General features: G+C 65.0%; 57 protein-coding genes and 1 pseudogene (2 of these 58 running past the window's edge). 20 read left to right on the top strand and 38 right to left on the bottom strand.

Annotation, left to right across the window (positions count from 1 at the left end):
- On the bottom strand, positions 1-110 hold the start of the coding sequence (locus tag AC5V87_RS21770) for a PCC domain-containing protein (RefSeq protein ID WP_495367717.1). Its footprint begins 751 nt before the window's first position; only the first 110 of its 861 coding nucleotides appear in the window; it begins with the start codon at positions 108-110; its stop codon lies off the left edge, out of view.
- A gap of 6 nt (positions 111-116) precedes the next feature.
- A complete protein-coding gene (locus AC5V87_RS21775; RefSeq protein ID WP_456838347.1) occupies positions 117-1,724 on the bottom strand; it encodes an acyl-CoA synthetase in 1,608 nt (535 codons plus the stop codon).
- Positions 1,725-2,034: 310 nt separating this feature from the next.
- Here AC5V87_RS21775 and AC5V87_RS21780 point away from each other — a divergent pair, with 310 nt between their 5' ends.
- The 3 genes from AC5V87_RS21780 (at position 2,035) to AC5V87_RS21790 (ending at position 3,276) form a co-directional block, all read left to right on the top strand.
- Positions 2,035-2,394 (top strand): hypothetical protein, encoded by a 360-nt coding sequence (locus AC5V87_RS21780; RefSeq protein WP_495367718.1) that lies wholly within the window; start codon positions 2,035-2,037, stop codon positions 2,392-2,394.
- 82 nt (positions 2,395-2,476) lie between these two features.
- A complete protein-coding gene (locus AC5V87_RS21785; RefSeq protein WP_495367719.1) occupies positions 2,477-2,989 on the top strand; it encodes a DUF3828 domain-containing protein in 513 nt (170 codons plus the stop codon).
- An 11-nt stretch (positions 2,990-3,000) separates the two neighbouring features.
- Entirely contained in the window at positions 3,001-3,276 is a 276-nt protein-coding gene (locus AC5V87_RS21790; RefSeq protein WP_495367720.1) for a GNAT family N-acetyltransferase, read from the top strand.
- A gap of 38 nt (positions 3,277-3,314) precedes the next feature.
- Here AC5V87_RS21790 and AC5V87_RS21795 read toward each other — a convergent pair whose 3' ends face one another.
- Complete coding sequence (locus tag AC5V87_RS21795; RefSeq protein WP_456838343.1) at positions 3,315-3,713, bottom strand: SPW repeat protein; 399 nt, start codon at positions 3,711-3,713, stop codon at positions 3,315-3,317.
- 201 nt (positions 3,714-3,914) lie between these two features.
- Positions 3,915-4,853 carry a tetratricopeptide repeat protein gene (locus AC5V87_RS21800; protein ID WP_495367721.1) on the bottom strand — a complete coding sequence of 313 codons (939 nt, stop codon included), beginning with the start codon at positions 4,851-4,853 and terminating at the stop codon, positions 3,915-3,917.
- 104 nt (positions 4,854-4,957) lie between these two features.
- On the opposite strand from AC5V87_RS21800, the gene AC5V87_RS21805 reads away from it, so the two are divergent.
- On the top strand, positions 4,958-5,233 hold the full coding sequence (locus tag AC5V87_RS21805) for a GNAT family N-acetyltransferase (RefSeq protein ID WP_456838341.1): 276 nt from the start codon (positions 4,958-4,960) through the stop codon (positions 5,231-5,233).
- A 74-nt stretch (positions 5,234-5,307) separates the two neighbouring features.
- Here the strand turns inward: AC5V87_RS21805 and AC5V87_RS21810 are convergent, their stop codons facing one another.
- Positions 5,308-5,709: a DUF3597 domain-containing protein gene (locus tag AC5V87_RS21810; protein ID WP_027559301.1), complete on the bottom strand. Its 402-nt coding sequence runs from the start codon at positions 5,707-5,709 to the stop codon at positions 5,308-5,310.
- A 332-nt stretch (positions 5,710-6,041) separates the two neighbouring features.
- Between AC5V87_RS21810 and AC5V87_RS21815 the strand changes: the two genes are divergently transcribed.
- Positions 6,042-6,950 (top strand): DUF2189 domain-containing protein, encoded by a 909-nt coding sequence (locus AC5V87_RS21815; RefSeq protein ID WP_495367722.1) that lies wholly within the window; start codon positions 6,042-6,044, stop codon positions 6,948-6,950.
- Positions 6,951-7,087: 137 nt separating this feature from the next.
- Complete coding sequence (locus tag AC5V87_RS21820) at positions 7,088-7,912, top strand: lytic murein transglycosylase (RefSeq protein WP_456838339.1); 825 nt, start codon at positions 7,088-7,090, stop codon at positions 7,910-7,912.
- Positions 7,913-7,982: 70 nt separating this feature from the next.
- On the opposite strand, the pseudogene AC5V87_RS21825 reads toward AC5V87_RS21820, so the two are convergent.
- Positions 7,983-8,191 (bottom strand): annotated as a pseudogene (locus AC5V87_RS21825) (hypothetical protein); the annotation flags it as partial.
- Positions 8,192-8,651: 460 nt separating this feature from the next.
- On the opposite strand from AC5V87_RS21825, the gene AC5V87_RS21830 reads away from it, so the two are divergent.
- The 5 genes from AC5V87_RS21830 to AC5V87_RS21850 all read left to right on the top strand — a co-directional run bounded on the left by AC5V87_RS21830 (position 8,652) and on the right by AC5V87_RS21850 (position 13,367).
- Positions 8,652-8,804 (top strand): DUF1127 domain-containing protein, encoded by a 153-nt coding sequence (locus AC5V87_RS21830; protein WP_007590701.1) that lies wholly within the window; start codon positions 8,652-8,654, stop codon positions 8,802-8,804.
- Positions 8,805-8,928: 124 nt separating this feature from the next.
- The gene (gene trmFO, locus AC5V87_RS21835; protein WP_495367723.1) at positions 8,929-10,356 is read left to right on the top strand and encodes a methylenetetrahydrofolate--tRNA-(uracil(54)-C(5))-methyltransferase (FADH(2)-oxidizing) TrmFO; all 1,428 of its coding nucleotides are present in this window, start codon (positions 8,929-8,931) and stop codon (positions 10,354-10,356) included.
- Positions 10,357-10,363: 7 nt separating this feature from the next.
- The gene (locus AC5V87_RS21840) at positions 10,364-11,458 is read left to right on the top strand and encodes a serine/threonine protein kinase (RefSeq protein WP_495367724.1); all 1,095 of its coding nucleotides are present in this window, start codon (positions 10,364-10,366) and stop codon (positions 11,456-11,458) included.
- A 97-nt stretch (positions 11,459-11,555) separates the two neighbouring features.
- On the top strand, positions 11,556-12,110 hold the full coding sequence (locus AC5V87_RS21845) for a CAP domain-containing protein (RefSeq protein WP_456838336.1): 555 nt from the start codon (positions 11,556-11,558) through the stop codon (positions 12,108-12,110).
- 78 nt (positions 12,111-12,188) lie between these two features.
- Positions 12,189-13,367 carry an aminotransferase class V-fold PLP-dependent enzyme gene (locus AC5V87_RS21850; protein WP_495367725.1) on the top strand — a complete coding sequence of 393 codons (1,179 nt, stop codon included), beginning with the start codon at positions 12,189-12,191 and terminating at the stop codon, positions 13,365-13,367.
- 59 nt (positions 13,368-13,426) lie between these two features.
- Here AC5V87_RS21850 and AC5V87_RS21855 read toward each other — a convergent pair whose 3' ends face one another.
- The gene (locus tag AC5V87_RS21855; protein ID WP_456838334.1) at positions 13,427-13,888 is read right to left on the bottom strand and encodes a cupin domain-containing protein; all 462 of its coding nucleotides are present in this window, start codon (positions 13,886-13,888) and stop codon (positions 13,427-13,429) included.
- A 126-nt stretch (positions 13,889-14,014) separates the two neighbouring features.
- Between AC5V87_RS21855 and AC5V87_RS21860 the strand changes: the two genes are divergently transcribed.
- Entirely contained in the window at positions 14,015-15,568 is a 1,554-nt protein-coding gene (locus AC5V87_RS21860; RefSeq protein WP_456843331.1) for a winged helix-turn-helix domain-containing tetratricopeptide repeat protein, read from the top strand.
- A gap of 33 nt (positions 15,569-15,601) precedes the next feature.
- Here the strand turns inward: AC5V87_RS21860 and AC5V87_RS21865 are convergent, their stop codons facing one another.
- The 6 genes from AC5V87_RS21865 to yajC are packed head-to-tail and all read right to left on the bottom strand — an operon-like array spanning position 15,602 to position 21,245.
- Positions 15,602-16,846: a threonine ammonia-lyase gene (locus tag AC5V87_RS21865; RefSeq protein ID WP_456838333.1), complete on the bottom strand. Its 1,245-nt coding sequence runs from the start codon at positions 16,844-16,846 to the stop codon at positions 15,602-15,604.
- Between the two features lie 45 nt (positions 16,847-16,891).
- Positions 16,892-17,752, bottom strand: coding sequence for a phytoene/squalene synthase family protein (locus tag AC5V87_RS21870; protein ID WP_456838332.1), 861 nt, complete (start codon positions 17,750-17,752; stop codon positions 16,892-16,894).
- Complete coding sequence (locus tag AC5V87_RS21875; protein WP_456838331.1) at positions 17,749-18,132, bottom strand: Mth938-like domain-containing protein; 384 nt, start codon at positions 18,130-18,132, stop codon at positions 17,749-17,751. The genes AC5V87_RS21870 and AC5V87_RS21875 overlap by 4 nt, the downstream gene beginning before the upstream one ends.
- 60 nt (positions 18,133-18,192) lie before the next feature.
- Positions 18,193-19,212, bottom strand: coding sequence for a protein translocase subunit SecF (gene secF, locus AC5V87_RS21880; protein ID WP_456838330.1), 1,020 nt, complete (start codon positions 19,210-19,212; stop codon positions 18,193-18,195).
- A gap of 10 nt (positions 19,213-19,222) precedes the next feature.
- Positions 19,223-20,827 (bottom strand): protein translocase subunit SecD, encoded by a 1,605-nt coding sequence (secD, locus tag AC5V87_RS21885; RefSeq protein WP_495367726.1) that lies wholly within the window; start codon positions 20,825-20,827, stop codon positions 19,223-19,225.
- A 49-nt stretch (positions 20,828-20,876) separates the two neighbouring features.
- Entirely contained in the window at positions 20,877-21,245 is a 369-nt protein-coding gene (yajC, locus tag AC5V87_RS21890; RefSeq protein ID WP_495367727.1) for a preprotein translocase subunit YajC, read from the bottom strand.
- Positions 21,246-21,428: 183 nt separating this feature from the next.
- On the opposite strand from yajC, the gene AC5V87_RS21895 reads away from it, so the two are divergent.
- Positions 21,429-22,421 carry an ATP-binding protein gene (locus AC5V87_RS21895; RefSeq protein WP_495367728.1) on the top strand — a complete coding sequence of 331 codons (993 nt, stop codon included), beginning with the start codon at positions 21,429-21,431 and terminating at the stop codon, positions 22,419-22,421.
- Positions 22,422-22,604: 183 nt separating this feature from the next.
- On the opposite strand, the gene AC5V87_RS21900 is transcribed toward AC5V87_RS21895, so the two are convergent.
- On the bottom strand, positions 22,605-23,996 hold the full coding sequence (locus tag AC5V87_RS21900) for a peptidoglycan DD-metalloendopeptidase family protein (RefSeq protein WP_495367729.1): 1,392 nt from the start codon (positions 23,994-23,996) through the stop codon (positions 22,605-22,607).
- Positions 23,997-24,105: 109 nt separating this feature from the next.
- Positions 24,106-24,756: a protein-L-isoaspartate(D-aspartate) O-methyltransferase gene (locus AC5V87_RS21905; RefSeq protein ID WP_456838325.1), complete on the bottom strand. Its 651-nt coding sequence runs from the start codon at positions 24,754-24,756 to the stop codon at positions 24,106-24,108.
- Between the two features lie 239 nt (positions 24,757-24,995).
- On the opposite strand from AC5V87_RS21905, the gene AC5V87_RS21910 reads away from it, so the two are divergent.
- The gene (locus tag AC5V87_RS21910; RefSeq protein ID WP_456838324.1) at positions 24,996-25,367 is read left to right on the top strand and encodes a response regulator; all 372 of its coding nucleotides are present in this window, start codon (positions 24,996-24,998) and stop codon (positions 25,365-25,367) included.
- A gap of 104 nt (positions 25,368-25,471) precedes the next feature.
- On the opposite strand, the gene surE is transcribed toward AC5V87_RS21910, so the two are convergent.
- The 12 genes from surE to AC5V87_RS21970 all read right to left on the bottom strand — a co-directional run bounded on the left by surE (position 25,472) and on the right by AC5V87_RS21970 (position 37,591).
- A complete protein-coding gene (surE, locus tag AC5V87_RS21915) occupies positions 25,472-26,239 on the bottom strand; it encodes a 5'/3'-nucleotidase SurE (RefSeq protein ID WP_495367730.1) in 768 nt (255 codons plus the stop codon).
- 101 nt (positions 26,240-26,340) lie between these two features.
- Positions 26,341-26,703: a hypothetical protein gene (locus AC5V87_RS21920; RefSeq protein WP_495367731.1), complete on the bottom strand. Its 363-nt coding sequence runs from the start codon at positions 26,701-26,703 to the stop codon at positions 26,341-26,343.
- Between the two features lie 143 nt (positions 26,704-26,846).
- The gene (gene serS, locus AC5V87_RS21925) at positions 26,847-28,178 is read right to left on the bottom strand and encodes a serine--tRNA ligase (protein WP_495367732.1); all 1,332 of its coding nucleotides are present in this window, start codon (positions 28,176-28,178) and stop codon (positions 26,847-26,849) included.
- Positions 28,179-28,368: 190 nt separating this feature from the next.
- Positions 28,369-29,181, bottom strand: a complete 813-nt coding sequence (gene tatC / locus AC5V87_RS21930) for a twin-arginine translocase subunit TatC (protein ID WP_495367733.1) — start codon at positions 29,179-29,181, stop codon at positions 28,369-28,371.
- On the bottom strand, positions 29,178-29,687 hold the full coding sequence (gene tatB, locus AC5V87_RS21935; RefSeq protein WP_495367734.1) for a Sec-independent protein translocase protein TatB: 510 nt from the start codon (positions 29,685-29,687) through the stop codon (positions 29,178-29,180). The genes tatC and tatB overlap by 4 nt, the downstream gene beginning before the upstream one ends.
- A gap of 88 nt (positions 29,688-29,775) precedes the next feature.
- Positions 29,776-30,009, bottom strand: coding sequence for a twin-arginine translocase TatA/TatE family subunit (locus AC5V87_RS21940; RefSeq protein WP_018642198.1), 234 nt, complete (start codon positions 30,007-30,009; stop codon positions 29,776-29,778).
- Positions 30,010-30,176: 167 nt separating this feature from the next.
- Positions 30,177-30,929, bottom strand: coding sequence for an SMC-Scp complex subunit ScpB (scpB, locus tag AC5V87_RS21945; RefSeq protein ID WP_456838319.1), 753 nt, complete (start codon positions 30,927-30,929; stop codon positions 30,177-30,179).
- A 21-nt stretch (positions 30,930-30,950) separates the two neighbouring features.
- The gene (locus tag AC5V87_RS21950; RefSeq protein WP_025036467.1) at positions 30,951-31,790 is read right to left on the bottom strand and encodes a segregation and condensation protein A; all 840 of its coding nucleotides are present in this window, start codon (positions 31,788-31,790) and stop codon (positions 30,951-30,953) included.
- The gene (gene nagZ / locus AC5V87_RS21955) at positions 31,787-32,815 is read right to left on the bottom strand and encodes a beta-N-acetylhexosaminidase (RefSeq protein ID WP_495367735.1); all 1,029 of its coding nucleotides are present in this window, start codon (positions 32,813-32,815) and stop codon (positions 31,787-31,789) included. The genes AC5V87_RS21950 and nagZ overlap by 4 nt, the downstream gene beginning before the upstream one ends.
- 46 nt (positions 32,816-32,861) lie before the next feature.
- Positions 32,862-34,442: an SPOR domain-containing protein gene (locus tag AC5V87_RS21960; RefSeq protein ID WP_495371930.1), complete on the bottom strand. Its 1,581-nt coding sequence runs from the start codon at positions 34,440-34,442 to the stop codon at positions 32,862-32,864.
- Positions 34,443-34,582: 140 nt separating this feature from the next.
- Positions 34,583-36,373, bottom strand: a complete 1,791-nt coding sequence (gene argS, locus AC5V87_RS21965) for an arginine--tRNA ligase (RefSeq protein WP_495367736.1) — start codon at positions 36,371-36,373, stop codon at positions 34,583-34,585.
- A 9-nt stretch (positions 36,374-36,382) separates the two neighbouring features.
- Positions 36,383-37,591 carry a deoxyguanosinetriphosphate triphosphohydrolase gene (locus AC5V87_RS21970; RefSeq protein ID WP_456838316.1) on the bottom strand — a complete coding sequence of 403 codons (1,209 nt, stop codon included), beginning with the start codon at positions 37,589-37,591 and terminating at the stop codon, positions 36,383-36,385.
- Positions 37,592-37,713: 122 nt separating this feature from the next.
- On the opposite strand from AC5V87_RS21970, the gene erpA reads away from it, so the two are divergent.
- A complete protein-coding gene (erpA, locus tag AC5V87_RS21975) occupies positions 37,714-38,043 on the top strand; it encodes an iron-sulfur cluster insertion protein ErpA (protein WP_456838315.1) in 330 nt (109 codons plus the stop codon).
- Between the two features lie 216 nt (positions 38,044-38,259).
- Here the strand turns inward: erpA and AC5V87_RS21980 are convergent, their stop codons facing one another.
- Positions 38,260-38,448 (bottom strand): DUF4272 domain-containing protein, encoded by a 189-nt coding sequence (locus tag AC5V87_RS21980; protein ID WP_456843329.1) that lies wholly within the window; start codon positions 38,446-38,448, stop codon positions 38,260-38,262.
- Positions 38,449-38,603: 155 nt separating this feature from the next.
- Positions 38,604-38,849: a DUF6356 family protein gene (locus AC5V87_RS21985; RefSeq protein WP_495367737.1), complete on the bottom strand. Its 246-nt coding sequence runs from the start codon at positions 38,847-38,849 to the stop codon at positions 38,604-38,606.
- 129 nt (positions 38,850-38,978) lie between these two features.
- Between AC5V87_RS21985 and AC5V87_RS21990 the strand changes: the two genes are divergently transcribed.
- Both AC5V87_RS21990 and AC5V87_RS21995 read left to right on the top strand, forming a co-directional pair.
- On the top strand, positions 38,979-39,452 hold the full coding sequence (locus AC5V87_RS21990) for an Lrp/AsnC family transcriptional regulator (protein WP_456838313.1): 474 nt from the start codon (positions 38,979-38,981) through the stop codon (positions 39,450-39,452).
- Positions 39,453-39,498: 46 nt separating this feature from the next.
- Positions 39,499-39,945 carry a hypothetical protein gene (locus tag AC5V87_RS21995; protein WP_495367738.1) on the top strand — a complete coding sequence of 149 codons (447 nt, stop codon included), beginning with the start codon at positions 39,499-39,501 and terminating at the stop codon, positions 39,943-39,945.
- A 138-nt stretch (positions 39,946-40,083) separates the two neighbouring features.
- Here AC5V87_RS21995 and AC5V87_RS22000 read toward each other — a convergent pair whose 3' ends face one another.
- Positions 40,084-41,016 (bottom strand): LysR family transcriptional regulator, encoded by a 933-nt coding sequence (locus tag AC5V87_RS22000; protein WP_495367739.1) that lies wholly within the window; start codon positions 41,014-41,016, stop codon positions 40,084-40,086.
- Between the two features lie 96 nt (positions 41,017-41,112).
- On the opposite strand from AC5V87_RS22000, the gene AC5V87_RS22005 reads away from it, so the two are divergent.
- Entirely contained in the window at positions 41,113-42,087 is a 975-nt protein-coding gene (locus AC5V87_RS22005) for a Bug family tripartite tricarboxylate transporter substrate binding protein (protein ID WP_495367740.1), read from the top strand.
- 60 nt (positions 42,088-42,147) lie between these two features.
- Here the strand turns inward: AC5V87_RS22005 and AC5V87_RS22010 are convergent, their stop codons facing one another.
- Positions 42,148-44,478, bottom strand: a complete 2,331-nt coding sequence (locus AC5V87_RS22010; RefSeq protein WP_495367741.1) for an ATP-binding protein — start codon at positions 44,476-44,478, stop codon at positions 42,148-42,150.
- Between the two features lie 136 nt (positions 44,479-44,614).
- Here AC5V87_RS22010 and xth point away from each other — a divergent pair, with 136 nt between their 5' ends.
- The gene (gene xth, locus AC5V87_RS22015; RefSeq protein WP_495367742.1) at positions 44,615-45,412 is read left to right on the top strand and encodes an exodeoxyribonuclease III; all 798 of its coding nucleotides are present in this window, start codon (positions 44,615-44,617) and stop codon (positions 45,410-45,412) included.
- A 125-nt stretch (positions 45,413-45,537) separates the two neighbouring features.
- Here xth and AC5V87_RS22020 read toward each other — a convergent pair whose 3' ends face one another.
- From AC5V87_RS22020 to AC5V87_RS22045, 6 genes are all read right to left on the bottom strand, one after another.
- A complete protein-coding gene (locus AC5V87_RS22020; protein WP_456838307.1) occupies positions 45,538-46,365 on the bottom strand; it encodes a tetratricopeptide repeat protein in 828 nt (275 codons plus the stop codon).
- Entirely contained in the window at positions 46,352-48,076 is a 1,725-nt protein-coding gene (ilvD, locus tag AC5V87_RS22025) for a dihydroxy-acid dehydratase (protein WP_456838306.1), read from the bottom strand. The genes AC5V87_RS22020 and ilvD overlap by 14 nt, the downstream gene beginning before the upstream one ends.
- Before the next feature lie 820 nt (positions 48,077-48,896).
- Positions 48,897-49,154 carry a hypothetical protein gene (locus AC5V87_RS22030; RefSeq protein WP_456838305.1) on the bottom strand — a complete coding sequence of 86 codons (258 nt, stop codon included), beginning with the start codon at positions 49,152-49,154 and terminating at the stop codon, positions 48,897-48,899.
- Between the two features lie 104 nt (positions 49,155-49,258).
- Positions 49,259-49,471 (bottom strand): hypothetical protein, encoded by a 213-nt coding sequence (locus AC5V87_RS22035; protein WP_456838304.1) that lies wholly within the window; start codon positions 49,469-49,471, stop codon positions 49,259-49,261.
- Between the two features lie 152 nt (positions 49,472-49,623).
- Positions 49,624-49,800, bottom strand: a complete 177-nt coding sequence (locus tag AC5V87_RS22040) for a hypothetical protein (RefSeq protein ID WP_456838303.1) — start codon at positions 49,798-49,800, stop codon at positions 49,624-49,626.
- Positions 49,801-49,904: 104 nt separating this feature from the next.
- A complete protein-coding gene (locus AC5V87_RS22045; protein WP_456838302.1) occupies positions 49,905-51,641 on the bottom strand; it encodes an adenylate/guanylate cyclase domain-containing protein in 1,737 nt (578 codons plus the stop codon).
- Between the two features lie 305 nt (positions 51,642-51,946).
- On the opposite strand from AC5V87_RS22045, the gene AC5V87_RS22050 reads away from it, so the two are divergent.
- Positions 51,947-54,133 carry a transglycosylase SLT domain-containing protein gene (locus AC5V87_RS22050; RefSeq protein ID WP_495367743.1) on the top strand — a complete coding sequence of 729 codons (2,187 nt, stop codon included), beginning with the start codon at positions 51,947-51,949 and terminating at the stop codon, positions 54,131-54,133.
- A 175-nt stretch (positions 54,134-54,308) separates the two neighbouring features.
- On the opposite strand, the gene AC5V87_RS22055 is transcribed toward AC5V87_RS22050, so the two are convergent.
- On the bottom strand, positions 54,309-54,600 hold the 3' portion of the coding sequence (locus tag AC5V87_RS22055) for a hypothetical protein (protein WP_456838301.1). It continues 71 nt past the right edge of the window; the window shows 292 of its 363 coding nt (coding positions 72-363); its start codon lies beyond the right edge, outside the window — the gene reads right to left on this strand; it ends in the stop codon at positions 54,309-54,311.

The raw sequence follows: 54,600 nt of genomic DNA on the forward strand, positions 1-54,600 counted from the left end.
TCCAGCAACGGCAGGCCGGCTTGAAGCGTGAACGTGAACGCGCGCCCCCTCGCTTCCACCCACTGGATGCGTTCGGGAGGCGGCGCGCCCGGCTGCTTGATACTCCGCATCCCCGCTCAGCCCGCCTTCGTCTTGTCGAGGTCGAGCAGCCCGCGCGCCTCGAGCTCGTCGCGCACCATACGCTTCGGCACCTTGCCATAGCCGGACTTCGGCAGCGCCTCCCAGAAGAAGAACCGCTTCGGCATCTTGTAGCGCGGCACCTTCGGACCGAGGAACGCTGCCATCTCGGCTTCGCTCACCGGCTTCGCGCCCTCGCGCGCGACGCAGACGGCGACGCCGACCTCGCCCCAGGTCGCATCGGGCACGCCGAGCACGGCGACCTCGCCAACCGCGGGATGGGTCAGGATCTTCTCCTCGATCTCGCGCGGATAGATGTTGGAGCCGCCGGAGATGTACATGTCGGAGGCACGGCCGGTGATGTAGACGAACCCCTCCTCGTCCATGTGGCCGAGATCGCCGGTGCGGAACCAGCCATTGCGGAACGCCTTCGCATTGGCCTCGGGGTTGTCGTAGTAGCCGGCGAGCACCGCGGGGCCGATCACGCAAATCTCGCCGCTCTGGTTCGCCTTGAGCTCGCGGCCCTCGTCGTCCTGGATCGACACCTGCATGGCCGTGCGTTCGAAGCCGCAGGTGCCGATCCTGGCATGCGGACTATCCTCGGCATCGTGCAACGCGGCGGGCAGCACCGTGATGTTGCCGGTGACCTCGCCCAATCCAAAATACTGCACGATGACCTTGCCGAGCTTCCTCAGCGCGGTCTTCTGATCCTCGCGATACATCGGCGCGCCGGCATAGATCACGTGCCGCAGCGAGGAATGATCGTATTTGTCGACGGCGGGGTGCTCGACCATCATCTTCAAAATGGTCGGCACGGTGAAGAGATTGGCGACCCGATGCTTCTCGATCAGACGGAAGGCCTCGTCGATGTCGAACTTCTCGGTCGGCAGCAGCACGGTGCAGACGCCGCGCGCGGTCTGCACCAGCTGGTGCACGCCGGCGCCATGCGACAGCGGCGCCACCACCAGCGAGGCATCCGCTTCCGTGACGCCGGGAGTGAGATCGGCAAGATGATTGGTGACGACGAAGCCCATCTGGCCGTGGGTCAGCACCGCAGCCTTGGAACGGCCGGTGGTTCCGGAAGTGAAGAAGAACCAGCAGGGATCGTCGTGCTCGACCGCAACGTTTTCGACCGCGCTGCCCGCCTTGGATGCGATAGCCTCCGCGACCGACGTCTCGCCAAACGCGCTGCTGCCCTCGATGCTCCAGGTGAACTCCAGCGCCCCACCCTTCACCGCCGTGGCATGCTCGGGAAAATCGACATGGCACAAAAATGCCTTCGCGCCGGAGGCCTCGGCGAGATAGCTGACCTCGTCTGGCATCAGGCGGAAATTGGTGGGAACCCAGACGGCCCCGAGCCGGAACGCTGCGAACATCGAGAAGAACATCTCGTCGCCATTCTTGGAATGGACGAGGATGCGGTCGCCTTTCGAGATGCCGCGCGCGGCGAGCGCTGCGGCCAGCGCGGACACCTGCGTATCGATCTCGCGCCAGGTCCAGGATCTGTCACGCCAGACGAAGCCTGTCCGCGCCCCATGCCGCCGCGCATTCTGGGTCAGCATGTGAGCGAGATTCATGACGCGGCGGGACATGCGCAGGGGCTGCATCGGGCTTCCTCTTCGGTAGCGGACCGTGCACTCGCCGCCCGCTCATTAGAGCCCATTTATCGCCATCGCCAGCGAGGTAGCAAGACCGCCGGCCGCGCGCCTGCCCTACGGCTGCGTGAATGCGAACGCGCCGCTGTGATCGCCCTGACATGGGCCTGCACGCCGAGACCGCCGCAATGGCTGCCGGGCAGATCGAGGCGGATGGCGCGCGCGGCGCCGCGTTTGTCGGCCGCGCGGGCACGATCGTTCATGGAATTTTAAACATGGTCAGCGCAACCTCGCTCAGTCTTCGCGTACAGAGTGCCGCATCATGGTCAAAGCGCCCGCCTTCCTCCTGTTGTCGCTGGCGCTCGCCGGATGTGCCGTCGCCCCGCAAGCCCAACTCGCACCCGATCCAGCCTTCAAGCCCGCGCGCTACGCCTGGGATGGGGCCGGCGAGAATCCCAACCAGCCGCGTTCTGCCTCATTGCATGTTGCGCGCTCCGCGAGCTCCGAGCGCACCAGATCGCAAGCCGGGCTTCAGCCCTATTCTCGGGAATGGTGGCAGGCGCAGGACGGCATCGAGGCCGAGCAGGACGCCAGGATCAACCGCTCCCTCGTCATTTGCGAGGGTTGCCTCCGCCAACAGCCGCAGCCGGAAGACTCCAGGCTCGCCAAGGCGAGTGATTGAACCGAACGGCCGCTCCATTGGTCTACAGAGATACGCGCCGGCCACTCCGGCCTATTGTCGCGCCCCATCTCAAGGACGTTCCATGTTGACCCGTCGGACCTTCGTCGCCGCCTCTCTGCTTGCCGCAATCGCCCCGGCCTTCGCCGAGACCGCTCCCAGCGATCCCGTCGCCATCCTGACCGCGATCTATACCCGCGCCGCCAAGGGCAAGGGCGATGGCGGCGCCGCCTTCGTCATCGAGAACAAGGCGGCGAAGTCAAAATACCTCTCCAAGGCGCTGGTCGCGTTGTGGGCCAAGGCAGATGCGCACACGCCGAAGGGCGACGTCGGGCCGGTCGATTTCGATCCCGTCACCAATTCGCAGGAACCGGACGTGAAATCGTTCAAGCTGGACGCTGAGAAGATGGAAGCGGACAAAGCGACGGTCGCAGTGACCATCACCGGCCATCGCAACGACCGGAAACCGGCCGACCAGATCGTGCGTTACGACTTCGTACGCGAGGCAAATGGCTGGAAAATCGACGACATCAAGGGCTCCTCCGACGGGGAAGCCTGGTCGATCCGCAAGATGCTGACGGACTCGCTGAAGAGCTGACCGGAGACGACATGAGCGATGTCATCAACAACGAGGCCCATCACCGCTATGAGCTCGAGGTGGAGGGCCATCTTGCGACCGAGCATTACAAGCTCGACGGCGACGTCATCACCTTCGAGCATACGGACGTGCCGAAGGAGCTCGGCGGCAAGGGCGTCGGCTCAAAGCTGGTGCAAGGCGCGCTCAACCAGGTCCGCGCTGCCCGTTTGAAGCTGATCCCGCAATGTCCGTTCGTAAAGGCGTGGATCGAGAAGCATCCGGACTATCAGGACCTGGTGAAGCGATAAGCGCGCAGGCTCGCTACTGACGGACCTGCCGACGGGCCCTATTGCCCATGCTTGAGCATGTCCTGATCAGTCAGATCCCAATCTTGCCACAGCTGGAGTATGCCGAGGAGCACCGTCACCGCGCCGAGGCTCGTGTGGTAGATGCGGACAAAGCCCTCGCCGGAATAGCCGAGGATATAGGGCGAGGCGATGAGCCACAGCCCGATCAGGATCGTCGTCACCTCTTGCCAGCGCTGCAGCGCAACATACTCAAGCTGGCTGATGCCGAACACGAGAAGGCCAACTGCGACAGAGTTCAGGATCATCGCCTCTCTTCCGGCGACCTCTAACTCGTCTTGGACAGGAAACCACGGCGAAATGACAATCAATGCGCCGAGCAGCATGCCGCACCAGTCTTCCCATGTTCGATGAACATTCAAGAAACCAAACTCCGACATTGTACCCTCCTACACGAGAGGCATACGTCGGCGGCTGGCGATCATGACACTCCGAATGTCTAGCAACCCTGCCGGCCGCATTCGGGCGTATGTCCTTCAAAAAGACGTGGGAACCGTCGACGACCGCGCAAGAGCGATGACGAGGATTATTTTCGTCGGGCGCGCGACGTTCGCTGCTCAGGGCTTCATACTGAACCGGGGCTACGGAGCCCCGAGCTTCTGCAGGGCCTCGCGCGCCACCGGCAGGCCGGGCTTGAATTCCAGCGCCGTCCTGAAGTCGGCGATCGCGCCCTGCTTGTCGCCGAGCCGAAGCTTGGCCTGGCCGCGATTGTTCCACGAAAACACGTCCGAGGGATCGTATTGCAGCGCCTTGTCGTAGTCGGCAAGACCGCCCTTGTCGTCGCCCTGGTAGAGCCGGATCATGCCGCGATTGCGCCAGCCGCGCGCGTCGGTCGGCGCGATACGGATCGCCTCGCCATAGTCGGCGGCGGCGCGGTCGAGCTGCTCGCTGTCACGATAGACATTGCCGCGATCTATATAGGCGAGCAGGCTGGGTGCAAGCTTGATCCGCATGGTGTAATCGGCGAGCGCATGCGCCACGTCGTGCCTGCGGTAGTAGACCAAGGCACGATTGGTATAGGCCGTAGCATAGTTCGGATCGCGCTTGATCGCGGCGTCGAAATCGGCGAAGGCGCCGTCGAGATCGCCCTTGTTGTAGCGGGATTCGCCGCGATTGCTGTAGGCCAGCGCGAGCGAGGGATCGAGCTTGATGGCCTGGTCGTAGTCGGCGATGGCGCGATCGTAGTCGCGCTTGAAGCTGTAGAGGCGTCCGCGATTGTTGTAGGCGCAGGCATAGTCCGGGGCGAGCCTGACCGCCTCGTCGAGATCGGACAGCGCGGCATCGAGCTCGCGCTTCTCGGTGAGACCATGGCCGCGATTGCAACAGGCGCCGGCGAGGCGGTGCCCGCTCTCGCTCCCAGTCTCGATTACGGTCGAGCAGGCCTTGACCCGCTCCTCCGGCGTGCTGGTCGGCCCGACGCATGCGTCCCAGGCAGGACCGCCTTCGGCTGCGGCCGGCAGCGGCGCCGTCGAAGCAAGCGCGCCAAGGAGCAACGCCATCAAACTGAGCGGGACACGCATTTTCCGGATACCTCCCCTACGGCAACCTCCCTTGGTCGCATCCTGGCAAGGGCCGGTTCAAACGCCTAGATCAAGGGACACACGGCGCTTCGGAAGGATTTGGCATGGCGGCAGCAGTACGTGACAACAAGGACAGGAGCCGCTTCGAGCTCGATATCGGCAGCGAGATTGCCTTCGCCAATTACCGGCTGACCCCGTCGGCGGTGATCATCACCCACACCGAGACGCCGCGTGCGCTGCGCGGCCGCGGCATCGCCTCCGAGCTGGTCAAGGGCGCGCTCGACCTGATCCGCCGCGATGGCAAGAAGGTGATCGCCGGTTGCGGCTTCGTCGTCGACTATCTCGAACGGCATCCGGAAGATGCCGACCTCGTCGCCTGAAAGCAGAAGGGCCCGCGAGATCGCGGGCCCTTCTCAATTCCTTGTCAGACCCTTGGCGATGTCCGATCACGCTGTCAGTGCTTGATCTCCGGCGGCAGCTTGCCACCATTGGCGGCGAGCTTGGACATCACCTGCTTGTGCAGCCAGACGTTCATGCTGGCCGAGTCGTTCATGTCGCCGCTATAGCCGAGCTCCTTGGCGAGGTCCTTGCGCGCGGCAAGACTGGAATCGATGTCGAGCGCTTTCATGAGATCGACGATCGAGGTGCGCCACTCCAGCTTCTCGCCCTTGTGCGCGGCCGCGGCCTTGTCGACGATCGCGGCGACGTCGACCGTTGCCGCCGGCGCGGCAGCAGGCGCCGATCCAGCCGGCGCGGCGCTCGCGGGCGCGCTGGGCGACGGTGCGCTGCCTGCGGGTGCGGCGGCAGCCGGATGGCTGCCGAAAATCGCGCCCATGATTTTCCCGAAAATGCTCATGTCTGCTCCCCGAAAAGGATCCGTTGGAAGGGCCTTGAGTGGCACTTATAGACGAAATTACCGCGTTGCGCCCGCGTTCCTGCGAACGAACCAGCAGCATCAGCTTATCTGCGGCGAAATGACGACCGAATGACATCATCGAGGTTGCACTGCGGCATCAAATTTCACCCAAGCATGAGGGACATGACTCGGAAATCGGCGTACGCTTCCGGTTCAGCTCGCGATGCCTTCCGGAATTCGCGTCTGGTCGGGATCGCGCAACTCAGAGAATGGCGGCCGCTTGCGCCGTTGCCGGCGCCGGATGCGGTCGCCCGGCAAGGGAGCTAGCGATCATGGCCACATTCTACCAGGGCAATGTCCCAACGATGGCCCAGCCCACTGATGCGGCTGGACCGGTGATCCGAACCATCCAACTTTCCGACCTGCACGATGCGCTCAAGCGCGGCTGGGAAGATTTCAAGGCGGTCCCGAGCCACGCCATCATCCTCTGCGTGATCTATCCGGTGCTGGGCCTCGTGCTCGCCCGCGTGGTAATGGGCTATTCGGTGCTGCCGCTGCTGTTTCCCCTGGCCGCCGGCTTCGCGCTGATCGGGCCGTTTGCGGCGATCGGTCTCTACGAGCTCTCCAGCCGGCGTGAACGCGGTGAAGAAGCGAGCGCCTGGGATGCCATGGAGGTGCTGCGCTCGCCTTCGTTCGGCGCCATGCTCGGCCTCGGCACGTTGCTGCTCGCTCTGTTCGTAACCTGGGTTGCGACCGCGCAGGCCATTTATGTCTCGGCGTTCGGCTATGAAGGCGTGACCGGAATCTCCGATTTCATGACGCGCGTGCTGACCACCCGGCAAGGCTGGTGGCTGATCGTGGTCGGCTGCGGCACCGGTTTCCTGTTCGCCCTCGCCGCGCTCTGCATCAGCGTCGTGTCGTTCCCGCTCATGCTCGATCGCCATGCCGGCGCGTTCGAGGCCATGGTCACCTCGCTCCGCGTCGTCGCCAAGAACCCGGCGCCGATGGCCGCGTGGGGTCTGATCGTGGCGGTGCTGCTGGCGCTGGGTACGATCCCGGCCTTCCTTGGCCTTGCCGTTGTGATCCCCCTGCTCGGCCACGCCACCTGGCATCTCTATCGCAAGGTGATCGCCTCCGAGCCCGGTTCGCGTCCGGTGCCACCCCCGCCGCATCGTCCGCGCAAGCCGGCCGCCGACTTCCCCGCCAACCTCTTCCCCTGGCGTAACAGATCGGACGCCTGACGGCATCGTGACACGCGATCCTGCCCGAGCCCGGCTCGGGCAGGATCCGCGAACTTGTCATACGCCTTGCTTTGGCCGCGGTTAGAATCGAGATTGCGCCTGCCGGTCAGATCACTTCACGGAATCTATTTCATCTGATGACCCCGACGATTTCTCGTCTCGCTCTCGCAGCCCTCGCCCTCTCCGCGTCCATCCTGTCCGCCCAGCCAGCGCTCGCCGCGGTCCCCTGCGGCTCTGGGAATTTCGAGGCCTGGCTTGCCGATTTCAAAGCCGAAGCCGCGGCCAAAGGCATCTCGCAACAGGCCATTGCCGCCGCGCTTGCGGGCGTGACGCTCGATCAGAGCGTGCTCAACCGTGACAAGTCGCAAAAGGTCTTCACCCAGACTTTTGAAGAGTTTTCCGGCCGCATGGTGCCGCCGCGAATGACGCGCGGCTCCAACATGATGAAGCAGTACGGCTCGGTGCTCTCGCGCATCGAGCAGACCTACGGCGTGCCCGGCGAGGTGCTGGTCGCGATCTGGGGGCTCGAGACCGATTTCGGCGTCAACACCGGCAAGTTCTCCACGATCCGCTCGCTGGCGACGCTGGCCTATGACTGCCGGCGTTCGGAGCAGTTTCGCGCCGAGCTGATGGATGCGCTGCGCATCGTCCAGCGCGGCGATCTGGCCCCCGGCGACATGAAGGGCGCTTGGGCCGGCGAGCTCGGCCAGACCCAGTTCATGCCATCGTCCTGGTTGAAATACGCCGTCGACTTCGACGGCAATGGCAAGCGCGATCTCCTGCACAATGCGCCCGACGTGCTCGCCTCCACCGCCAATTATCTCGCCGGCTATGGCTGGCAGAAGGGTAAGGACTGGCAGCCCGGCAGCCCCAATTTCGCGGTGCTCCAGCAATGGAACAAAAGCGAGGTCTACTCCAAGACCGTGGCGTACTTCGCCACTCAGCTCGCGCACGCTCCTTGATAATGCTCGGCAGCCAATCCTCGACGCATAGGGCCGATCGATAAGGCGACCGGCCCTCTCTTGGCTGCGTTTACTTGCCCATGGTGGCGTGCATCGCCTTGTTGAGATCCGAGCCCATGCACCCATCTTGCCATTGATGAGCGCGTCCCGCGCCGCCGCGATCTCCTTCTGCGCGATGAACTTGCTGTCGCCATCGGCGATGGCTTCGATCGCAGTTTCGGTCTTTTCCAGATTGGCCGAGTTGCAGCCGCCCATGGCGTGCTTGGCGGCCTGGGCCGGTTCCTTGACGCTCCATGACTACCGGCCAGAGAGCTGGCGAATCGGTGGTTGGCGTCCCGATCGCGCTGTTGCTTGCTCCTGCAAACCTGCTGCTTATAATGAACTAATATTCATTATTTCTTGAGAGCGCCACACATGCGATTCGCGCATGCGAGACTTGGGTCCAGTAGCTGGTTGGTCGCCTTGCTCAGCAGGGGAATACGACCTATTTCGCTCCTGGAGGGAACCGCGATTGTAATCATAAGGCCGTGTATTCACGGATGTTTATGACCGTCTTGCGTCTCGCTCGCCCACGCCTTGGGCAAGCTTGCCTCCGGGTTAATCGTCCGTTAACAGCGCTATGCATTACACGATTAGCTGCGTCGCAACATCGGAACTTTCGCACTGCACCACTCTCACCTATATTCATTTCAACGATGATGCCTCGGCAAAGGCTGAATCGAACTACAGGAGACTACCAATGCTGCTCTCGCTCATCCGCATGATCCAGGCTTTCCGGGACTATCAGCGCAATGTTGCCGAGCTGTCCCAGCTCAGCGATCGCGAACTGGCCGACATCGGCCTTGATCGCTCGGACATCCCGCGCGTTGCCGCCGGTCAGTATCAGGGCTGATATCGTTCAGCCCTACCGGACCAACCGATAGCGCCCGCCTCGTGCGGGCGTTGTCGTTTCCAATGGCAGAAAACTCGATCTCGGCGATTCCACTCTCCGCCGAAAAGCGCTACCTGTCGGCCCCATGACAGGACCCCACTCCAACATCGTGCACGTGATCGGCGCCGGCCTTGCCGGTTCCGAGGCCGCCTGGCAGGTCGCCAAGTCAGGCGTACCCGTCGTGCTGCACGAGATGCGGCCGATCCGCATGACCGAAGCGCACCGCACCGATGGCCTTGCCGAGCTCGTATGCTCCAATTCGTTCCGCTCGGACGACGCCGTCAACAATGCCGTCGGCCTGCTGCATGCCGAGATGCGCCGCCTGGACTCGCTGATCATGCGCGCGGCCGATGCCAACCAGGTGCCCGCCGGCGGCGCGCTCGCGGTCGACCGCGAGGGCTTCTCGGCCGCCGTCACCAAGGCGCTGAACGAGCATCCGCTAATCGAAATCGCCCGCGGCGAGGTCGCAGGCCTGCCGCCGGCTGAGTGGGGCAACGTCATCGTTGCGACGGGTCCCCTCACCTCGGCGGCGCTGGCCGATGCCATCCGCGAACTGACCGACGAGAACGCGCTCGCGTTCTTCGACGCGATCGCGCCGATCGTGCATCGCGAGTCCATCGACATGTCGGTGGCCTGGTTCCAGTCGCGCTACGACAAGGTCGGCCCCGGCGGCAATGGCGCCGACTACATCAACTGCCCGATGACCAAGGAGCAGTATGACGGCTTCGTCGCCGCACTGATCGCGGGCGAGAAGACCGAGTTCAAGGAGTGGGAGACCAACACGCCCTATTTCGACGGCTGCCTGCCGATCGAGGTGATGGCGGAGCGCGGCCCCGAGACCTTGCGCCACGGCCCGATGAAGCCGGTCGGCCTCACCAATCCGCACGATCCCGCGACGAAAGCCTACGCGATCGTGCAGCTGCGCCAGGACAACAAGCTCGGCACGCTCTACAATATTGTCGGCTTCCAGACGAAGCTGAAGTACGGCGAGCAGCAGCGCATCTTCCGCACGATTCCCGGTCTGGAGAAGGCCGAGTTCGCCCGTCTCGGCGGCCTGCATCGCAACACCTTTCTCAACTCGCCAAAGCTGCTCGACGGCCAGCTGCGCCTGCGCGCGCAGCCGCGGCTGCGCTTTGCCGGCCAGATGACGGGCTGCGAGGGCTATGTGGAGTCCGCGAGTGTCGGCCTGATCGCCGGCCTCTATGCGGCAGCCGACGCCCGCGGCGAGACGCTCGCGAGCCCGCCGGCGACGACGGCGCTCGGCTCGCTGCTTGGCCACATCACCGGCGGCCATATCGAGACCATCGAGCCGGGCACCCGCTCGTTCCAGCCGATGAACATCAATTTCGGCCTGTTCCCGCCGCTAGCGAGCGTGCCGACGAAGAAGCCCGACGGCACGCGGCTGCGCGGCAACGAGAAGACGGTGGCCAAGAAGCAAGCGATGAGTGCACGGGCGCTCGCCGATCTCGATCGCTGGATCGCCGATCACCTGCGCATAGCCGCTGCCGCGTGAGCTATCGATGAGCCTTCCCAAAGACGACGCCGCGTCGCTCTCGACGCGCTGGACCGAGGGCGTGCTGCTCAAGCGCGACGTGTTCTCGACCGTCGAGCGCGGCCGCTTCCGCGGCGACGACGGCGAGGTCGATGCGGTGCTGCGCCGGCTCGACGAGGTGCCCTGGTGGTCGTTCCTGCTGGCGCGCCATCTGTTCGCGCGCGAGAAGCACGCGCTGTCGCTCGCCAAGGGCCTGAACGTCGGCCCCGAACTGCTGTGGGCCGGACGCCGCGCGCTGGTGCGTGGCTTTGTCGACGGCGTCGCGCTGCATCTGGCCAAGCCTCATGGCGACCTCGCCTATTTCCGCTCGGCCAAAGCGGCGCTGCGCCGGCTGCGCCGGGCCGGCATCTGCCACAATGATCTTGCCAAGGAACAGAACTGGCTGGTCGGCCGCGACGGCCGCGCCTATGTGACCGACTTCCAGCTGGCAGCGTGCTTCAACCGGCGCGGCCGGCTCTATCGGATCCTCGCGTATGAAGACCTCCGGCACCTGCTCAAGCACAAGCGCTCCTACGCGCCCGAGGCGCTGACGCCGCGCGAGCGCAAGGTTCTGGCGAAGAAGTCGTTTGCCGCGAGCCTCTGGCTTGCGACCGGCAAGAAGGTCTACCGCGCCATCACCCGCGGCCTGTTCAACTTCACCGACCGCGAGGGCGGCGGCCGCCGGCTCGTCAACGACGCGCCGGTGCTGGCCGAGCTGATCCGCAAGAACCCGGCCGTGCGCGACACCGCCATCGTCGCCTTCGCCGACCGCCGCTCGGGCGTCGGGCTCTATGCCTTCGTGGAAGCGGATCAGGCCACGCTCGAAGGGCAGCTGCGCAACGAGCTGACCGCCGCGAAGGGCCCGAAGCCACCGGAACACATACAGGTCGTGCATGCGCTGCCGCGCGATCACGGTGGCAAGCCGCGCACCGAGATCCTGCAACTGGTCGCCATGAACCAGCTCGACCTGATCGAGCCGATGATGAGGAACGACCAGGACCGCGCCTTTCTCAAGGACATCCTGGAGCAGCGCAAGAACCTGCGCGACCGCTTCAATTTCGAGGCGGACCTGCCAACGAGCTAGCGCAGGGCGCCGTGCCTTGAAGCGTCCACATTAGCGATGGAGAAGCGGTCGAACGAAGGCAGGGCTTGGCGGAATCATGGGGACGCGGGGGACGAGGATGCATGGTGCGGTTGGCGGCCTGATCGCCAGCCTTCTGCTGCTGGTGGCCGCCCCGGCCATGGCCGAGTCTCCGGCCGAGCAGATCTCGAGCTTCCGCCTCAAGCACGGTGAAGTCCGCGTCGTCCGCGACGCAACGCTGGACCGGATAGCGATGGACCAGGCGCGCGCGATGGCGGCGAAGGACGACCTCAGCCATGACGCTCTCGGTCCATTCAACAAGCGCGTCGCCCCGGCCGGCGCGGGTCGCGCCGCCGAGAACATCGCCTACGGCTACGACAATTTCGAGAAGACGCTCGGACAGTGGATCGACTCCTCCGGGCACCGCAAGAACCTGCTCCTGCACAACGCCTCGCGCGTCGGGATCGCCAGTGCCAAGAACGCGAGCGGCAAGCGCACCTATTGGGCGATGGTGATCGCCGGCGATTACGAGCCAAAAGGCAAGAAGAAGAACAAGGACAAGGAGCCGCTGGTCGCCGTGAAGCGCGAGACTGCGCCCGCGAGCAAGCCGAAATCCAGCGGCTGCCACATCAAGCTGCTGAGCCTCTGCATCTGAGGCAAAACCGGGCCATCTTGCCCGCAGTCCTCGCCGCGTCTAATTCATGCATGAAGATCGCGAAAGGCGCAGACGCAAGTGATCGACATCGACCGAATTCGCGCCGACACGCCGGCCGCCTCCCGCCTCGCCTATCTTCACAATGCCGGCGCGGCTCTCATGCCGGCGACGGTCGTCGCAGCGATGAAACAGCATATCGACCTGGAGGCAGAGATCGGCGGCTATGCCGCCGCCGACCGCGAGTCCGATCGGCTCGAGAACGTCTACGGCTCGGTCGCGCGCCTGCTGAATGCGGCGCCCGACGAGATCGCCCTCGTGGAGAACGCGACCGTTGCCTGGCAGATGGCATTCTACTCGCTGCCGTTTCGCAAGGGCGATCGCATCCTCACCGCGGAGGCGGAATATGCCGCCAACTATGTCGCGTTTCTTCAGGTCGCGAGGCGCACCGGCGCGATCGTCGACGTGGTTCCGAGCGATGCCAGCGGCGAGCTCGACGTCGGCGCGCTCGAACGCATGATCGATACGCGCGTAAAGCTCATTGCCATCACCTGGGTTCCGACCAATGGTGGGCTGGTCAATCCCGCTGCGGCTGTCGGGAGGATCGCGCGGGCGCACGGCATTCCCTACCTGCTCGATGCCTGCCAGGCCGTCGGGCAGATGGTGGTCGATGTCGAAGCCATCGGCTGCGACCTGCTGTCGGCGACGGGGCGCAAATTCCTGCGCGGCCCGCGCGGCACCGGCTTTCTCTACGTCCGCCGGGCGCTGCTGCAATACCTCGAACCGCCGATGATCGACCACTTCGCAGCACCCTGGGTCGCGCGAGATGAATATCGGCTGCGTGACGATGCACGCCGTTTCGAGACCTGGGAGAACAACTACGCGGCCCGGCTGGGGCTGGGCGCTGCCATCGACTACGCCCTCGACATCAGTCTTGGCCCGATCGAACAGCGCTGCCGCCTGCTCGCCGATCGCCTGCGTGCCGGCCTTGCATCCATTCGCGGGATTACAATTCGCGACCTCGGCCGCACGCCGGCCGCCATCGTCAGCTTCACGATGGAGGGATATGAGGCGGATGCCATCGTCCGCAGCGCCGCCGCGGCCGGCATCACCATCGGCGCTTCGGATCCTGCGAGCACCCGCATCGACGCCGAAATCCGCGCGCTGCCGCCGCTGGTGCGGGCCTCCCCGCATTACTACAACACGGAAGCCGAGATCGATCGGCTGATCGGACATCTGGCGGGGTTGACTCGTCGATAACTCGCAACGCGGGCTCGGATCGGCATCAGTCCAATCTGCCGTCGCGCGCGGGCCCCATCTCAGGTTCTTGCCGTCAGCGCAGATAGTTGATCGGTATCGAACCGCGCGCGCAACTCGCTGATGGCTTTCGCGTCCGGCGTTCCGCTGGCTGTGAGCCTGGCCAGTTCCTCGAAATAGCGTTCGTGCCCCGGGGGCGACACGGTCATGAGAACGCGGGCAGGCCTGTCACTGACATTGGTGATGTTGTGGGGCACGCCCGGCGGGATGAAGAGGTAGGTCCCGGGCGCGGCTCGCACGACCTCCTCGCCCACGTGCCATTCGCACTCGCCTTCGAGCATGTAGAAGGTCTCCTCCTGCACGCGGTGAACGTGGAGGCCCGTGGCAAATCCTGGCGGGACCGTCCAGTCGAACATGCTGGTGTGCCGGGTGTCCTCCCCGGTCACCAGGAAGGCCATTGGTTGGCCACGCAGCATGACCCCCTTGGTCTCGCCGGGCCTGCGGATGACGTGTCTGGCGGTCATGTATCCCTCCATGGCTTGTTACAGCCTTCCTCACGGCCCCGCCATAGTTGCCCAGTCGAGCTCGAAAGTCGTGAAACGGTTCGGAAAACATTGCAAAAAACCTACAAAATGTGCCCTTCTTCGGCGATGGCCGCGATGCTTGAATTCGGTCCCTTCCGCCTTGATGGTGACGCGGGGATCCTTTTCCACGGTGCCGAGCCGACTGCTCTCGGCCAGCGCGCTGTGCTGCTCCTGGCTCTCCTTGTCCGGCGGGCTGGCGTGCCGGTGGCAAAAGATGCGTTGATCGAGGCGGCCTGGCCCGGCCAGGCCGTCGAAGACAGCAACCTGACCGTCCAGATCGCGGCGGTGCGGCGTACGTTGGCGGACATATCCGGTGAGGCTCATTGGATCGAAACTCTGCCGCGCCGCGGCTATCGCTATGTCGGGCCGGCTCCGACCACGTCCGATCCGGATCGCGCGCCCGCCACTCCCGAGGCGCCGCTGCTCGCATTACCCGACAGGCCATCGATTGCGGTGTTGCCTTTCACGAACCTGAGTGGCGATCCAGAGCAGGATTATTTTGCCGACGGGATGGTCGACGACATCATCACCGGCCTCTCACGCATCAACTGGTTGTTCGTGATCGCGCGCAATTCCACATTCACGTACAAGGGCCGCGCAGTGGACGTGAAACAGGTCGGGCGCGAACTTGGCGTACGCTACGTGCTGGAAGGCAGTGTTCGCAAGACCGGCACGCTTGTCCGCATTACAGGCCAGTTGATCGATGCATCGACTGGAATGCACGTATGGGCAGAGCGCTATGATCGCAGGTCCGAAGACATCTTCGCCCTCCAGGACGACATCGCTCTGTCGACCGTCGGCGCGATCGCACCGAGTCTGCGGCGCGCCGAGATCAACAGGGTCAGGCGCAAGCGGCCGGACAGCCTGGATGCCTATGATCTCGTCCTGCGCGCCCAGCCAGACGTCGATTCCGGCATGCCGGATCAGGTCACACAGGCGCTCGTGCTGCTCGAACGTGCAATCGCGATCGAGCCTGCCTACGCAATCGCGCACGGCAACGCAGCAATGTGCTATCATTGCCTGTTCCTTCGAGCCGGTTTGCAGGAAGTCAATCGCGAGGCCTCGATCCGCTACGCACGCTCGGCCATCGCTCACGGCCAGGACGATGCACTGGCCCTCACCCTTGCGGGTTTTTCGATTGGCATGGATGGGCACGATCGCTCCGCAGCCTTTGCCGCGCTCGATGCGGCGCTTGCCATCAGCCCATCCTCGGCTCTGACCTACATCCTCGGCAGCGTCATGCTCGGCTGGGGCGGGGACGCCGACCGTGCGATCGAATGGAGCGAACGCGGCATGCGGCTCAGCCCGTTCGATTCCTGGGCTTTCGCCGCCTTCGACGCCCAGGCTCTGGGGCATTTCCACCGGGGCCGATATGAAGAGGCATGCCGCGCCGCTTACCGCTCGGTTCAAGCCAATCCTCGCCACAGCATTACCTATGTGCAATTGACTGCCGCGCTCGTAAAGCTTGGGCGGTTGCAGGACGCGAAGGCGGCGGCTGCGCGGGTGCTGGAGCTGCACCCGACGTTTCGCTACAGCCGTCAATTTCAGGGCGTCAATTGCGCGCCCAGCCTGGCTTCCTCGCTTGGGAGTGCCCTCCGCGCGGCGGGACTTCCGGAGTAGCGATCAACTCGGTTGGGCGTTTCAATACGTCGCTTACGTGCAGCGCGCGCTCAGTCCGGATGCACTGAGCCTCGCCATGACCTCATCGAGATGCGCGGCGTCGCGGGTCTCGATCACGAGTTGCAGCAGCGTCGCCTTGGCCGGCAGGTCGGAGAAGGTCCGCTGATGCGAGACCTCGATGATGTTCGCGCCGGCCTCGGCCAGCAGCGCCGCGACCGCAGCGAGCTGTCCGGGCCTGTCCGGAATGTCGAGCGACAGCTGGGTCAGGCGCCCCTCGCGCGCGAGCTCGCGGGTGAGGACGGATGCGATCAGCCGCGTATCGATATTGCCGCCGCTCAGCACCAGGCCAACCTTCTCGCCGGCAAAGCGCGAGGGATCGGACATCAGCGCGGCGAGGCCGGCGGCGCCGGCACCCTCGACGACGGTCTTCTCGATCGAGATCAGGGTTGCGACGGCGCGCTCGAGCTCGGCTTCGTTGACGAGCGCGATGTCACGGACGAGGCCGCGGACGATCTCGGTGGTGATCTTGCCCGGCGACTTCACCGCGATGCCTTCCGCGAGCGTATCACCCCGCGCCGGCAGATTGCCGTCGTGGATGGCGTTGTACATCGAGGGATAGAGCCAGGCTTCGACGCCAAGGATCCGCAGCGACGGCTTGATCGATTTGGCGGCGATGGCGATGCCGCTGATCAGCCCGCCGCCGCCGATCGGGACGACGAGCGTATCGAGGTCCGGCACGGCCTTCAGCATCTCCAGCCCGACCGTGCCCTGCCCCGCGATCACCAGCGGATCGTCGTAGGGATGGACGAAGATCATGCCGCGGGACTCGCCGTGGCTGCGCGCGAAGGCTGCCGCTTCCTCCAGCGTCGCGCCCGTGACCACCACCTCGGCACCATGGTGCCTGGTGTTCTCGACCTTCACCATCGGCGTGCCCACAGGCATCACGATGGTGGCGGGAATGCCGAGGCGCCTCGCGTGATAGGCGACGCCCTGAGCATGGTTGCCCGCCGACATCGCGATGACGCCGCGCGCACGCTCCTCCGGCGTGAGCGCGGTGAGGCGGTTGAGCGCGCCGCGCTCCTTGAACGAGGAGGTGAACTGGAGGTTCTCAAACTTCAGCCAGATGTCGCAGCCGCAGATGCTGCTCAGGGTGCGGCTGTAGCTACAGGGCGTCTCGACGACGGCGCCGCGGATGGTCTCGGCGGCGGCATGGATGTCGCGAGGTGTGACCGGATAGCCACCAGGATCGGCGGACATGCTTTGGGACAACTCAGCCATAGGACAGCATAGAGCATTTGGCGGGCTCAGGCGATAAGCCAGGCGCTATTTGGTAAATTCCCGGGAGCGCGAGGCGCGCCAGAGCGTCCACAGAGTGCGCAGCCGTGAGGCCGGCTGCGGCGTAAACGGATTGCGCGCTGGCTGCGACAGGCACTTTAGGTCCGCTCGAACCAGTCCGAGCGGCAGAAAGGCCGGCCGCGCCACGGCTGGCAGCTCGGCCAGCAACGATAGCGCCGTCGCCAGATGCTGCTGCGCTTCGCCCGTAAGCTGGTCCAGCGCGGCACGCAGGTTCGGCGTCTCCTTGCCGGCGAACACGTCCTCCATGCTGCAACTGTGGCGCGCCAGGACCTGCTGCGGCAGGAACAATTGGCGGTGCGCCGCATCGCGTGGCAGGTTCGCGATGACCTGCGCGATGCCCTGCGCCAGCCCGGCATGGCGGGCAAGATGCTCCGCCGCGTCCGAAGGCGGCGCCATGATGCGGGCGGCAAGCGCAAACAGCGCCGAGGAGGTCGCTGCCAGATAGCCTTCCAACGCCGCCGTGGTCGGCATCGGATCGTTGTAGAGATCGAACTGGTGCTCGTCGACGAGCAGCGACAGCGGCTCGACCGGCAGGTCGAAATCCCGGATCGCGCGGAGCAGCTCCGCCGCCACGGGATTACCCTCGGCGCTGCCATGGACATGGCCCGCGAGCAGATCGGTCCACCATTGAAAGCGGATCTCGCCGGGCAAGGGCTGGCTCACCTGGTCGCGGACGCGGACGATCTCGACGTTGAAGGCATAGAGCGCCAGCAGCGCACGCCGCTCGGCGGCCGGCACGAACAGCGTCGCGGCATAACGCGGAAAGTCATGGCTGCGCAGCAGATCGGCGCAGTAAGTCACGTTGTCCGACGTCGCGGCGCTGCTCATGGCACGGCGATCAGCGCGGCCGCGACCCGCCGCCGTTCGCCGATCATGATGTTGTAGGTGCGCACGGCCGGGCCGGTCTGCATCGTGTCCAGCACCACCCTCACGGCCTTGAGTTGCTGGCGCAGCTCCGGTGGCGGCAGCCAGAGCCCGGTTCCGGTGCCGATCAGCAGCGTGTCGATGCCGTTGGCGGCCGCGAACACCCGATCCAGCGAGTAACGGTCGATCTTGGCAGGATCAGTCACGTCCCAGGCCCAGATCGCGTCGGGCAGGCAGAGCAGCGAGCCGCGATGCGACATGCCGGCAAAGGCGAAACCGCCCTTGCCATAGGCCTCGATCGGCGCCGAGCGCGGGAAATGCGGAGCGTTAGGATCGCCGGCCATGAGCCTCGTCCGAATGGGCTGACTACCCTCGCAAACTCGTGCGAGGGCATAGGGTTCGGATCACGCCTTGCTTTTCTTCGCCGGCGCAGCCGTATCAGGCGCATCCTCGCGGTGCTCGCCGACGCCGAGATAGATCAGGATCGGAGCCGCGATGAAGATCGAGGTGTAGGTGCCGACCAGCACCACGCCGAACATCATCACCGCCGTGAAGCTGTGGATGGCATGACCACCGAACAGCAGCAGCGCCAGCAGGGCCAACGTCACGGTGAAGTGAGTGATGATCGAGCGCGACAGAGTCGAGTTGATGGATTCGTTGAGCAGCTGCGGCATCGGCATCTTCTTGTAGCGCCGCAGCATCTCACGGATGCGGTCGTAGATGACGACGGTGTCGTTGAGCGAATAGCCCAGAATCGTCAGCAGCGCCGCGATGCTGGTCAGGTCGAAATCGACCTGGCTGATCGACATGAAGCCGATCGTCAGCACGATGTCGTGCACGTTGGCGATCATAGCGCCGAGCGCGAACTGCCATTCGAAGCGGAACCAGAGATAGATCAGGATCGCGACGATCGCGAGCATCAGGCCGAGCATGCCGTAGGCCAAGAGCTCACCGGCGACGCGCGGACCGAGCACTTCGGTGCGCTGAATGTCGACGCTGTCGCCGAGCGCGCCACGAAGCTTCTGCAAGGCCGCCTGCTGGGCGGCGTCGCCCCCCGGCTGTTCCGCAACACGGATCAGGACGTTCTCGGGGCCGCCGAACTGCTGCAACTGGACTTCGCCGAGACCCAAGGCGTCGAGCTTGGTGCGCATCGCCGCGATGTCGGCGGTGCCGGACTTCGCCTTCACCTCAAGGAGCGTGCCTCCCTTGAAGTCGATGCCGAGGTTCAGGCCGTGGGTGAAAAACAGCGTGATTGCGACGATCGACAGCGCCGCCGAGATCGGGAAGCTGATGCGGCGGAAGCGCGTGAAGTCGAAATGCGTGTTGTCCGGAACGATGCGCAGCGACGGCAGCACGCCGAGGGCTGCGACCACGGTCAGGACGGCAATCAGGACGCCGAGCCCGATGAGAACGGTGTGAGTCACGATCAGGCTCCTAGATCGGCACGCTCTGCGGCCGCTTCCACCGCACCCACCAGGCGACGATCAGCCGGGTCAGGGTGAAGGCGGTGAACACCGTGGTGATGATGCCGATGCCGAGTGTCACGGCGAAGCCGCGCACCGGGCCGGTGCCGATGTAGAACAGCACCGCGGCAGCAATGAAGGTGGTGATGTTGGAATCGAGGATGGTCGCGAGCGCGCGCTTGAACCCGGCGTCGATCGCTGAGATCGCGTTGCGGCCGCCGCGCAGCTCCTCGCGGATACGCTCGTAGATCAGCACGTTGCTATCCACCGCGATACCGACGGTGAGCACGATGCCGGCAATGCCGGGCAGCGTCAGCGTGGCATTGAGCAGCGACAGCAGGCCGAAGATCATGGCGACGTTGATGGTCACCGCAATGTTGGCGAACACGCCGAACAGCCGGTAGGTCAGCAGCATGAACACGACGACGAGGATTGAGCCGACATAGGCCGCAAGCTCGCCCTTCTCGATCGAGTCCTGGCCGAGGCCCGGGCCGACGGTGCGCTCCTCGACCACGGTCAGCGGCGCCGGCAGCGCGCCGGCGCGCAGCAGGATGGCGAGATCGTTGGCCGATTGCACGGTGAAGCTGCCGGAGATCTGGCCCTGGCCGCCGGTGATGGGCTCGCGGATCACGGGCGCCGAGATCACCTTGTTGTCGAGCACGATCGCGAAGGGCAGTCCCACGTTTTCCTGCGTCGCCTGCGCAAATTTGCGCGCGCCCGACGTATTGAACTTGAAGCTGACGACCGGCTCGCCGGTGCGCTGGTCGAAGCTTGCCTGGGCGTCGGTGAGGTCGCCGCCGGCGACCAGCACCTGCTTCTTGACCACGTAAGGCGTCGGCGGCGGCGAGGCGCTCATCAGGAGCTCGGATTCCGGCGGCAACCTGCCCTGCTGCGCCTGATCCGGCGGCACGGAAGTGTCGACCATGCGGAATTCCATCTTCGCGGTCTTGCCCAGCAATTCCTTCAGGCGAGTCGGGTCCTGAAGGCCGGGGACCTGCACCAGGATTCGGTCGTTGCCCTGGCGCTGGATGACCGGCTCGACGGTGCCGAGCTCGTTGACGCGGCGCTCGACGATCTGGATCGATTGCTCGATGGTCTTGCGCATGCGGTCGAGCATCGCGGCCTGCGGGATGGTCAGGCGGATCACGCCGCCGCCGGCATCGGTCACCTCGAGGTCGCGCTGACCGCTCGATCCCATCAGACCGCCCAGCGGCTGGGACAGCTCGCGCAGCTTGGCGAGCGCCGGCTGCACGTCTGTCTCCTTGGTAATGCGCACCTCGGCCGCGTCGTTGCGCACGGTGACGCCGCCGGTGAAGCCGATCTTGGCATCGCGCAGCGTCCGGCGAACGTCGTCACGGATCTGGTCGAGCCGCTCCTTCTTCACATAGGCAGCATCGACCTCGAGCAGCAGATAGGAGCCGCCCTGGAGGTCAAGGCCGAGCACGAGCCGGCGCTGCGCCCAAGCGGGCCAGGTCTTGACCTGCGCTTCGGGAAAGAAGTTAGGGACCGCGCAGAGGCACACGATCAGCGCTGTCAGGATAATCCCCAGCGCCCTCCACCGCGTGAAATACAACATCGACTGAACCTGTCAGATCAGGAGACTTGAGATGCTCGCGGCAAAGCGCTCACTTGGCCGCGGTGTCGTCCTTTGCGCTTTCCTTCGAGCTGTCCTTGGCGGGCTCGCCCTTGGCGCGCACGCCCGAGATCATCTGGCGCATCTGCCGCACGCGCACGCCATCGGAGATCTCGAACTCGATCTGGTCGTCGTCGACGACCTTGGTGACCTTGCCGACGAGGCCGCCCGAGGTCACGACGGTGTCGCCGCGGCGGATGTTCTTCACGAGGTCGGCATGGTCGCGGACCTTCTTCTGCTGCGGACGCAGAATCAGGAAGTACATGATCACGAAGATCAGGGCGAACGGCAGCAGCGACATCAACATGCTGTTGGTGTCGCCGGCGCCCGCAGCCTGGGCATACGCAGGGGTAATCAACATTTTCGGACGATCCTCGTGAGAACGGGGGACAGCCGGTCAGGCCCTCAAAGGCGACCGGTTCGGTCAAATTCGCGCGGACTATAGCGGCCACCGCCCCAATTGCAACGCTGCCAGACCGTCGATTTGGCCACCTTGCGGCGCGCCGTCAGGCCCGATAAGGCTGCGTTCTCAGGAACTTCGGACATGCCCAAAAAACCAAGCAAAAGCCCGGCCGGCAAAGGCCCCCGTACCCCTGCCAGGAAGCCCGCCCTCGTCGCGGCAAATCGCCCCAAGGGGCCCGTTACGGCAGCCGCCACAGCAGCCTCGGAATTTAACCAGGAACGCGTCATCCGCGCGCTGGAGACGATCGCGGCGCACCTTGCCGCCCAGGGCAAGCCGATCGCCGAAGGCGCCTCGTTCGACCGGGCGGACGCCTATGTCTGGCACCCCGATGGCCGCCTTGCGCCGGTGCCGCGGGTCAGCCGCGTCGAGCTGTTCCTGCTCAAGGGCGTCGACCGGATGCGCGACATCCTGATGGAGAACACCGAGCGCTTCGCCAACGGCCTGCCCGCCAACAACGCCCTGCTCTGGGGCGCGCGTGGCATGGGCAAGTCGTCGCTGGTGAAGGCCGCGCATGCCAGCATCAATGCGGAACGCAAAGCCGCCGACAGGCTGAAGCTGATCGAGATCCACCGCGAGGACATCGAAACGCTGCCGATGCTGATGGAGAAGCTCCGCGACGCCAACTTCCGCTTCATCGTGTTCATCGATGACCTCTCCTTCGACGGCAATGATGCGTCCTACAAATCGCTCAAGGCCGTGCTCGAAGGCGGCATCGAGGGCCGGCCCGAGAACGTCATCCTCTACGCCACCTCCAACCGCCGTCATCTGCTGGCGCGTGACATGATCGAGAACGAGCGCTCGACCGCGATCAATCCCGGCGAAGCCGTCGAGGAGAAAGTCTCGCTGTCGGATCGCTTTGGGCTGTGGCTCGGCTTCCACCGCTGCAGCCAGGACGAATATCTCGCCATGGTCCGCGGCTATTGCAGTCATTTCGGCATCAAGGTCGACGACGAGGCGCTGGAGCGCGAGGCGCTGGAATGGTCGACCACGCGCGGCTCCCGCTCGGGCCGCGTCGCCTGGCAGTTCGTGCAGGAGCTTGCAGGACGGCTCGGCGTGAAGCTGACGGCGAACTAGCGGGAGCTGTCGCTACATCCACCGCGAAAGCGGGAATCCAGTACGCCGCGGCTTATCGGCTCAACACCCGCCGTCTCTGGAATACTGGATCCTCCGCCTCACTGCGCAACTGCGCCCACAAGGCGGACGATGACAGCTTGTATGTGGCGGCAGCGTGGTCCGTCTCTACAGACGCTGCTCGCCTCACGCCCCGTTCAGGAATTGAAGCGGGTCAACCGGGCTCGATCCCTTGCGAATCTCGAAGTGGAGCTGCGGCGACGCCACCTCCCCGGATTGACCCGACTTGGCAATGACTTGACCGCGCTTGATGGTATCGCCGCGCTTCACCAACAGCTCACTCGCATGGGCATATGCGGTGACGTAGCCGTTGGAGTGCCGAACCAGGACCAGATTGCCGTAACCTTTCAGCTCGTTGCCGGAATAGGCGACGACGCCGTCTTCAGCCGCCTTGACCGGGGTGCCCTCGGGCACCGCGAGATTGATGCCGTCATTGGACTTGCCATTGGTCTTGGCGCCATAGCTCGTGACCACCTTGCCGCGCACCGGCCAGCGGAAGGTCGGCAGCGCGCCGGTGGCTTCCGCAGCCTTCGCCGGGGTTTCGGCGGGCTTCTCTTCGACATTGGCCGTGGCTTGTGCGAGGCGCGCGCTCTGCACGGGCGCGGCGGCCGCCATCTTGGTGGTTCCGGCCGCCGGCGCAGCCGCGACGGGCTGAAGCGTTCCAGCAACGGGAGCGGCTGCGAGAGGAGCCGCTGCAACCGGCGCTGCAGCCGCAGCGGTCTTGGCGCCGGGCACGCTCAGCTTGGTGCCGAGCTTGAGCTTGGCCGACGGCTCGAGGCCATTGGCGCGGGCGAGCTCGGCCGCCGAGATGTGGTTCTTGCGGGCGATGCTGGCGAGCGTATCGCCACGGTTGACGAAATGGACGCTCGGCGGCGTAGTGGCGGTCGCAACGGACTTGGCGGCAGGCGCCGTCGCCGGAGCTGCTGCGACGGCAGCTGGCGCGGGCGCAGCCGCGGTGGCCGGATGCGGAATGATCAGCTGTTGGCCGGGCGAAAGCGCGCGCGGGCCCTTGTAGCCGTTGGCGGCGAGGATCGCCTGCGGCGTGACGTGATAGCGCTTGGCGAGCACGTCGAGCGTATCGCTGGTGCCGACGATGATCTTGGTCACACCGGCCGGCTGGGCCGCCGCGACCGAGCGCGGCGGCACGGTGGCGGTGGTCTCGAGATGCGGCTGCGACGGGGGCGCATAAGAGCTGACGCCCCGCCCGCCTCCGGACACGCCGCCGCCCGACGTGACGGGATAGGATTGCGGCGTGGACACTGCGGGCGGTGGCAAAGGCTGCGACTGGTAGGAGCCGGGCTGGGTTTGCGGGCGCGCATATTGCGGCAGCTCACGCTGCGGCGGCGGAGCCTGCTGCACCGAACCGGTCTGCTCGGACGAGAAGGGATTGGAGAAATTCGATTGGGACAGCCGCGTCGACATGTCGGCGCTGCACCCTGCGAAGCTGAAGGAAATCAGCGCCAGCACCGCGACCTGCGGCACGCGGCGCGAGTAAAGCAACTCGGCGACAACAGACATGGTTACTCACTCGTACGCAACAGAACTGGTCTTTTAAGTAAACACGCGCCGAGTAAATAACGGCTTAACCCTCCCAATAAGATGTTGGCGGCACAGCCGATCCGGAATTCTACAGCTCCCGCGCCACGCCGGGCAGCGCGGGCACGAAGCGCACCTCGACGAGTTCCTTGCGCTCGATCCCCGCTTCGGTCCGGGTCAGGCGGATCAGCGTCTGCACGCCCTGATGCGGGCCGACCGGGGCGATCAGGATGCCCCCGACCTCGAGCCGCTGGACCAGGTTCTCCGGAAGCTGCTCCACGGCGGCGGTGACGATGATGCGGTCGAACGGGCCGATATTGGGCGGCAGGTTGAGACCGTCGCCGAGCATCACCTCGACATTGTGACAGCCGAGCTTTTCGAGCCGGGCGCGCGCCGTGTCGGCAAGCCTGCGATAGCGCTCGACCGTCAGCACCTGCCCTGCGAGCCGCGACAGCACCGCGGCCTGGTAGCCGGAGCCAGTGCCGATTTCGAGCACACGGTGCTGCTTCTGGAGCTGGAGCTGCTCGGTCATGTAGGCGACGACGAAGGGCTGGCTGATGGTCTGCCCGCAGGCGATCGGCAGCGCGCTGTCGCGATAGGCCCCCTCGCGATCGGCCTCGTCGACGAACTCGTCGCGCGGCACCTCCTCCATGGTGCGCAGCACCGCCTGATCGCTGATGCCCCGACGCCTCAGCGTGAGCTGAAACATCATCTTTTCCGGCGGGTGCTGATTGGGGGTCATCGCTGCTTATGTCGTCTCGTCAGGTCCGGATCGTCGCGCCCTTGCTAAGACACGGCGCAAGAATCTTGTTCCTATTCCGGAACCCATGATAGCTTCTTGCCGAGGTATTTGACCACAAATTGCCTTGCAGAGGCCTGACCGCAAAGGCCATTTTCAGGCCTCCGATCGCCGAAACTCGCATTGCGTCGATTCGTGTTATCTGCGAACGTTTTCCTTAGATGGGCAAGGACTCAACGACAATGACTGCGACAGGGCTTTCGGGCCGCTCTGTGTTCCTCGTCGAGGACGAGGTGATGATCAGGATGATGGTCGCGGACATGCTCGAAGAGCTCGGTTACAAGGTCGCCGCCGAAGCCGGCGATATCACCGAAGCCATGCGGCTCGCCCAGGCGACCGAGTTCGACATCGCCATTCTCGACGTCAACGTCAACGGCAAGGTGATCTCGCCGGTCGCCGACCTCATCAAGGCAAAGGGCTGCCCGTTCATCTTCGCCACCGGCTACGGCTCCTCCGGCCTGCCCGAGCAGTACCGCGACCGGCCGTCGCTGCAGAAGCCGTTCCAGCTCGATGCGCTCGGCAAGACCATCGAAGCCGCGCTTCGCGGCGGCTAAAGCATGATCCGGAAAAGTGCGAAGCGGTTTTCCGGAAAGATCATGCGCAAACAACAACCTAAAGCGCGATGACGATTCATCCAAATCTCATCGCGCTTTAGCTGCTATTTCAGCGTCGCGCTCAGCGCTGCGGAAAACGCTTCATTGGTGCGGTCGAGCCGGAGCGGGGTGACCGAGACGTAACGCTCGCGAAGCGCCGCGAGATCCGTGCCGTCCGCCGGCGTGTCCATCATCGCCGCGCGCTCGAAGCCGATCCAGAAATAGGGATTGCCGCGGCCGTCCCTGCGCTCGTCGATCCTGAGGAAGCCGAGATTGCGCTTGCCCTGGCGCGTGACGCGGATGCCCAGCACATCCTCCGGCGCGCAGGACGGGAAATTGACGTTGATGACGGTGTCCTTGGGGATGCCGGCGGCAATTACCTTGCGCAGGATGTCCGGGCCGAACTTGCGCGCGGTGTCCCACGGCGGCCGTTCGCGCGTCTCGACGCTGAACTCCTGCGACAGCGCGAATGACGGCAGCCCCAGGATGGTGCCTTCGAGCGCGCCGGCGATGGTGCCGGAATAGACCACGTCCTCGGCAACGTTGCGGCCCTTGTTGACGCCCGACAGCACGAGATCCGGGGGCTTGGTGCCGAGGATGTGCCGCGCGCCCATGATGACGCAGTCGGTCGGCGTGCCGCGCACGGCGAAGTGCCGCGGCCCGACCTCGCGCAAGCGCAAGGGGTCGTTCAGCGACAGCGAATGCGACACACCGGACTGGTCGAGCTCGGGCGCGACGACCCAGACGTCGTCGGACAGCGCCTGCGCGATCTCCTCCACGACCTTGAGGCCGGGGGCATGGATACCGTCGTCATTGGTGCAGAGAATGCGCATGCGAAAGGTTGTTCCTGAAACTTGGTCCGAGCCGTCTTATCCGGCTCTGCCTGATCAGGCAAACCGGGCCGCCCGGCAGCCCCGGGTTCCCGGCCCGCCGGCTACCTGCGGATGCGCCATTGCGGCAGGAAGCGCGCGAGCCGGCCTTCGGTGCGCAGCTTCATCGCCGGGACAGCTGCGCTCACGACGGGAGCCTCGATCACGCCGAGCGTCTCCAATTGTGCAACGATCGGGGCTGCATCTGGCACCTGCGGAAAACGTTCGCGTGCCACCGTCAGCGCCTTGTCGAAGTCAACCGCGTTGACCCCCGGCTTGGCCCGCCGGCTCCGCACGAGACCCTCATCCCAGAGCCGCGCGATGTCGATGTCGAGCGCTCCGCGCAGCCGCTGGTCGACAGCCTGGATGCCGGCACCCGTCACCGCCCATTGTCTGCCGACCCAGAAAATATCGCGGTGCAAGGCCATGAACAGTCGGGTTCGCGTTGTCGGATTGGCCGGCAGGATAACCGGCCGCCCGATCTTCGCAACCAAACGTTTCTTTGGTTTCAGGCGATTAACGCGCAATTCCTGCTTGACGCGACCCGCTATGCACTTCGCTCGAGAACGCTCTAGTCGCGAGCAACCACCTTGACGCCGCCCATATAGGGCTGCAGCACATCCGGCACGGCGATCGAGCCGTCCTCCTGCTGATAGGTTTCCATCACGGCGATCAGCGCGCGGCCGACCGCGGTGCCGGAGCCGTTCAGCGTGTGCACGAAGCGCGGCTTGCCGTCAGGCCCGCGCGAGCGCGCATCCATGCGCCGCGCCTGGAAATCGCCGCAGACCGAACAGCTCGAGATCTCGCGGAACATGCCGCCCTCGCCCTGCCCGGGCATCCAGACCTCGATGTCGTAGGTTTTATGCGACGAGAAACCCATGTCTCCTGCGCAGAGCGTCATCACGCGGTAGTGCAGGCCGAGCCTCTGGAGCACCTGCTCGGCGCAGGACAGCATCCGCTCCAGCTCGTCCTTGCTGGTCTCCGGCGTCGTGATCGAGACCAGCTCGACCTTGGTGAACTGGTGTTGGCGGATCATGCCGCGGGTGTCGCGCCCGGCCGCGCCCGCCTCGGCACGGAAGCACGGCGTCAGTGCGGTGAGGCGCATCGGCAATTGCTTCTCGTCGAGGATGGATTCGCGCACGAGATTGGTGAGCGAGACCTCCGCCGTCGGGATCAAGCCGAGGCGTTCGGTCTTCAGCCGCTCGTGATCGGGCGCGGCGAGAAGCTCGCCCTTGATCGCCCAAAACTGATCGTCCTCGAATTTCGGCAATTGCCCGGTGCCGAACATCACCTCGTTGCGCACCAGCAGCGGCGGGTTGATCTCGGTGTAGCCGTGCTCATTGGTGTGCAGGTCGAGCATGAACTGGCCGATCGCGCGTTCGAGCCGCGCCAACCCCTTCTTCAGCACGACAAAGCGCGCGCCGGACAGCTTTGCCGCCGCCTCGAAATCCATGTAGCCGAGCGCGGTGCCGAGATCGTCGTGCAGTTTTGGTGTGAAGCCGTAGCTGCGCTTGTTGCCGAACACGTGGTGCTGCACGTTGCCATGCTCGTCGACGCCATCGGGCACTTCGTCGAACGGAATGTTCGGGATTGCGGACAGCTCCTTCGTCAGCTCCTCGTCGGCAGCCTTCGCGGCCGCTTCGAGCTGCGGCATCGTGGTCTTGAGCTCGGCCACCTCGGCCATCAGCTTGGCCGCGCGCGCCTCGTCCTTGGCCTTCTTGGCGTCGCCGATCTCCTTGGAGGCCGCGTTGCGCCGCGCCTGCGCCTGCTCCGAGGCCAGGATCGCAGCACGCCGCCTCTCATCGATCGCGAGCAGCGAGGCCGACAACGGCTTCAGCCCACGCCTGGCAAGGCCGGCGTCGAAGGATTGCGGATTGTCGCGGATCGATTTGATGTCGTGCATGGCTGTGGTCCTGGATCAGCGCGTAAACATACAACGACGAAACGTTGTGCGTTTGCATTAGCGCGTCTCCCTAGCACGGCTGTCATCATCCGCGAAGGCGGATGATCCAGTATTCCAGAGACGTCCGTGATTCACCGAAGGGCCCGCGGCGTACTGGATTCCCCGCCTTCGCGGGGAATGACACCACGCCCTACTCGGCCGGATTGGCCGGCGTCGAGACGTCGGTGCCTGTGGCTTGCGAGGAAGCCGCCGACTTCTTCTCCACCATCGCCACCGCGATGATCGAGCCCTCGTAGAGCGCCAGCAGGGGGATTGCCAGCGAGCACTGGCTGAGCACGTCCGGCGGGGTCAGCACGGCCGCGATGACGAAGGCGATGACGATGAAATAGCGGCGCTTCTCGCGCAGCATCTTCGAGGTGATGATGCCGATGCGGCCGAGCAGCGTGAGGATCACCGGAAGCTGGAAGGCGATACCGAAGGCGAAGATCAGCGACATCATCAGCGACAGATATTCGCCGACCTTGGGCAAGAGCTGGATCTGCGCGGTCTCGTTGCTGCCGGCCTGCTGCATGCCGAGCGAGAAGCGCACCAGCATCGGCAGCACGACGAAATAGACCAGCGCAGCGCCCAGCACGAAGAAGAACGGGGTCGCGACCAGATACGGCAGGAAGGCTTGCTTCTCGTGCTTGTAGAGGCCTGGCGCCACGAACTTGTAGATCTGCGTCGCCACGATCGGGAACGAGATGAAGCCGGCGCCGAACAGCGCAAGCTTCAGCTGCGTGATGAAATATTCCAGCAGCGCCGTGTAGATGAACTTGGAATTCTCGGGCCCTGCGACCCACACGAACGGCCAGACCAGCACGTTGTAGATCTGCTTGGCGAAGAAGAAGCAGAAGATGAAAGCCACGCCAAAACCGAGCAATGCCTTGATCAGCCGCGAGCGCAGCTCGATCAAATGGTCCATCAGCGGGGCCTTGCTGGCCTCGATATCGGCGTCGGTCATGACGCTTTGGCGTCCTTGATCGCTTCGGATGGCGCGGTGTCCTGGGTCACCGGGGTCTGGGTGGCCTGCGCCTGCTCAACCTCTCGGGTAATCGCGAGCGGCTCGTTCACGGCCGCATGGGTCTCGGCTTCCACGAAGGTGCTGGGGGTCGGCGCTTCCGGAGTCGTCGGCGTCTCGGGCGGCTCGACCGCAGCGGCGGTCGACGTCTCGGCCGGCTTGTCCAGCGCATCGACGCGGAGCGCGTCGCTGACGTCCTTCTGCAGAGAGGTCAACGGATTGAACCCAGTGGCGGCCTCCTTGACCTCGTCAAAGCTCTTCTTGAGGTCGGCCATTTCGGCCTCGCGCATCGCTTCCTGGAACTGGCCCTGGAATTCGGCCGCCATCTTGCGCGCCTTGCCCATCCACTGCCCGACCATGCGCAGCACGCCCGGCAGCTCCTTCGGGCCGATGGCGATCAGGGCCACAACCCCGATCAGGACCAGTTCACTCCACCCGATGTCGAACATGAGGTCTTCCGTTCACGCGAAGCCGCTGCCGGCCCAATCCCTTGCGCGCAGGATGGGGCCGCTACCCGCGTCTCGCGTGCTCTCTGGCTCAGACGGCCTTGCTGCCGACGTCGGAGCGCGCCGCGGTCGGCGCGGCATTGTGCTCGATGGACTTGGCCGGCTCGGGCTTCTCGGCAGGCTTGTCGTCGTCCTGCATGCCCTTCTTGAACGCCTTGATGCCCTGCGCCACGTCGCCCATCAGATCCGAAATCTTGCCGCGGCCGAACAGCAGCAGGACCACTGCGATCACCAAGATCCAGTGCCAAATGCTGAGTGAACCCATCCTGCAACCCTCCAAACGCGCATGGCCGGGGACCCGGCCGATCTTTACCGAAACCTAGGCTTGGCAGGTGTCAAAAACAAGGACCAAGGCAGCGCCAATTCGCTGTTGGCGCTACGCAATCTTGCTAGTGTTAACCGGTCGCAGGTAGCCTGTGACGCGCCGGGGCGTCACTCTCCAGCGCCGCCTTCGCCACCGCGCTCATTGCCGCCTTCCGGCGCTTCGGGCTCGGCCGCGGGCGCCAATGCGAGATCAAGGTCCTCGCCCGGTTCCAGCGGATCCTCGTCCTCACGCAAGGCCGGGTCGTCCGACGGCGTCGGCACGCTGAATCCGGTCGGCAGACGCGAATCCAGCAGGCCCGTGCCCTTCAGCTCTTCCAGCCCCGGCAGATCGCCGAGCTGTTCCAGGGTGAACTGCGACAGGAATTCCTCGGTGGTTCCGAAGGTCAGCGGGCGGCCGGGCGTCTTGCGACGGCCGCGCGGCTTGATCCAGCCGGTCTCCAGCAGCACGTCGAGCGTGCCCTTCGAGGTGACGACGCCGCGGATCTCCTCGATCTCGGCGCGCGTCACCGGCTGGTGATAGGCGATGATCGCCAGCACCTCGATCGCCGCGCGCGACAGGCGGCGGGTCTCGTGGCTCTCACGCGTCATCAGCCAGGCCAGATCGCCTGCGGTACGGAAGGTCCATTTGTTGGCGACGCGGACGAGGTTCACGCCGCGCAAGGCATAGTCGGCTTGGAGCTGCTCAAGCGCTGCCTTGACGTCGACGCCCTCGGGCATGCGCTTGGCCAGCGTTGCCGTATCCAGCGGTTCACTCGAGGCGAACAGCAGCGCTTCCAGCAGCCGCAATTCTTCGGGACGTGCCTGGGATTCGCTCTCCATCGGCTCGGCCTCTTCTACCCGCACTTCAGCCAGGCTTGCCATGGCAGATTCTCCTTCTTGCACTTAAGCGACCGGCGCGTCGGGCGCAGGAGCTGCGTCCGGAACCGGTTTAGGACGCCCTTTTCGGAAATAGATGGGCGCAAACGCCTCTTTCTGGTTCAGCTCGAGCTGACCTTCGCGCACGAGCTCGAGCGCGGCGGCGAAACTCGAGGCGAAAACCGTCGCGCGCTGCGTCGGATCGGCGACGTGCCGGATCAGGAAGTCGTCGAGAACGCCCCAATCGTCCTGTTCGGTGATGCTGCCGACCAGCCGCTCCAGCGTGGCGCGCGCTTCCGCGAGCGACCACACCGTGCGCTTGGCCAGATGCACGCTCGCCAGCACGCGCGACTGGCGCTGCGCGGCATAGGCGGTGAGCAGGTCGTAGAGCGTTGCGGTGTATTTCGGATGCTTGATCTCGGCGATCTGCTCGGGCTCGCCGCGCGGGAAGATGTCGCGCTGCAATTGCGGCCTGTTCATCAGGCGGTTGGCGGCTTCGCGAATGGCTTCCAGACGGCGCAGACGGTTGGCGAGCGCCGTCGCCATCTGCTCCGCGCTTGGCCCTTCCGCACTCGGCGGCTCCGGCAGCAGCAGGCGCGACTTCAGGAAGGCGAGCCAGGCCGCCATTACGAGGTAGTCGGCGGCAAGCTCGAGGCGAATCTTTCGCGCCGCCTCGATGAAGTGCAGGTACTGGTCGGCCAGCGCCAGGATCGAGATCTTGGCGAGGTCGACCTTCTGTTGCCGCGCGAGCGCGAGCAGCAGGTCGAGCGGGCCCTCATAGCCCTCGACGTCCACCACGAGCGCCGGCTCACCCTCGGCGAGCTCTGCGGGCCGCCCGGTTTCGAACGATAGGATTTCTGCGGTCATGCGGATGCCGTGCTTGCCCGTGCGATCAATGCGTCCAGCTCAGTGCGCGCGGCCGCACGGTCGAACGGCTGCGGTGTCTTGCGCGCTGCGAGCGCGGCGTTCGCCCGCTCCAGCGCCCTGCCCGACAGTTCGGGTGTCTCACCGGCGACCTCGCGCATCTCCTCGATGTTGCCGTTGCAATGCAGGGCGATGTCGCAGCCAGCCGCGAAGATGGCGCGGGTCCGCTCGGCGATCGTGCCCGCCAGCGCGTTCATCGACACGTCATCACTCATTAACAAACCCTGGAACCCGATTGCGCCGCGAATCACCTGAGCGATCATTGTCGCAGAAGTCGTCGCCGGATGGGCGGGGTCGACGGCGCTAAACACAACATGTGCAGTCATGGCCATCGGCAGGTCGGCCAGTGGCCTGAACGCCGCGAAGTCGGTCCGATCGAGTTCGGCCCTCGCCGTATCGGCCGTCGGCAGCTTGAAATGGGTGTCGGCGGTCGCCCGGCCATGCCCGGGGATGTGCTTGAGGACCGGCAGCACGCCGCCCTGCTCCAGGCCCTCGGTGACCGCGCGGGCGATCGCGGCAACCTTCTCCGGCGAGGTGCCATAGGCCCGGTTTCCGATGACGGCATCGGCCCCAGGCACCGGCACGTCGGCCAGCGGCAAGCAGTCCACGGTGATGCCGAGATCGGCCAGATCGGCTGCGATCAGGCGGGCGCTGAGCCGCGCCGCGGTTAGCCCGAGCGCCGAATCAGTGTCGTACAGGGTCGAGAATACGGCGCCTGGCGGATAGACCGGCCAATACGGCGGCCCCAGCCGCTGCACCCGTCCGCCCTCTTGGTCGATCAGGATGGGCGCATCAGCGGCGCCCGCAACGGCCCGCAATTCCGTAACCAGTGCAGCAACTTGCGCCGGGGTCGCGACATTGCGCTTGAAGAGGATGAAACCCCATGGGCGTTCGCTGCGGATAAACTCCCGCTCGGCGGCGGTCAGTTCCGTTCCGGAAACGCCGGTAATGAAGGCCCGCGTGCTCATAAGGGCCGATTAGCCCTGCCCCGCGAGGGGGTCAAGGAAAGGGCCGTTAATTCCTCTGGACGAAGCAGGCCGACAGGCCCGCGGACTTCAAGCTGTTGCAGGCCTGCGTCGCCTCCTCGGCCGATCCATAGGGACCTGCGAAGGCGCGGTAGACGATGCCCTTGCCCTTGTCGGTGAGGTCGACGCGCTTGACCACCGGCGCGCGGGAGCCCAGCACGCTGCCGTACTTGCTCTGAAGCACCCGGTACGAGGCGTGAGCGCTCTCCTCGGTCTGCTGCGAGGAGACCTGCACGATGTAGCCACCGCCGCTACCGCTTGCGGGCGCGATCTGCGTCGGGGTGGTCGCGGCCATCCGCTGCGGCGGCTCGGCAGGCGCTGCCTGCGGGGCCAGTGACATCGGCTGATTGGCGCTGGCATTGGCCGAGGCCGGCGGATTGCGCGGCGCGGCGGCAGGCGCTGTGACGGGCTTCGGCGCTGTTGCCGCAGACTTGGCGGCCGCGGCTTGCGGCGCAGCGCTATCGGCCTGCTCGCCGCGCACGGCCACGGTCCTGATCGGGCGCGGCGAATTGTTCGGCATAGTACCGTTGCTCGGCGCCGCACCTGTGCTCGGCGGCACCGCGGAGGGCGAGACGCTCGCCACCGACGGCGGATTGGCGTTCTGGTTCAGCGGCGGGAACACCACGCGAGGACCGCTGGCCTTGGCGTTGACGTCGACCGGCGCCTCTTCGCGCGGCACGATCTTCTCGGAGCCGTCACCGCTGATCATGCGATCCGGCACCTTGGCCGAGGCGTCCGTCGGCGCCGGCACGATCTTGGTCGGCGTATTGTCGGCCCGGATGATCGGCGGCTCACCGCTGCGGGGCGAGCCGACATAGGTCTTGTAGGCGAAGGCCGCGCCCGTGCCGACGACGGCGAGCGCGAGGATCGCCGCGACCGTCATCAAGCCGCCGCGCTGCTGCTTCTTCGGCTCGTCCTCGTCGAGATCGGATTCGGGATAGTCACTCTGGAACGCGTAGGGATCATTGGGATAAGCGGGATCACGTTGATAGTCCTGCTCGCCCGTCTCCAGCCGTCCGTAGAGCGCATCGTCGTAGCGCGACGGATCGGGCTGCTGATACGGTTCCTGATAGGCTTGCTCCTGGTGGGCCTGACCGGGCTGCTGATAAGCCTGATCCTGATAGGCTTGAGCGTGAGCCTGATCCTGATAGCCGTGACCGGGATACGCCTGCGGCTGATGGTAATCAGGCGCGGGCGCGGCCGGCTGGGCTGAATAGCGATGCAGCGGATGGACCGGGCTCACAGAGACAGGATAGTCGGGCTCGGGGGCCGGCTGCGGCTGCACGTTGGCGCGCCGCATCCATGATGGCGGCCCGGACGGAGGCGGCGGAGCCTGCTCGGCATGTTCCTGCTGATAATCGTCTTGCGAATAGTTGTCGTGATGGCTCTGGGCAGGCGCTCGCGCTGCCGACGGGCTAAAGCTGGGCGGCGACTGCGCAGCGAACGGATCGGTCTGACCGATCAGGCGGGCGAGCTCGGCCAAAGGATCGCTTTCCGCCTTTCCATGCTGGTCGCCGCCGCGACCATAGTCATCGGAAGGAAACGGTCTGCTGTGATATCGTTCGGCCATCGTGATGATGCGTCCCTTCGGGAAAGCCGCGCGCTCCTCGACCAAGGCACGACTTTCGACCCACAAGGCTGTCAACCAAGTCTAAGCGATCCGGCTTCTGCCGGTTACCCCCGAATTCCCATTAAGTAGTTCGCCCCAAACTACCGCATCTCGTCCGGAGCATGGACGCCGAGGATGGCGAGGCCCGATGCCAGGATAGAGACGACGCCCTGGACCATTGCCAGTCGCGCCTTTGTAAGATCTGCATCATTATTGATAATGAAGCGTAAATAGGGCAAGTCGCGCCCCTTCGTCCAAAGTGCGTGAAATTCGCTCGCTAAGTCATAGAGATAGAAGGCGATTCGGTGCGGCTCGTGAGCTGCGGCGGCAGCTTCCAGCATGCGCGGATAAATTGCGAGGCGCTTGAGAAGGTCGAGCTCGAGGGGGTCGGACAGCCGTTCCACCGCCGACTCACTGAGCCAGGCGATGCGCTTGCCGGTGTCCTCCGGCAGTTGGGGGAACACCTCCGCCCGGGCGTTGCGGAAGATCGAGTGGCCGCGGGCATGGCCGTACTGGACATAGAACACGGGGTTGTCGCGCGACTGTTCCATCACCTTGGCGAGGTCGAAGTCGAGCACCGCGTCGTTCTTGCGGTACAGCATCATGAACCGGACGGCGTCCTGGCCGACCTCATCCACCACCTCACGCAAGGTGACGAAGTCCCCGCTCCGCTTGGACATTTTCACGGGCTCGCCGTTGCGCAGCAACTTCACGAGCTGGACGATCTTGACGTCGAGCGATCCCTTGCCCGAGGTCGTCGCCTTCACCGCCGCCTGCATGCGCTTGATGTAGCCGCCATGGTCGGCGCCCCAGACGTCGATCATCTCGGCAAAGCCGCGATCGAACTTGTTCTTGTGGTAGGCGATGTCGGAGGCGAAGTAGGTGTAGGAATTGTCCGACTTGATCAGCGGACGATCGACGTCGTCGCCATAGGCGGTCGCCCTGAACAGCAGCTGCTCGCGGTCTTCCCAATCCTCGACGGGCGCGCCCTTCGGCGGCGGCAGCCGCCCTTCATAGATGTCGCCCTTGGCGCGCAGGAAATCGATGGTCTCGGCGACCTTGTTGTTACCGCCTTCGATCAGCGAGCGCTCCGAGAAGAACACGTCGTGGCGGATGTTGAGGGCGGCGAGATCGTCCTTGATCTCGTCCATCATCATCGCGATCGCCTTGGCGCGGACCGTCGGCAGCCATTGCGCCTCGCTCAATGCGAGGAGCTTGTCGCTGTGCTCCTTCGCGAGCGCCGCACCGACCGGCTTGAGATAGTCGCCGGGATAGAGTCCTTCCGGGATCGCGCCGATGTCCTCGCCGAGCGCCTCGCGGTAGCGGAGAAACGCGGAGCGGGCCAGCACGTCGACCTGGGCGCCGGCGTCGTTGATGTAGTATTCGCGGATCACGTCGTGGCCGGCGAACTGGAGCAGGCTCGCCAGCGCATCGCCGAACACGGCGCCGCGGCAATGGCCGACATGCATCGGCCCGGTCGGATTGGCCGAGACGTACTCGACATTGACCTTGGAGCCGCCGCGGATGCGGCCGTAGTCAGAACCCTCGCGCAGCACCGTGCGCAGCGCCTCGGCCCAGGCGGCCGGCTTCAAGGTCAGATTGATGAAGCCGGGACCGGCGACGTCGACCTTGGCGATCAGCGCGTCCGCGCGGAGCCGCTCGGCGATCTGCTCGGCGAGATCGCGGGGCTTTGCCTTTGCCTCTTTCGCAAGCACCATGGCGGCGTTGGTCGCCATGTCGCCATGGGAGGCATCGCGGGGCGGCTCGACCAACACGCGCGAGAAATCGATGCCCTCGGGCCAGTTGGCGTCCGCCGCGAGCGCGCGGCAGGCAGCGTGCACGCGTGCGAGCACGTCGGCGAACAAATGCAGGGATGGGGGTGTCTGGGGCATGGGCGCCGCCTAACGCAAATCCGGGGTCGAGTCAAAAAGCCGCTGGTGCTCGGTCAGGGCGAAACGGTCGGTCATTCCGGCAATGAAATTGCCGATCCGGCGGGCCCGGTCACCCTCATTGTCCGCCTCCGCCCCCGTGAGCCATTCCGGCGGCAGCTCGGCCGGCGATGCCAGGTATTTGGCGAACAGATCGAACAGGATCTGCTCGGCCTCCCCCATCACCCGCATCACCCGCTTGTGGCGGTACATGTGCTGATAGAGGAAGCTCTTGATGGCGGCTTCCTCCTCGGCGACCTCGGCCGGGAACGCGATCAGCGCCCTGCTCTGCTGGCGCACGTCCTGGGCCGATTGCGGCTTCAGGGCGTCGAGGTTCTTCTGCGCCTCCGCGAACACCGCGCCGATCAGGTGCGAGATCAGCTCGCGCACCAGTTCGGCGCCGCGCCTGACGTCTTCGAGGTCAGGGTAATGCACCGAGGTGTCGGCGATGATCTCCGCGGTGAGCGGCATCACCTTGAGGTCATCGAGATGAAACAGGCCTGCGCGCAGGCCATCGTCGATGTCGTGAGCGTCATAGGCGATGTCGTCGGCGATCGCGGCGACCTGGGCTTCCAGCGAGGCGAAGCTCCACAATTCGAGATCATAGGTCTTGATGTAATCGGCGATACCGACGGGGACGCCGTGCTCGCGATAGCGCCCTACCGGCGCGCCGCTGCGATCGGTCAAGGGGCCGTTGTGCTTGACGATGCCTTCCAGCGACTCCCAGGTCAGGTTCAGGCCGTCGAATTCGGGATAGCGGTGCTCCAGCGCGGCGACGACGCGAAGCGTCTGGGCGTTGTGATCGAAGCCGCCGAACTGCTTCAGGCAGGCATCCAGGGCGCGCTCTCCGGCGTGCCCGAACGGCGGGTGGCCGAGATCGTGGGCGAGCGCCAGGGTTTCGGTGAGGTCCTCGTCCAGCCCGAGTTGCCGGGCCAGCGCCCGGGCGATCTGCGCCACCTCCAGCGAATGGGTCAGCCGGGTGCGATAATGGTCGCCCTCATGGAACACGAACACCTGGGTCTTGTACTTGAGGCGGCGGAATGCGGTGGAATGGATCACCCGGTCGCAATCCCGCCGGAACGGGCTGCGGGTCCGGCTCGGCGGCTCCGCGACCAGCCGGCCCCGGCTGCGATCGGGGTCGCAGGCATAGGGCGCGCGGGGGGCTGCCATTCCGACGGACACGGCGAATTTAGTCCCTATCCATTTGATTCTGCGTCTGGTGGCACTTAACTATGTCGGGCGCGGGATACCAACTGAATTGGGCAAATGAACCTGGTATGACGCGGGCCTATCGGAGACTGACAATGACGACTGCCGTGACCATCAGTGACCGCGCCGCACGCCGGATCGGGGAGATCCTCAAAGGCGAAGGCGCAGGCGCGATGCTGCGCATCTCGGTCGAGGGCGGCGGCTGCTCCGGCTTCCAATACAAGTTCGACATCGACCGCGACCGCACCGACGACGACCTCGTCATCGAGCAGGACAACGCGGTGGTGCTGGTCGATTCCGCCTCACAGCCGTTCCTCGCGGGATCGCAGGTCGATTTCGTCGACGACCTGATCGGCGCTTCGTTCCGCGTCAACAATCCGAACGCGACGGCGTCCTGCGGCTGCGGCACCAGCTTCTCGATCTAGTCCCGAGCCAAAATCTGAAAAACAACCCCATGCACAGTAGCCGGGACGCCGGCATGGTGCATTTCGTCTTTTACGAAAATGAATTGACGCGTCGGGCAAAACGGGGGTAAGGTGTGATCATGGCGAGGTCCCCACGGGCGGTGAGCTCGACCAGACGCGCACGCGGCGCGGGTTGGATACGGCCCCATGTCGAAGCGGGCCTGCCGCAGTCGAGTGTCAGGTGTCAGTCGTGACATGATCCCACGCTTGTTCCCTGTATCCGATAAGCCAGTTCAAAGCGTGGTGTCTTTCTTCCGTTACGCCAGGATCTAGAGCTGCCGGTACCGGCTGTCCTTTAATGCGGGCGTTCCTAACAGCCCAGTGGTACCTGTAGATCAGATCGGCCTGATCGGCAGCGACAAAGATCGAGCATGCCTATCGCAGCCTTGCCGCTTGGAGCGCGCGCAAGACTGCGGCATCATTGCGCCACGGCGAAGCGATAGTGCCCGTCTTCATCGGCCGCGGCGCGGCCATCTGGGTGGGACCGCCGCCAGTGAGGCCTCATGATCGACGAAACGGCCTCACGGCGATGCCGGTGCGGCGGGCTGCAGCGCGTGGCCGCGACGCGCGATGCGCTCGTGCATCTGCCCGATCATGCGGCTGGCGGTGGTCTCGAACAGGCAGGGAATGATCGCGTGCACCAGCGCCGCCAATGCGGCGCCGAACAGGCGGGCCGCAAATCCAAGCGCGAACAGGAAATGCTCGCCGTAGGATTCATCTACGCTCTGCGGATGGGACAGAAATAGCCGGTGCAGGGTGGTTTGCATGCGGGACTCCAGGGGGCGCGGTTCGCCTGCAATCCCTAGTGGATTCGGGCCAAGAGGATGTCCCAAATATCACACGATCAACCCTATATTGGTTGAATTTGGACGATGATTTAATGCATTATTGGGATAATGGATGAAACGGATTGCAAACTCCTCAACCTCATACAGCATGACGCTGCCTTGTCGCTGGACGAGCTCAGCGAGCGGGCGGGACTTTCCCGCAACGCCTGCTGGCGCCGCATCAAGCGGCTGGAGGATGACGGCGTTATCAAGGGCCGCGTGACCCTGCTCAACGCAAGCCGCATCAACGTCGGCCTGACCGCGTTCATCGCGCTGCGCACCACCGAGCACAGCGCGAGCTGGCTCGAGCGGTTTTCGAACGCCGTGCGCGACATTCCCGAGATCATCGGCGTCTACCGCATGACCGGCGACGTCGATTATCTGCTGCAGGCCGTCATCCCGGATGTTGCCGCCTATGACAGGCTCTACCAGCGCCTGATCGGGAGGATCACGCTCGCGGACGTGTCGTCGTCATTTGTCATGCAGGAGATCAAGGCGACGACGGTGCTGCCGCTCGACTATGCGCCCGAGCGGCGCGGGTGAAGCCGTAGCATCCGGCTGGGGGCCACGTGCACGCGATGGACTGGCTATGCGATCGGCCGCCGACAACACGCTGCTCGGACCTGTCACCGAAGCCGCGCGCGTTGCCATTGGCAATGTGATCAAGACCAGCGAGCGGTTCGGCGACTGCGAATGGCTCACGGCCGCGGATGCCGACGGATTCCTCGACAAGAGTACGCTGCAGGTCCAGCGAACCGGCGCCGGCAGCTGCATCATGTTCGATCGCGAGGCCAACACCATGACAGTTGCCGTGATCGCGACCTCGGGCGACACGGCCATCGGCATGATGAAACGCCCGGGTCCCTGCCAGTACGTGGCGATCCCCGAGCTCGGCCGTGAAGCGTTCGGCGAGCATTCCTGCACCAGGGCAACGGCAACGCCGCCAACATCTATGTCTGCAAGAACGGCGGGCAGGCTTCGATCCTGCTCGCGCCGGTCAAGCGGCATTCGGAGTCCGGTTCGGTCGAGCGCCTGAAGGCTGTCGCGGCACGAATCTACGGAAAACTTTAGCGCTGCACCGCGTAAAATTGCCGGCGCAAGCCTCTGTAGCTCAGCAGCGGCCGCGACGGCGCACCCGGCAATATCGACGCGAATGCCCCAAGGAAACATTACGCTATGTCGTCTCTTCCAGGGGCGAGCGAAATGTCTTCGCAGTCTTCCGAACGAGGCTGACGTAATTGCGAACAACGGGGGAACTATCGCCCCGCCGCAAGCCGAGCATCAGCACGGCCTTTGGCTGAACCGGACCTTTGAGCCTGCGGTACACGACGCCGTTCATTGTCATATTCTGCAGGCACGCCGGCACAAGCGACACACCGAGCCCAACTGCCACGAGGCTGAGGGCCGACGTGATGCGCGGGGCTTCTTGACCAAGGCGCGGAGTAAATCCCGCCCTGAGGCAGGCCGCCATCGTCGTCTCGTAGAAGGCGGGCCCGAGTTGACGCGCATAGATAATGAATGGCTCGTCGGCCAAGTCCCTCAGGGAAAGCGACGCGGCGCGGCGCCCGCTCCGGGCGAGCGGGTGGTCACTCGGCAATGCCGCGATCATCGGCTCGCGAAGCAGCGGATAAACGAGGAAGTCCTCTCGGACATCCAGCGCGCTGCGGAGAAAGGCGATGTCCAAGTGCTGATTCCGCAGGCCCTCGATGGCTTCCGCACGGAGACATTCGTCAAGTGTCACCGACACCTGCGGGTAGGCCGCCCGGAACGCTCGGATGACAAACGGTACGAAGGGATGAAAGAGTGTTGTGGGCAGTACGCCAATACAGAGGCGTCCCTGCTCGCCGCGCGCCGCGCTGCGAGTCGCTTCGAATGCGCCGTCATAGTGCGCGAGGGTCGAACGCGCGCGATCGAGAAAGACGCGTCCGGCCGCGGTGAGCTCGACACCGCGCGGTTTGCGGCGAAACAGCTGCACACCGAGCTCGTTCTCGATCGCCTTGATCCGCTGGCTGAGCGGCGGCTGCTGCATGCCGAGCCGCTCGGCCGCGCGCGTGATGTGGCCTTCCTCTGCAACGGCGACGAAGTGACGGAGGTGGCGCAACTCCACGACATATCTCCCGCGATATCGATTTTGCCGAATGCATATAATACCGGACGGTCGCGCCGGATGATATCTCCGATCCCGCTTGAGGAGGTCCTCCACATGGTGCTCTTGCGGCGTGAATTCCTGATGCTGACGGCCGCTTCGGTTGCAGCTCTGCCATTATCAGCTTCGGCGCAGACCTACCCCGCCCGGCCGGTGCGCCTGCTGGTACCATACGCGCCTGCCGGTCCAGCCGACATCCTCGCCCGCCTTGCTGCCCAGAAGCTCTCCGAGCAACTCGGAAACCAGTTTTATGTCGAGAATATCGGCGGCGCCGGCGGCAATATAGGGATGGGTCAGGGCGCGAGGGCCATCGCCGATGGTTACACCGTTCTCGTCGTGCCGCCGAACATCGTCGTCAATCCGGCGATGTACGACAAGGTGCCGTACGATCCCTACAAGGATTTTGAGCCGGTGACGGTGGCGGTGAGTGCGCCCACGGTGGTGACGATCCATCCTTCGCTGGCGGCCAGGAATCTGAGCGAGCTGGTCACGCTTATCAAGGCGGGCGGCGCGAAATACAGCTTCGCGTCACCCGGCACCGGCACGCCGCCGCATCTCATCGGCGAGCTGTTTCGTCTGTCACTGGGGCTCGACCTTGTGCATGTCCCTTTCAACAGCGCGGGCCAGGCGGTCGGCTCGACCTTGGCGGGTCACACTCCGATCGCGTTCACGTCGTTACCGCCCGCAGTACCGCATATCCACGAAGGGAAACTGCGTGCCCTCGCCGTCACCAGCCAGACGCGATCGTCGGCGCTGCCCGACGTGCCGGACACGGCCGAAGCGGGATACCCCGAGATTCAGGGCGAAGGGTGGTTCGCGTTTGTCGTTCCGGCCGGGACGCCCAAAGAGGTTATCGCGCTGCTCAACCGCGAGGTCATTCGCGCCATGGCTCTCCCCGACATCAAGGAAAAAATGGCAGCGCTTGGGTTCACGGTGGTCGGGACCACTCCGGAGGACTCCGCGAAGCTGTTTCGCGCCGAAAGCGAGAAATGGTCCAAGGTCATCCGCGAGGCCGCCATCAAGGCAAATTGACGGGCTCAGCCGGCGGCTATCATGATGCGCGATCCGGTGGCTCGGCCCTTATGGAAAGCTTCAGCCGCCTGTCATCTGCCTTTCTTCGTCCGTCCACTCCACGTCAGCCGGCATCAGCTCCGGCTGAAGCGGTGCGCCCTCCGACATCGCGTAGCCATCCAGCGCACGCAGCAAGGCTGCGGCCAGCGCCGGCTTGCGCAAGGGTTTGGCCAGGAAGTCCGACATGCCGGCCTCGCGGCCGATCCTGACGTCGTCCGGAAAGGCGTTGGCGGTCAGCGCGATAATCGGCAACGTGTCGAAGCGCCCGCCTTGGGCGCGGATCGCGCGGGTTGCGGCGAGCCCGTCCATCTCGGGCATGCGCACGTCCATCAGCACGATGTCGTAATCGTCCTCTGAGGCCGCCGCGACGGCCTGAACACCGTCGGTCACGACCTTCAGCTCCACATCGAACGCCCCCAGCATCTTGCTCACGACCATGCGGTTGACCGCATCGTCCTCGGCGACCAACACCTTGAGCGGCCGGTCGAGGGTGGCGATGCGAGCCTTGAGCGCGTCGGCCTCGTCGGCGCCCGCCACCAGGTCGGACGCCTGCGCCTGGCTCCAGGGCAGCACCAATGTGAAGCGGAAGGTCGAGCCCTCGCCCAGCGTCGAGGTGACGCCGATCGTGCCGCCCATCTGCTCGATGATGCGCCGGGAGATCGCGAGCCCCAGCCCGGTGCCGCCGAAGCGGCGACTGATCGAGGCGTCGGCCTGGGCGAAGTCGCTGAACAGCTGGCCAATCTTTTCGGGTGCGATGCCGATGCCGCTGTCGGTTACGGCCCATTCGACGGTGGCGAGCAGGTCGCGGCGCGCCCGGCAGGTCGCCGAGATCGCCACTTCACCTTTATCGGTGAACTTCACTGCGTTGGAAGCAAGGTTGAGCAGCACCTGGCGGATGCGCGCGACGTCGCCGCGCAATGTCGGCGGCAGGTTCGGATCGAGCTCGACCTTGACTGTGAGCCCCTTGCTCGTGGCGCTGGCGCGCGCGACGGTCGCGACCGTCTCGACCAATGCCTGCGGGGCGAAATCGATCGCCTCGAACTGGAAGCGGCCGGCCTCGAGCTTGGAGAGGTCGAGGATGTCGTTGAGGATGCGCTGGAGGTTGTCCCCGGACTCCCGGATCGTGGTGACCGCCTCGCGCTGCTCCGGATCGAGCTTGGTCTCCAGCAGCATGCTGGCGAGCCCGAGCACGCCGTTCATCGGCGTGCGGATCTCGTGACTCATGACTGCGAGGAAATCCGACTTCGCGCGGCTCTCGGCCTCGGCCTTTTCGGCGCGCCAGCGCTCGGTGACGTCGCGGCCGAAGCCGCGATAGCCCAAAAATTGCCCGTCACGGTCATAGGCCGGCTTCGCGGTCAGCGACCACAGCCGCGCCTCGCCGCCAGCGACGACCTTGAGGTTCATCTCGTGCAGCGGCTCGGCATGCTCCATCAGGCCGACGACGTTGTAGGCGGCGGCCTTGTCCTCGGGGCAGAGCATGTCGAGCACGTCGGAGAAATGCGAGCCCTTCAGGAGCGGGAGCGGCAGCTGCGCGACGTCGGCGAAGCGCTGGGGCACGTCGACGAGATGCCCTTCGGCATCGGTCTGCCACAGCCAGTCGCTGGCGTTCTCCTGGAAGTCCTTCAGCAGCAGCGAGATAATCTCGGTCTGCTGTTCGAGCTCGAGCTGGGCCTTGAGATTGCCGAGGAACAGGTTGCCCTGCGAGACGATGTTGCGCGCCATGAAGAACGCGAACAGCAGCAGGAACATGGCGGTCACCAGATACGGCCCGCTGCCGCAGATCAGCATCGCGCCCGCACAGGCGACCGTCATGGTGGCGAGATAGACGAGGCCAGCGCGAGGGAAGGTCGACAGCGTGAAGGCGCCGCCTGACATCATGCCGACCATCAGGCAGGCCAGGATGAGCTGGCTGGTCGGCTCGATGCGGCTGAACAGCGCCAGCGGCAGCGTGCCCCAGACCGCGGCGAGGAAGAACGCCTGCCGTAGCATCTGCCGCGCGGCGCGCGGCGAGGCCTCCTGCGGCGGGCTCTGGTGCGAGCGCCGCCAGGCACGCACGGCGAGCGAGGCGGTGACAGCAAGGGTCATGCCCCAGGTCGCGAGAAAGTCGTTCCAGCCCCTGCCCCAGAACAGGATCAGCACGATGGCAACGTTGAGCATGGTGACCGCCATCGTCACCGGCATAGCCAGCATCACCGCATCGATCTGCTTGGCGCGGATGCGGCGCAGCTCGCGCTCACCGAGTCCGGCGGTCAGGCCGTCCTCGATCTCGAAACCGCCGAGCCGATACCGGAAGGCGCCGATGAGGCCGTCGCGCGGCTCAGTCCGTCCCAACGATTTATCCGGCCATCCCATCCGCGGAACCTTTTCCGTATCAATGGCCTGCGGCCTGCTTAAGCCGGGTTAATTTTGTGGGAGATTTTGCGGTGTCCTTGACGGGCGTGTTTGCAGTTTGTTCTATCAATGGCCCTTGGTCCGGAGCCTTGCCGACATGTCAATCAGAGTTGCCACCTGGAACGTGAACTCGGTCCGGCAGCGCATCGAGCCGCTGCTGACCTGGCTGCAGGAATGCCAGCCGGACATCGTCTGCCTCCAGGAGATCAAATGCGTCGACGAGGCCTTCCCGCGACTGGAGATCGAGGCGCTCGGCTACAACGTGGTCACGCACGGGCAGAAGACATTCAACGGCGTCGCCCTGCTCTCAAAACTCCGCTTCGACGAGACCAAGTCGGGGCTCGCCGGCGATGACGAGGATGCGCATGCCCGCTTCCTCGAGGGCGTGGTGACGCTCAAGCGTGGGGTCCTGCGCATCGCCTGCCTCTATCTGCCCAACGGCAATCCGGTCGGGACCGAGAAATATCCGTACAAGCTCAAATGGATGTCGCGGCTTCTTGAGTATTCGAAGGAGCGCCTCAAGGCTGAGGAGCCGCTGATCCTCGCAGGCGACTTCAACGTGATTCCACACGCCCGCGACGTCCACAATCCCGCGGCGTGGACTGAGGACGCCCTGTTCAAGACCGAGACGCGCGAGAGCTTTCAATCCCTGCTCGGCCTCGGCCTCACCGACGCCCTGCGCGCCGTCACCGATGAGGGCGGGCTCTACACGTTCTGGGATTACCAGGCCGGCGCCTGGCAGAAGAACCAGGGCCTGCGCATCGACCATCTCCTGCTGTCGCCGCAAGCCAGCGACAAGCTCGCCAATGTCGGGATCGACAGCTATGTGCGCGGCTGGGAGAAGCCGTCGGATCACGTGCCGGTTTGGGCGGATCTGGATGTGGAGGCGGCGTAACTCATTAGCGTCGTCATTCGGGGGCGATGCGAAGCATCGAACTCTGGTGCGCAATTGCGCACCTGAGAATCTCGAGATTCCGGGTTCGGCTCTTCGAGCCACCCCGGAATGACAGTGTCATGTGATTACTCGCGGCGGCCCTGCACCCACTGTTCCAGCATTTGCAGGCACATGGCGCGATCGTCGTCGGAGGCCTTGGCGAAAGCGCGGTTGTAGCTTTCCTTGATCCAGGTCTCATCAGTGCCCGCGCTGTCGCGCGCCAGGGTCAGCCACATCAGGCCGCGCGCCGCCTGCCGCGGCAGGCGGTCGCCGTTGAACAGCATCTGACCGAGCAGCGCCTGGGCCTCGTGCTGGCCCTTCTGGGCGGCAAGGCCGAGCCAGCGTGCGCCATAGCGGAAATCCTCGCGCGAGGCGTCCGGCGTCTTCAGGTACAGCCGGGCGAGATCGTATTGGGCGTCCGCGTTGCCGAAATAGGAGGCCGCATAGGAGAACATCTCCCGCGCCCGGTCCTGGTCCGGCTTGATCTTGGAGTTCGGGATGCCGCTCAGATAATAGCGGCCGAGCGCGACGAAGGCGTTCGCCACCACCTGCGCCTGCGGCGCCGACGGGCTGTCCTCGGCATGCGCATTGGCGATCCGGCTGAAATATTCGAAGGCGCGGACGTCGTCCTGGGCAACGCCGTCGCCATTGGCGTACATGCGGCCGAGCTTCCACTGCGCGATGGGATGACCGCCTTCGGCGGCGTATTGCAGCGCGCTGAGGCTGGTCTCCTGGGGAGCGGTCACCGGCGCCGGCACCTTGCTGCGCACCGCGGGCGCGGCACCCGGCAAGGTGGTCACGACCGGGATGGCGGCGTCCTTGTTGACCGGCGCGCCGTCGAAGGCGAGCGCCGGCGCGGCCAGCGCACCGGCCCCGAACACAAACGCAACAATGGCACGCCTAGATGTCCGCATAGCACTGTTTCTCGTGCGCGCCGCCCGGATGGGTTACTGCCCCCCCGACCGCTGGTCCAACCTGCTGAGCATACTTCCAGAGCGCACCCGACGTGTGGTTAGTCGCGCGAGCGCTCCATTTGGTCTTGCGCTGAGCGAGCTCAGCGTCACTCAATTTTACGTTAAGGGTACCGGCGTCCGCATCGATCTCGATGATGTCGCCGTCCTCGAGCAACCCGATCGGGCCGCCGACCGCCGCCTCCGGCCCGACATGGCCGATGCAGAAGCCGCGGGTGGCGCCGGAGAAGCGGCCGTCGGTGATGAGCGCGATCTTGCCGCCCATGCCCTGGCCGGTCAGCGCCGCGGTGGTCTGGAGCATTTCCCGCATGCCGGGACCGCCCTTGGGCCCCTCGTAGCGGATCACGATGACTTCGCCTTCGCGATAGGTGCGCTTCTGGACCGCCTCGAAAGCATCCTCCTCGCGGTCGAAGCACCTGGCCGGACCGGTAAACTTGAGGTTGGACATTCCCGCGACTTTCACGATCGCACCTTCTGGCGCCAAATTGCCCTTCAGACCGACCACACCGCCTGTCACGGTGATGGGCTTGTCTGCCGGGTGCACCACGTCCTGGTGCGGATTCCACTTCACGCTTTTGAGGTTTTCGGCGATCGTTCGACCGGTGACCGTGATGCAGTCGCCGTGGAGAAATCCGTTGTCGAGCAGCGTCTTCATCAGAAGCGGTATGCCACCTACTTCAAACATGTCTTTGGCGACATAACGGCCACCCGGCTTCAAATCCGCGACATAAGGTGTCTTTTTGAAGATTTCGGCGACGTCGAATAAGTCAAACTTAATGCCGGCTTCGTGTGCGATCGCCGGCAGGTGCAGTGCAGCATTGGTCGAGCCGCCCGATGCAGCGACGACGGCGGCGGCATTCTCCAGCGCCTTGCGGGTGACGATGTCGCGCGGCCGGATGTTCTCCGCGATCAGGTCCATCACCTTCTCGCCCGCGGTCATGCAGAAGGCATCGCGGATCTCATAGGGTGCCGGAGCACCGGCCGAGTAAGGCAGTGCCAGCCCAATCGCCTCTGAGACAGTCGCCATGGTGTTGGCGGTGAACTGCGCGCCGCAGGCGCCTGCCGAGGGGCACGCCACGCGCTCGATCTCGTCGAGATCCTCGTCCGACATGGCGCCGACCGAGTGCTTGCCGACCGCCTCGAACATGTCCTGCACGGTGACCTGCTGACCGCGGAAATTGCCGGGCAGGATCGAGCCGCCATAGATGAAGATCGAGGGCACGTTGAGACGGACCATCGCCATCATCATGCCCGGCAGCGACTTGTCGCAACCGGCGAGCCCGACGAGGGCGTCATAGGCATGGCCACGCACGGTCAGCTCGACGGAGTCGGCGATGCATTCGCGCGACGGCAGCGAGGAGCGCATGCCGTCATGGCCCATGGCGATGCCGTCGGTGACGGTGATGGTGCAGAATTCGCGCGGCGTGCCGCCGGCCGACGCGACGCCCTTCTTCACCGCCTGGGCCTGGCGCATCAGGGCGATGTTGCAGGGCGCGGCTTCATTCCAGCAGGAGGCGACGCCGACGAAGGGCTGGTGGATCTGCTCGGTGGTCAGACCCATGGCATAGAAATAGGACCGGTGCGGCGCGCGCGCTGGGCCTTCCGTCACGTGACGGCTCGGCAGCCTCTGCTTGATGTTGGCCTTCGCGTCCATTGCAAACCAGTTTCCCCGGCCAACCCTTTCAGACCCGAAAAATCAGAGCCAAGATTTGAATCGACCTTGGGATTTCCAGTCGCCTTGTTCGGACCGCCGCCGTCTCTCAAACTTTAGAGCGATTTTATTCATGTTCAGGTGTGGCCAAAAAGCGGCGCCGATGCGAACCGGCGGCGATGAGGGTTAAATCCGCCATGAGTGTTGCGTGGATAGCACAATCGTTACCAGGAAGACACGGATTCGCCTACCTCGATACCTCGCGAAGATGACAATCCACAACTTGAGATTTTATGACACGAGGAGCGCTCCCAGCTTCGGCGCGATGGCCGCGCATATTCAGGTTGAGTCGATGCCTTCACCGTCAGTGCCGTAGGCCGGGCAGAGGTGCAAAGCACCCACCATCTCCATCCTACGATGATGGATCGCTTCGCTGCGCTCTCAATGACGGAGTACAACGTCTGAGGTAGAGCGCAGCGAAGCCCCTCAAGGATGAGGCCGGGATGGGCAATACCTGCGAGAAATCCGAATTTCGCTAAAGTCGAATATTTTCACCGAGGGATTGACGGCCAACACGGGTGTTTTGCCCGTCGGGCAACACGTCCTGATAGGGCGAGACGTCCGCCCTGAACGAGCCAGGATTATCTGCATGTGTCCGGACTGCGCTTCGAATGTCGCGACCGGCCGGTCGAGCTGCCAGAGCTCCACGTCGTGGCCGCCGACGAGTTTCGCGGCACGAGAGATCGCCGATTCATCGTCGGTGCAGTCCATCCGTTTCCACGCGACGAGCCGCGGAGTCGCCAAATGCCGGTCGACTTGCCGCTCAGCTCCGCCCCCGCGGGCGCTGGGCCTGCGCCCAGGCGACGGCCACGTCGCGTGGCGCAACTTCGATGCGCTTGATCGGCGTCAGTTCGCCGGACGCGGCGACGATGGCGGTCTCTTCGCGGCGGCAGCGCGGGCACACGAAACGGACTTCGCGCGGCAACGCCGACCAGCTCGAGCGTTTCAGATTGGCCGCCATCGGCCAGGCGTCGCAATGCGAGCACGACACCAGGAACCGGCCGGGATCGAGCATACCCATTCCATAGGACTCCGCGTCCTGCCCGCCCCTTCAATGATTAACGCATGTGAATCGTTCCGGTGGCGCAGCACCGTCAACGCTTGCAAGCCTCACCGCTCGGTGGCTCAGTGCGCGCCTTTGAGGGTGCAGGAGGTGGTGCAGGTCACGGTGTTGCCATGGTCGCACGCCTTGCAGGCGGCAACGCACTGGTTCATGTCGCGGGGATTGAAGGAGCTGTAGGTCCGCATCGGGCACGCCGACGTCGAGCCGGTGATGTCCTGCTCCTGATTGCAGGCCGCCGTCATCAACGCGAAGATGATCACCGCAAGAAGGCGCATGCGATTGCCCCGGGAGCGATCGGCAAAGGATGTGATCAGGGAACGCTGCATCGCAACGCACCCCGGCATTCCCGCTGCAAGCAACCGCAAACCGCGACGCTCACATCCGGCAAGCATGCGCGCCAAACATTAAGAACGGATTGCTGCCCGCGTCAGGCCGCGGCCCTGGTCGCGATCGCCTGCCGCGTGTCCAGCGCCAGCTGGCGATACTGTTCCGAGAGTTTCAGATAGAACTCGCGCTTGGCACTGTCGGTGGCGAGCTTGGTGATCAACTCGCACTCGGCGGTGAGCGTCTCGAACCGTTCCAGCCTGTCCTGAAGTTCTGTCATCGGCGTGTCCCCATTAAACGCCTGAGGGACAGCAAACCTAAGCCCGCGAAATAGGTCACGGCGAACATCGTTATGAAGTACAATCAATTATTCCGGCGGCGCCGCTATTTCTGCTCCAGCCGCCAGGCACCGTCCCACCCCTCGTCCGGGGGATCGGTCTCGAGCTGCGCGATGCGGCCGAGCAGCGTGCGCGAGGGACCATCGCCGGGGATGGCTTCGAGCGCCGCGTTGAGGGCGGCGCGCGCTGCGTCGAAACGGCGGGCACGGTAAGCGGCGAGGCCTTCGGCATAATGCGCGCGCAGGCTGGTTTGCGCGCCGGTGAGCGCACCGGCCCGTGCCATCACCTCGAAGATCGCTTGCGGCATGGTCTGGCCCACGACCGCGAGACGGTCGATCTCGCGCAGCTCGAGCTGCGTGCCGATCGCCTCCGCGGTCGCCTGCGCAATCAGGATGCGGGTACCGTAAGCCTTGTTGACGGCCTCGAGCCGCGAGGCGAGGTTCACCGCGTCCCCCATCACCGTGAAGCTCATCATCAGCTCGGAGCCGATGCTGCCGGTCAGGACCTCGCCGGTGGCGATACCGATCCGCAGGTCGCACGGCGCCGGCATAGCGCGGATGCCCAGCAGGTCAGGCAATTGCCTTTGGAGCGCGGGCACCTGCTCGGCCATTTCGATGGCGGCAAGGCCGGCGAGCAGCGCGGGCTCGTCCTCCTCGATGAAGGGCGGGCCCCAATAGGCCATGACGGCATCGCCGATATATTTGTCGATGACGCCGCGATTGCTCCTGATCGGACCGGACATGACGGTGAAATAGTGGTTCATCACCTTGACGAGACCGCGCGGCGTCATGCCCTCGCTCATCGAGGTGAAGCCGCTCATGTCGCAGAACATGACGGTCATGACCCGGCGCTGACCCTCGACGGCGACCTCAGGGCGGTCGATCAGCCCCTGCACCACCTTCGGGTCGATGTAGCGGCCGAAGGTCTCGCGGATGCGCTCGTTCTGGCGGAGCTGCTCGACCATGCGGTTGAAGGCGGCGGCGAGCTCCCCGATCTCGTCCCTTGTCGAGACCGTGATGGGCCTGTCGAAGCGACCGGCCTCGACTTCGCGGGTGCCGGCGAGCAGCAGCCGCACCGGGCGCGTGATGCCGCTGGAGACCAAAAGCGCGAAGACAAAGCCGACAATGGCTGCGAGCAATGTCACGATGCCCGATACGATGATCGCCTGATGCTGATGACCGATCACCGTCGACGTCGCGGCAAAGACCTGCTTGAGCATGTCGGCGCGAATCGCATCGATCTTCTGGTTGAACTGGTCGCGCAGCGCGTCGATATGCTCGAGCGTAGTGCGCGCCTCCGCCATCTGCTGTGCCTCGATCTGCTTGAGCAGCCTTGCGTGGTCCGCGTCCTGATCGCGGCGCAGCTCGCTGACGGCGGTCTCGATGCGGGTCTCGATCCGCGCCAGCGCGGCATTGTCCGATGGCGTCCTGGTATCGTCGATGATCGCGTTAATCAGCTTGCGCGCGCGCTCGGCCTCCTCCTCGATCTTGCGATCGGCCTCCTCGAACTCGCGCAGGCGCGCCGCATAGGCCTCCTCGTCGGTCGGCGACTGCATCTTCATCATCACCATGCGGCGCAGCGCCACCGCCCGCTCCAGCGAGCGGATATTGGCGCGCGCCAGATCGCCATAGGCCGGGATGTAGCGGTTGGTCAGCTCGTCCAGGAGGACGCCAACCTGGCTCGACATCACCATCGACAGGATCGAGGTGACCAGCATCAGGACGATCAATCCGAGGGCGATGCCGACGATCTTGCGCCGGATCGACTGGTTGAAAAGCGGCATGAGCGATGGGCTGCTGAAAGGACGGATGGAACTCAATATAGCGGATTTGGCGGCGGGAACACGCGCAATCCGCCCCGTCATGGCGCCGCCGGCCGCCGCAACCGCCGCGCGAGCCCATTCGTTAAGGAAGGTTAAATTTCCGCCGTTCCCGAAGTTCCCCCTTGCATCCGTATTTTGCCGCATTGTTGCGTGAGCGTGAGGAATGCGAGACGATGTCGGGACATCGTTCTGGTGTCGTCCTTGATTCTCAAGCCGCATGTCGTCGCGGACCTTGGTTTGTAGTGGTTTCGCAGGGGGACCATCCAATGAACCAGTGCCTACGCTCGCTCGCGTGTGTCGTTGCCGTGGCCGCGATGGCCTTCCTTCCCACCGAAGTGGCGGCGAAGAGCAGTCACAAATCATCCGTGCCGAAGAAGACGCATGAGGCGAAAGCCGGCAAGCAGCGCCACGCCACGTCCAAATCGCGGCACGGCAAGCATGCCGAGGCCAAGCGCAAATCGAAGAAGCAGGATGACGAGCCCGCGGACAAGCCGGCCCCGCCGCCGCTGACCGGCGATCTCGCCGCGCTCAAGGACGCGATCGACCTTACCCGCAAGGGCAAGACGGACGATGCGAACGCCGCGCGCGACCGCATCGCGGATCCCGCCGGACAGAAGCTCGCCGACTGGTTCATGCTGCGTCATTCGGAGAGCACGGCAGCTTTCAAGCGCTATGCCGCATTCCTCGCCGCCAATCCGGACTGGCCGAGCAGCGCGCTGCTGCGCCGCCGCGCCGAAGCGCGGCTGTGGCAGGAGAAGAGCGATGCGGCCACCGTGCACAAGTTCACGATGGACCGGCCGACCAGTGCCAAGGGCAAATTTGCGCTCGCCCGCGCGCTGCTGAGCGAGGGCGATGCCGATCGGGCCGCACGTCTGGTGCGTGAGGCCTGGCGCAGTGAGGAGCTGTCGGAACGCAGCGAGGAGGATTCCTACGAGGCGTTCCGCGATCTCCTCACCGCGGACGATCATCGCGCGCGCATGGACAAGCGCCTCGGCGCCAAGGACTATGGCGCTGCGCGGCGCGCGGCAAAACGGCTCGGCGAGGATGCGCTCGCGATCGTCAAGGCCTGCGCTGCCGTCAACGGCAAGGCGAACAAGGCCAAGGATTATCTCGACGACGTGCCCGCCGATGCGCGCGGCGATCTCGGCTATGTGCTGTGCCGCGCGCAGTGGCATCTCCAGAAGGACCGGATCGACGACGCAGCCGAGGTAATCCTCGCCGCCGCGCCCGGCACGATGGCGGCGCAGGACACCGACGCCTGGTGGCGCGAGCGGCGCCTGCTGGCGCGAAAGCTGCTCGACCAGGGCAAGTTCAAGACCGCCTACGCTGTGGTGCGCTCCGCGGCGGTGCCCGAGAAGGAAGTCTACCGCATCGATTATCACTTCATGTGCGGCTGGATCGCGCTGCGCTACCTCGACGATCCCAGGACGGCGATGGTGCACTTCGCGGCCATCGACGAAGGCTCGGCCAATCCGATCGCGCTGTCACGCGCGCATTACTGGCGCGGCCGCGCCGCCGAGGCGATGGGTGCAACCGCCGACGCCCGCATCAGCTATCAGGCCGCGGCACATTATCCGACCGCCTATTACGGCCAGCTCGCGCGCGCCAAGCTCGGCATCGACCGCATCGAGCTGCGGGCGCCCTCGCCCGTGCTGGCCTCCGCCGACACGCCACCAGCCGACGAGCGCGTGCGCGCCGCCGACATGCTCTACGGCATCGGCGAGCGCGACATGGTGTTCTACTATGCCGAGGATTTCGCCAAGGAGAGCACTGACGTCGCGGCGCTCGAAGCGCTCGGCGAGCTCGCCGGCCGGCGCAACGACGCGCGCGTGATGCTGGAGGTCGGCAAGTCGGCGCTGGCGCGCGGGCTCGCGCTCGACCACTACGCCTTCCCGACCATCGGCATCCCCGAGCACAAGCAGCTCGCGCCCCCGATCGAGACCAGCGTGATCTATTCGGTCGCTCGCACCGAGAGCTCGTTCGATCAGCGCGACAAGTCGCCCGCCAACGCGGTCGGCCTCATGCAGGTGACGCCGGAAGCCGGACGCGACACCGCAAAACGCTTCGGCCTAACCTATGACTGGGACCGGATGGTCTCCGACCCCGTCTACAACACGCAGATGGGCGCGGCCGAGCTCAGTGCGCTTTTGTCGGAATATCACGGCAACCAGATCATGACCTTCGCCGGCTACAATGCCGGCCGCGGCCGGGTGCGCGAATGGGTGCAGGCGCACGGTGATCCCAGGGATCCCAATGTCGATCCGGTCGACTGGGTCGAGCGCATTCCGCTGTCAGAGACCCGCAACTACGTCCAGCGCGTGATGGAGAACGTGCTGGTGTATCGCGCAAGGTTCGAGGATAGCGGCGTGGTCGCCAGCAAGAGCGATCAGCGCGTGGTGACGCACCAGGCCGGCGCAACCGCACCCGTGGCGGCCGCAGCAACCGCTCCCTAGGACGCCGCCGGGGCTGGACACGGCGCTCGCAAGGCTATCGTTGCTGCGGCTTCCACGCGAGTGCGGTCGCGCGGCTAAGCCGCGATGAGATCAGAACGAAACGTCATCGCGCTTTTGCTTGGTGTGTGCGCATGATCTTTTCGGAAAACCGCTTCGTACTTTTCCGGATCATGCTTTAGGGATCACCTCCTTCCGCCGTGATCAGGTCGCGCCCGTCCAAATATGCGCCGGTCAAGGCTCTTGCGAAGGTCCAGGCCTGTATCGTGTAGCTCCAGCACGAGATGGCACTCAGGACCGTCAACGTCTCGATCATGCTTCGAGCGGCGGCCTCGACGTTTCCGGCGGCCAGCTCCGTGCGTGCGGGCGTCGGCCATTGCATCCACAATGTCGCGAGTTCGCCTCGCCGGTAGCACTCGTAGTCGCAGTAGCGCTGCTGGGTCCGCACATGCCGGACATAGCCGGTCCGG

Source organism: Bradyrhizobium sp. SOJA106 (genome assembly GCF_059448745.1).

Coding starts and splice junctions, on each gene's coding strand:
- AC5V87_RS21775 (WP_456838347.1), bottom strand. CDS start 1,724: ATGCAGCCCCTGCGCATGTCCCGCCGCGTCATGAATCTCGCTCACATG.
- AC5V87_RS21780 (WP_495367718.1), top strand. CDS start 2,035: ATGGTCAAAGCGCCCGCCTTCCTCCTGTTGTCGCTGGCGCTCGCCGGA.
- AC5V87_RS21785 (WP_495367719.1), top strand. CDS start 2,477: ATGTTGACCCGTCGGACCTTCGTCGCCGCCTCTCTGCTTGCCGCAATC.
- AC5V87_RS21790 (WP_495367720.1), top strand. CDS start 3,001: ATGAGCGATGTCATCAACAACGAGGCCCATCACCGCTATGAGCTCGAG.
- AC5V87_RS21795 (WP_456838343.1), bottom strand. CDS start 3,713: ATGTCGGAGTTTGGTTTCTTGAATGTTCATCGAACATGGGAAGACTGG.
- AC5V87_RS21800 (WP_495367721.1), bottom strand. CDS start 4,853: ATGCGTGTCCCGCTCAGTTTGATGGCGTTGCTCCTTGGCGCGCTTGCT.
- AC5V87_RS21805 (WP_456838341.1), top strand. CDS start 4,958: ATGGCGGCAGCAGTACGTGACAACAAGGACAGGAGCCGCTTCGAGCTC.
- AC5V87_RS21810 (WP_027559301.1), bottom strand. CDS start 5,709: ATGAGCATTTTCGGGAAAATCATGGGCGCGATTTTCGGCAGCCATCCG.
- AC5V87_RS21815 (WP_495367722.1), top strand. CDS start 6,042: ATGGCCACATTCTACCAGGGCAATGTCCCAACGATGGCCCAGCCCACT.
- AC5V87_RS21820 (WP_456838339.1), top strand. CDS start 7,088: ATGACCCCGACGATTTCTCGTCTCGCTCTCGCAGCCCTCGCCCTCTCC.
- AC5V87_RS21830 (WP_007590701.1), top strand. CDS start 8,652: ATGCTGCTCTCGCTCATCCGCATGATCCAGGCTTTCCGGGACTATCAG.
- trmFO (WP_495367723.1), top strand. CDS start 8,929: ATGACAGGACCCCACTCCAACATCGTGCACGTGATCGGCGCCGGCCTT.
- AC5V87_RS21840 (WP_495367724.1), top strand. CDS start 10,364: ATGAGCCTTCCCAAAGACGACGCCGCGTCGCTCTCGACGCGCTGGACC.
- AC5V87_RS21845 (WP_456838336.1), top strand. CDS start 11,556: ATGCATGGTGCGGTTGGCGGCCTGATCGCCAGCCTTCTGCTGCTGGTG.
- AC5V87_RS21855 (WP_456838334.1), bottom strand. CDS start 13,888: ATGACCGCCAGACACGTCATCCGCAGGCCCGGCGAGACCAAGGGGGTC.
- AC5V87_RS21860 (WP_456843331.1), top strand. CDS start 14,015: ATGGCCGCGATGCTTGAATTCGGTCCCTTCCGCCTTGATGGTGACGCG.
- AC5V87_RS21865 (WP_456838333.1), bottom strand. CDS start 16,846: ATGGCTGAGTTGTCCCAAAGCATGTCCGCCGATCCTGGTGGCTATCCG.
- AC5V87_RS21870 (WP_456838332.1), bottom strand. CDS start 17,752: ATGAGCAGCGCCGCGACGTCGGACAACGTGACTTACTGCGCCGATCTG.
- AC5V87_RS21875 (WP_456838331.1), bottom strand. CDS start 18,132: ATGGCCGGCGATCCTAACGCTCCGCATTTCCCGCGCTCGGCGCCGATC.
- secD (WP_495367726.1), bottom strand. CDS start 20,827: ATGTTGTATTTCACGCGGTGGAGGGCGCTGGGGATTATCCTGACAGCG.
- yajC (WP_495367727.1), bottom strand. CDS start 21,245: ATGTTGATTACCCCTGCGTATGCCCAGGCTGCGGGCGCCGGCGACACC.
- AC5V87_RS21895 (WP_495367728.1), top strand. CDS start 21,429: ATGCCCAAAAAACCAAGCAAAAGCCCGGCCGGCAAAGGCCCCCGTACC.
- AC5V87_RS21900 (WP_495367729.1), bottom strand. CDS start 23,996: ATGTCTGTTGTCGCCGAGTTGCTTTACTCGCGCCGCGTGCCGCAGGTC.
- AC5V87_RS21905 (WP_456838325.1), bottom strand. CDS start 24,756: ATGACCCCCAATCAGCACCCGCCGGAAAAGATGATGTTTCAGCTCACG.
- AC5V87_RS21910 (WP_456838324.1), top strand. CDS start 24,996: ATGACTGCGACAGGGCTTTCGGGCCGCTCTGTGTTCCTCGTCGAGGAC.
- surE (WP_495367730.1), bottom strand. CDS start 26,239: ATGCGCATTCTCTGCACCAATGACGACGGTATCCATGCCCCCGGCCTC.
- AC5V87_RS21920 (WP_495367731.1), bottom strand. CDS start 26,703: ATGGCCTTGCACCGCGATATTTTCTGGGTCGGCAGACAATGGGCGGTG.
- serS (WP_495367732.1), bottom strand. CDS start 28,178: ATGCACGACATCAAATCGATCCGCGACAATCCGCAATCCTTCGACGCC.
- tatC (WP_495367733.1), bottom strand. CDS start 29,181: ATGACCGACGCCGATATCGAGGCCAGCAAGGCCCCGCTGATGGACCAT.
- tatB (WP_495367734.1), bottom strand. CDS start 29,687: ATGTTCGACATCGGGTGGAGTGAACTGGTCCTGATCGGGGTTGTGGCC.
- AC5V87_RS21940 (WP_018642198.1), bottom strand. CDS start 30,009: ATGGGTTCACTCAGCATTTGGCACTGGATCTTGGTGATCGCAGTGGTC.
- scpB (WP_456838319.1), bottom strand. CDS start 30,929: ATGGCAAGCCTGGCTGAAGTGCGGGTAGAAGAGGCCGAGCCGATGGAG.
- AC5V87_RS21950 (WP_025036467.1), bottom strand. CDS start 31,790: ATGACCGCAGAAATCCTATCGTTCGAAACCGGGCGGCCCGCAGAGCTC.
- nagZ (WP_495367735.1), bottom strand. CDS start 32,815: ATGAGCACGCGGGCCTTCATTACCGGCGTTTCCGGAACGGAACTGACC.
- AC5V87_RS21960 (WP_495371930.1), bottom strand. CDS start 34,442: ATGGCCGAACGATATCACAGCAGACCGTTTCCTTCCGATGACTATGGT.
- argS (WP_495367736.1), bottom strand. CDS start 36,373: ATGCCCCAGACACCCCCATCCCTGCATTTGTTCGCCGACGTGCTCGCA.
- erpA (WP_456838315.1), top strand. CDS start 37,714: ATGACGACTGCCGTGACCATCAGTGACCGCGCCGCACGCCGGATCGGG.
- AC5V87_RS21985 (WP_495367737.1), bottom strand. CDS start 38,849: ATGCAAACCACCCTGCACCGGCTATTTCTGTCCCATCCGCAGAGCGTA.
- AC5V87_RS21990 (WP_456838313.1), top strand. CDS start 38,979: ATGGATGAAACGGATTGCAAACTCCTCAACCTCATACAGCATGACGCT.
- AC5V87_RS21995 (WP_495367738.1), top strand. CDS start 39,499: ATGCGATCGGCCGCCGACAACACGCTGCTCGGACCTGTCACCGAAGCC.
- AC5V87_RS22005 (WP_495367740.1), top strand. CDS start 41,113: ATGGTGCTCTTGCGGCGTGAATTCCTGATGCTGACGGCCGCTTCGGTT.
- AC5V87_RS22010 (WP_495367741.1), bottom strand. CDS start 44,478: ATGGGATGGCCGGATAAATCGTTGGGACGGACTGAGCCGCGCGACGGC.
- xth (WP_495367742.1), top strand. CDS start 44,615: ATGTCAATCAGAGTTGCCACCTGGAACGTGAACTCGGTCCGGCAGCGC.
- AC5V87_RS22020 (WP_456838307.1), bottom strand. CDS start 46,365: ATGCGGACATCTAGGCGTGCCATTGTTGCGTTTGTGTTCGGGGCCGGT.
- ilvD (WP_456838306.1), bottom strand. CDS start 48,076: ATGGACGCGAAGGCCAACATCAAGCAGAGGCTGCCGAGCCGTCACGTG.
- AC5V87_RS22030 (WP_456838305.1), bottom strand. CDS start 49,154: ATGGGTATGCTCGATCCCGGCCGGTTCCTGGTGTCGTGCTCGCATTGC.
- AC5V87_RS22035 (WP_456838304.1), bottom strand. CDS start 49,471: ATGCGCCTTCTTGCGGTGATCATCTTCGCGTTGATGACGGCGGCCTGC.
- AC5V87_RS22040 (WP_456838303.1), bottom strand. CDS start 49,800: ATGACAGAACTTCAGGACAGGCTGGAACGGTTCGAGACGCTCACCGCC.
- AC5V87_RS22045 (WP_456838302.1), bottom strand. CDS start 51,641: ATGCCGCTTTTCAACCAGTCGATCCGGCGCAAGATCGTCGGCATCGCC.
- AC5V87_RS22050 (WP_495367743.1), top strand. CDS start 51,947: ATGAACCAGTGCCTACGCTCGCTCGCGTGTGTCGTTGCCGTGGCCGCG.